Origin of the sequence: Bacillus sp. AL-1R, from assembly GCF_052180195.1 — a bacterium.
GTDB lineage: Bacteria > Bacillota > Bacilli > Bacillales > Bacillaceae_G > Gottfriedia.
Genome location: NZ_CP197469.1, coordinates 980413 through 1038083 on the forward strand (window position 1 = coordinate 980413; position 57671 = coordinate 1038083).

52 protein-coding genes (1 of these 52 running past the window's edge) are annotated in these 57671 nt (G+C 33.2%); 38 read left to right on the forward strand and 14 right to left on the reverse strand.

What is annotated here, in order from left to right; all coding sequences use genetic code 11:
• From ACSBO6_RS04580 to ACSBO6_RS04590, 3 genes are all read left to right on the forward strand, one after another.
• A protein-coding gene (locus ACSBO6_RS04580) for an argininosuccinate synthase (protein ID WP_498844234.1) crosses the window boundary here: on the forward strand, positions 1-427 show its 3' end. 788 nt of this gene lie to the left of the window's left edge; the window shows 427 of its 1215 coding nt (coding positions 789-1215); its start codon lies beyond the left edge, outside the window; it ends in the stop codon at positions 425-427.
• 27 nt (positions 428-454) lie between these two features.
• The gene (gene argH, locus ACSBO6_RS04585) at positions 455-1846 is read left to right on the forward strand and encodes an argininosuccinate lyase (protein WP_498844235.1); all 1392 of its coding nucleotides are present in this window, start codon (positions 455-457) and stop codon (positions 1844-1846) included.
• 116 nt (positions 1847-1962) lie between these two features.
• The gene (locus ACSBO6_RS04590) at positions 1963-2970 is read left to right on the forward strand and encodes a PTS sugar transporter subunit IIC (protein ID WP_098845747.1); all 1008 of its coding nucleotides are present in this window, start codon (positions 1963-1965) and stop codon (positions 2968-2970) included.
• 110 nt (positions 2971-3080) lie between these two features.
• Here the strand turns inward: ACSBO6_RS04590 and ACSBO6_RS04595 are convergent, their stop codons facing one another.
• The gene (locus ACSBO6_RS04595; protein WP_098845746.1) at positions 3081-3704 is read right to left on the reverse strand and encodes a LysE family translocator; all 624 of its coding nucleotides are present in this window, start codon (positions 3702-3704) and stop codon (positions 3081-3083) included.
• Positions 3705-3830: 126 nt separating this feature from the next.
• On the opposite strand from ACSBO6_RS04595, the gene ACSBO6_RS04600 reads away from it, so the two are divergent.
• The 10 genes from ACSBO6_RS04600 (at position 3831) to ACSBO6_RS04645 (ending at position 18504) form a co-directional block, all read left to right on the forward strand.
• Positions 3831-4370: a maltose acetyltransferase domain-containing protein gene (locus ACSBO6_RS04600; RefSeq protein WP_098845783.1), complete on the forward strand. Its 540-nt coding sequence runs from the start codon at positions 3831-3833 to the stop codon at positions 4368-4370.
• A 47-nt stretch (positions 4371-4417) separates the two neighbouring features.
• The gene (locus ACSBO6_RS04605) at positions 4418-5179 is read left to right on the forward strand and encodes a metallophosphoesterase (RefSeq protein WP_098845745.1); all 762 of its coding nucleotides are present in this window, start codon (positions 4418-4420) and stop codon (positions 5177-5179) included.
• Positions 5180-5539: 360 nt separating this feature from the next.
• Positions 5540-10702 carry a S8 family serine peptidase gene (locus tag ACSBO6_RS04610; protein ID WP_180232895.1) on the forward strand — a complete coding sequence of 1721 codons (5163 nt, stop codon included), beginning with the start codon at positions 5540-5542 and terminating at the stop codon, positions 10700-10702.
• A gap of 160 nt (positions 10703-10862) precedes the next feature.
• On the forward strand, positions 10863-11738 hold the full coding sequence (locus tag ACSBO6_RS04615; RefSeq protein WP_098845743.1) for an NAD-dependent epimerase/dehydratase family protein: 876 nt from the start codon (positions 10863-10865) through the stop codon (positions 11736-11738).
• Positions 11739-12107: 369 nt separating this feature from the next.
• Positions 12108-13538 carry a GntP family permease gene (locus ACSBO6_RS04620; protein WP_098845742.1) on the forward strand — a complete coding sequence of 477 codons (1431 nt, stop codon included), beginning with the start codon at positions 12108-12110 and terminating at the stop codon, positions 13536-13538.
• A gap of 42 nt (positions 13539-13580) precedes the next feature.
• Positions 13581-14282, forward strand: coding sequence for a CoA transferase subunit A (locus tag ACSBO6_RS04625; protein WP_025568519.1), 702 nt, complete (start codon positions 13581-13583; stop codon positions 14280-14282).
• Between the two features lie 12 nt (positions 14283-14294).
• Positions 14295-14951 (forward strand): 3-oxoacid CoA-transferase subunit B, encoded by a 657-nt coding sequence (locus ACSBO6_RS04630; RefSeq protein WP_098845741.1) that lies wholly within the window; start codon positions 14295-14297, stop codon positions 14949-14951.
• 30 nt (positions 14952-14981) lie between these two features.
• Entirely contained in the window at positions 14982-15758 is a 777-nt protein-coding gene (locus ACSBO6_RS04635; RefSeq protein ID WP_098845782.1) for a 3-hydroxybutyrate dehydrogenase, read from the forward strand.
• 85 nt (positions 15759-15843) lie between these two features.
• Entirely contained in the window at positions 15844-17262 is a 1419-nt protein-coding gene (locus ACSBO6_RS04640) for a sigma-54 interaction domain-containing protein (RefSeq protein ID WP_498844236.1), read from the forward strand.
• Positions 17263-17313: 51 nt separating this feature from the next.
• Positions 17314-18504 carry an acetyl-CoA C-acetyltransferase gene (locus ACSBO6_RS04645; RefSeq protein WP_098845739.1) on the forward strand — a complete coding sequence of 397 codons (1191 nt, stop codon included), beginning with the start codon at positions 17314-17316 and terminating at the stop codon, positions 18502-18504.
• Positions 18505-18555: 51 nt separating this feature from the next.
• Here the strand turns inward: ACSBO6_RS04645 and ACSBO6_RS04650 are convergent, their stop codons facing one another.
• Together ACSBO6_RS04650 and serC are read right to left on the reverse strand one after the other, a co-directional pair.
• Positions 18556-19716 (reverse strand): phosphoglycerate dehydrogenase, encoded by a 1161-nt coding sequence (locus ACSBO6_RS04650; protein ID WP_098845738.1) that lies wholly within the window; start codon positions 19714-19716, stop codon positions 18556-18558.
• Positions 19713-20807, reverse strand: a complete 1095-nt coding sequence (gene serC / locus ACSBO6_RS04655) for a 3-phosphoserine/phosphohydroxythreonine transaminase (RefSeq protein ID WP_098845737.1) — start codon at positions 20805-20807, stop codon at positions 19713-19715. Before serC ends, ACSBO6_RS04650 begins: the two co-directional genes overlap by 4 nt.
• A gap of 267 nt (positions 20808-21074) precedes the next feature.
• Here serC and ACSBO6_RS04660 point away from each other — a divergent pair, with 267 nt between their 5' ends.
• From ACSBO6_RS04660 to ACSBO6_RS04700, 9 genes are all read left to right on the forward strand, one after another.
• On the forward strand, positions 21075-21953 hold the full coding sequence (locus ACSBO6_RS04660; protein ID WP_498844237.1) for an HD-GYP domain-containing protein: 879 nt from the start codon (positions 21075-21077) through the stop codon (positions 21951-21953).
• 228 nt (positions 21954-22181) lie between these two features.
• Positions 22182-22598 (forward strand): MerR family transcriptional regulator, encoded by a 417-nt coding sequence (locus ACSBO6_RS04665; protein ID WP_498844238.1) that lies wholly within the window; start codon positions 22182-22184, stop codon positions 22596-22598.
• A gap of 149 nt (positions 22599-22747) precedes the next feature.
• Positions 22748-24064 (forward strand): hemolysin family protein, encoded by a 1317-nt coding sequence (locus tag ACSBO6_RS04670; protein WP_098845734.1) that lies wholly within the window; start codon positions 22748-22750, stop codon positions 24062-24064.
• A 465-nt stretch (positions 24065-24529) separates the two neighbouring features.
• On the forward strand, positions 24530-25330 hold the full coding sequence (locus tag ACSBO6_RS04675) for a hemolysin family protein (RefSeq protein ID WP_180232894.1): 801 nt from the start codon (positions 24530-24532) through the stop codon (positions 25328-25330).
• A gap of 339 nt (positions 25331-25669) precedes the next feature.
• Positions 25670-26467, forward strand: coding sequence for an amino acid ABC transporter substrate-binding protein (locus ACSBO6_RS04680; RefSeq protein WP_498844650.1), 798 nt, complete (start codon positions 25670-25672; stop codon positions 26465-26467).
• On the forward strand, positions 26454-27149 hold the full coding sequence (locus ACSBO6_RS04685; RefSeq protein WP_098845731.1) for an amino acid ABC transporter permease: 696 nt from the start codon (positions 26454-26456) through the stop codon (positions 27147-27149). Before ACSBO6_RS04680 ends, ACSBO6_RS04685 begins: the two co-directional genes overlap by 14 nt.
• 14 nt (positions 27150-27163) lie before the next feature.
• Positions 27164-27898, forward strand: coding sequence for an amino acid ABC transporter ATP-binding protein (locus ACSBO6_RS04690; protein WP_498844239.1), 735 nt, complete (start codon positions 27164-27166; stop codon positions 27896-27898).
• 190 nt (positions 27899-28088) lie between these two features.
• Positions 28089-28292, forward strand: coding sequence for an alpha/beta-type small acid-soluble spore protein (locus tag ACSBO6_RS04695; protein ID WP_098845729.1), 204 nt, complete (start codon positions 28089-28091; stop codon positions 28290-28292).
• A gap of 77 nt (positions 28293-28369) precedes the next feature.
• Positions 28370-28621 carry a hypothetical protein gene (locus ACSBO6_RS04700; RefSeq protein ID WP_098845728.1) on the forward strand — a complete coding sequence of 84 codons (252 nt, stop codon included), beginning with the start codon at positions 28370-28372 and terminating at the stop codon, positions 28619-28621.
• A gap of 53 nt (positions 28622-28674) precedes the next feature.
• On the opposite strand, the gene ACSBO6_RS04705 is transcribed toward ACSBO6_RS04700, so the two are convergent.
• The 6 genes from ACSBO6_RS04705 to ACSBO6_RS04730 form a co-directional block, all read right to left on the reverse strand.
• On the reverse strand, positions 28675-29772 hold the full coding sequence (locus tag ACSBO6_RS04705; RefSeq protein ID WP_098845727.1) for an ABC transporter ATP-binding protein: 1098 nt from the start codon (positions 29770-29772) through the stop codon (positions 28675-28677).
• A gap of 128 nt (positions 29773-29900) precedes the next feature.
• Positions 29901-30827, reverse strand: a complete 927-nt coding sequence (locus ACSBO6_RS04710) for a PucR family transcriptional regulator (RefSeq protein WP_498844240.1) — start codon at positions 30825-30827, stop codon at positions 29901-29903.
• Between the two features lie 84 nt (positions 30828-30911).
• A complete protein-coding gene (locus tag ACSBO6_RS04715; RefSeq protein ID WP_498844241.1) occupies positions 30912-32081 on the reverse strand; it encodes a YheC/YheD family protein in 1170 nt (389 codons plus the stop codon).
• Entirely contained in the window at positions 32078-33433 is a 1356-nt protein-coding gene (locus ACSBO6_RS04720) for a YheC/YheD family endospore coat-associated protein (protein ID WP_498844242.1), read from the reverse strand. The genes ACSBO6_RS04715 and ACSBO6_RS04720 overlap by 4 nt, the downstream gene beginning before the upstream one ends.
• Positions 33433-34518, reverse strand: a complete 1086-nt coding sequence (locus tag ACSBO6_RS04725) for a YheC/YheD family endospore coat-associated protein (RefSeq protein WP_098845724.1) — start codon at positions 34516-34518, stop codon at positions 33433-33435. The genes ACSBO6_RS04720 and ACSBO6_RS04725 overlap by 1 nt, the downstream gene beginning before the upstream one ends.
• 18 nt (positions 34519-34536) lie before the next feature.
• Positions 34537-35631 (reverse strand): YheC/YheD family endospore coat-associated protein, encoded by a 1095-nt coding sequence (locus ACSBO6_RS04730; RefSeq protein ID WP_180232892.1) that lies wholly within the window; start codon positions 35629-35631, stop codon positions 34537-34539.
• A gap of 175 nt (positions 35632-35806) precedes the next feature.
• Between ACSBO6_RS04730 and ACSBO6_RS04735 the strand changes: the two genes are divergently transcribed.
• The 5 genes from ACSBO6_RS04735 (at position 35807) to ACSBO6_RS04755 (ending at position 40606) form a co-directional block, all read left to right on the forward strand.
• The gene (locus ACSBO6_RS04735; protein WP_498844243.1) at positions 35807-36163 is read left to right on the forward strand and encodes a YlbF/YmcA family competence regulator; all 357 of its coding nucleotides are present in this window, start codon (positions 35807-35809) and stop codon (positions 36161-36163) included.
• 174 nt (positions 36164-36337) lie between these two features.
• Entirely contained in the window at positions 36338-37207 is an 870-nt protein-coding gene (locus ACSBO6_RS04740) for a Cof-type HAD-IIB family hydrolase (protein WP_098845721.1), read from the forward strand.
• Between the two features lie 124 nt (positions 37208-37331).
• Complete coding sequence (locus tag ACSBO6_RS04745; protein WP_498844244.1) at positions 37332-38807, forward strand: coproporphyrinogen III oxidase; 1476 nt, start codon at positions 37332-37334, stop codon at positions 38805-38807.
• 85 nt (positions 38808-38892) lie between these two features.
• Positions 38893-39681, forward strand: a complete 789-nt coding sequence (locus ACSBO6_RS04750) for an enoyl-CoA hydratase (RefSeq protein WP_498844245.1) — start codon at positions 38893-38895, stop codon at positions 39679-39681.
• A 376-nt stretch (positions 39682-40057) separates the two neighbouring features.
• Positions 40058-40606 (forward strand): DUF1510 family protein, encoded by a 549-nt coding sequence (locus tag ACSBO6_RS04755; protein WP_180232891.1) that lies wholly within the window; start codon positions 40058-40060, stop codon positions 40604-40606.
• 69 nt (positions 40607-40675) lie between these two features.
• Here ACSBO6_RS04755 and ACSBO6_RS04760 read toward each other — a convergent pair whose 3' ends face one another.
• The gene (locus tag ACSBO6_RS04760; protein ID WP_098845717.1) at positions 40676-40861 is read right to left on the reverse strand and encodes a YhzD family protein; all 186 of its coding nucleotides are present in this window, start codon (positions 40859-40861) and stop codon (positions 40676-40678) included.
• 333 nt (positions 40862-41194) lie between these two features.
• Between ACSBO6_RS04760 and yhaM the strand changes: the two genes are divergently transcribed.
• On the forward strand, positions 41195-42133 hold the full coding sequence (gene yhaM / locus ACSBO6_RS04765) for a 3'-5' exoribonuclease YhaM (RefSeq protein WP_498844246.1): 939 nt from the start codon (positions 41195-41197) through the stop codon (positions 42131-42133).
• A gap of 70 nt (positions 42134-42203) precedes the next feature.
• Positions 42204-42407: a sporulation YhaL family protein gene (locus tag ACSBO6_RS04770; RefSeq protein WP_098845715.1), complete on the forward strand. Its 204-nt coding sequence runs from the start codon at positions 42204-42206 to the stop codon at positions 42405-42407.
• 28 nt (positions 42408-42435) lie between these two features.
• On the opposite strand, the gene ACSBO6_RS04775 is transcribed toward ACSBO6_RS04770, so the two are convergent.
• Positions 42436-43257 (reverse strand): peptidylprolyl isomerase, encoded by an 822-nt coding sequence (locus ACSBO6_RS04775; RefSeq protein WP_098845714.1) that lies wholly within the window; start codon positions 43255-43257, stop codon positions 42436-42438.
• 441 nt (positions 43258-43698) lie between these two features.
• Here ACSBO6_RS04775 and ACSBO6_RS04780 point away from each other — a divergent pair, with 441 nt between their 5' ends.
• Both ACSBO6_RS04780 and ACSBO6_RS04785 read left to right on the forward strand, forming a co-directional pair.
• Positions 43699-43782: a YjcZ family sporulation protein gene (locus ACSBO6_RS04780; protein ID WP_082459494.1), complete on the forward strand. Its 84-nt coding sequence runs from the start codon at positions 43699-43701 to the stop codon at positions 43780-43782.
• Positions 43783-43880: 98 nt separating this feature from the next.
• Positions 43881-43970: a YjcZ family sporulation protein gene (locus ACSBO6_RS04785; RefSeq protein WP_097973758.1), complete on the forward strand. Its 90-nt coding sequence runs from the start codon at positions 43881-43883 to the stop codon at positions 43968-43970.
• 278 nt (positions 43971-44248) lie between these two features.
• On the opposite strand, the gene ACSBO6_RS04790 is transcribed toward ACSBO6_RS04785, so the two are convergent.
• Both ACSBO6_RS04790 and ACSBO6_RS04795 read right to left on the reverse strand, forming a co-directional pair.
• Positions 44249-44809, reverse strand: a complete 561-nt coding sequence (locus tag ACSBO6_RS04790; RefSeq protein ID WP_069033846.1) for an HTH-type transcriptional regulator Hpr — start codon at positions 44807-44809, stop codon at positions 44249-44251.
• A 353-nt stretch (positions 44810-45162) separates the two neighbouring features.
• Positions 45163-45600 carry an HIT family protein gene (locus ACSBO6_RS04795; RefSeq protein ID WP_498844247.1) on the reverse strand — a complete coding sequence of 146 codons (438 nt, stop codon included), beginning with the start codon at positions 45598-45600 and terminating at the stop codon, positions 45163-45165.
• A 1255-nt stretch (positions 45601-46855) separates the two neighbouring features.
• Between ACSBO6_RS04795 and ACSBO6_RS04800 the strand changes: the two genes are divergently transcribed.
• From ACSBO6_RS04800 to ACSBO6_RS04810, 3 genes are read left to right on the forward strand one after another with little or no spacing between them, the layout of a single operon-like run.
• Positions 46856-47593 (forward strand): ABC transporter ATP-binding protein, encoded by a 738-nt coding sequence (locus ACSBO6_RS04800; RefSeq protein ID WP_498844248.1) that lies wholly within the window; start codon positions 46856-46858, stop codon positions 47591-47593.
• On the forward strand, positions 47590-48810 hold the full coding sequence (locus tag ACSBO6_RS04805) for an ABC transporter permease (RefSeq protein ID WP_498844249.1): 1221 nt from the start codon (positions 47590-47592) through the stop codon (positions 48808-48810). Before ACSBO6_RS04800 ends, ACSBO6_RS04805 begins: the two co-directional genes overlap by 4 nt.
• A 12-nt stretch (positions 48811-48822) precedes the next feature.
• Positions 48823-49548 (forward strand): EcsC family protein, encoded by a 726-nt coding sequence (locus ACSBO6_RS04810; RefSeq protein WP_498844250.1) that lies wholly within the window; start codon positions 48823-48825, stop codon positions 49546-49548.
• Between the two features lie 630 nt (positions 49549-50178).
• On the opposite strand, the gene ACSBO6_RS04815 is transcribed toward ACSBO6_RS04810, so the two are convergent.
• The gene (locus ACSBO6_RS04815) at positions 50179-51378 is read right to left on the reverse strand and encodes a M20 family metallopeptidase (RefSeq protein ID WP_098844374.1); all 1200 of its coding nucleotides are present in this window, start codon (positions 51376-51378) and stop codon (positions 50179-50181) included.
• Between the two features lie 196 nt (positions 51379-51574).
• Between ACSBO6_RS04815 and ACSBO6_RS04820 the strand changes: the two genes are divergently transcribed.
• The 4 genes from ACSBO6_RS04820 (at position 51575) to hemY (ending at position 57558) form a co-directional block, all read left to right on the forward strand.
• Positions 51575-53710 carry a transglycosylase domain-containing protein gene (locus ACSBO6_RS04820; RefSeq protein WP_098844371.1) on the forward strand — a complete coding sequence of 712 codons (2136 nt, stop codon included), beginning with the start codon at positions 51575-51577 and terminating at the stop codon, positions 53708-53710.
• Between the two features lie 399 nt (positions 53711-54109).
• Positions 54110-55153 (forward strand): uroporphyrinogen decarboxylase, encoded by a 1044-nt coding sequence (gene hemE / locus ACSBO6_RS04825; RefSeq protein ID WP_098844368.1) that lies wholly within the window; start codon positions 54110-54112, stop codon positions 55151-55153.
• Between the two features lie 23 nt (positions 55154-55176).
• Positions 55177-56109 carry a ferrochelatase gene (gene hemH, locus ACSBO6_RS04830; protein ID WP_098844365.1) on the forward strand — a complete coding sequence of 311 codons (933 nt, stop codon included), beginning with the start codon at positions 55177-55179 and terminating at the stop codon, positions 56107-56109.
• A gap of 27 nt (positions 56110-56136) precedes the next feature.
• The gene (gene hemY / locus ACSBO6_RS04835; protein WP_498844251.1) at positions 56137-57558 is read left to right on the forward strand and encodes a protoporphyrinogen oxidase; all 1422 of its coding nucleotides are present in this window, start codon (positions 56137-56139) and stop codon (positions 57556-57558) included.
• Positions 57559-57671: the final 113 nt, after the last annotated feature.

A 57671-nucleotide genomic window follows, 5' to 3' on the forward strand; every position in this document is an offset into this window, starting at 1 on the left:
AGTAGGTATCAAATCACGTGAAGTATATGAAAATCCGGCAGCGGTAATCTTAATTAATGCGCATAAAGAATTAGAGTTCCTTACATTACCTCGTGAGGTGACAAATTTTAAAGTAAGTATTGAACAACAATTTTCAAAAATGCTTTACGATGGATTGTGGTATTCACCTTTAATGAGTGCTTTAGATGCATTTGTAAATACAACACAAGAAACAGTAAGTGGGATTGTTCGTGTGAAATTATTCAAAGGCACTCATACAGTAGTAGGTAGAAAATCTGAAACTAGTCTATATAATGAAGAGCTTGCAACTTATTCAAAAGGTGATTTATTTGATCATAATGCAGCTGTAGGTTTTATTAAACTATGGGGATTACCAACAAAGGTATATAGCGAAGTTACACAGAAAAATGAAGTTTTAAGTAAATAAAATATAAGGTGGATTAAGGAGGCAACTATGTCAAAACTTTGGGGCGGACGTTTTACGAAGGAGACTAACCAATTAGTGGAAGAATTTACAGCATCTATTGAATTTGATCAAATAATGGCTAAGGAAGATATAGCTGGTAGTATTGCACATGCAACGATGCTTGGAGAATGTGGCATAATTGCAATCAATGAAGCTGAACTAATAATAGAAGGTTTAAATAAAATATTAAAAAAAGTCGAGAAAAATGAGGTTCAATTTAGTGTTGAAAATGAAGATATTCATATGAATATCGAAAGCTTGTTAATTGAAGAAATCGGTCCTGTAGGAGGAAAGCTACATACAGGGCGAAGTCGAAATGATCAAGTAGCAACGGATATGCACCTTTTCTTAAAAAATAATACGTCATCCATTATTGATTTAATTGAAGAAGTTCAAAATAAAATCGTTACGCAAGCAAAAAAGCATGTTGATACAATTATGCCAGGGTACACGCATTTACAAAGAGCGCAGCCTGTTTCTTTTGCACATCATTTACTTGCGTATTTTTGGATGCTTGAGCGTGACAAAAGCCGATTCAAAGATAGTTTAAAACGAGTGGATATTTCACCATTAGGTGCAGGTGCATTAGCTGGTACTACCTTTCCAATTAACCGTTACCGTACCGCTGAATTACTTGGTTTTAGAGATATTTATCATAATAGTTTAGATGCAGTAAGCGATCGTGATTTTATCGTAGAGTTCCTTGCTGATTCGTCATTACTGATGACACATATTTCTAGACTATCCGAGGAATTTGTCATTTGGTCTAGTCAAGAATTTCAGTTTATTGAATTAGACGATGCTTTTTGTACCGGCTCTAGTATTATGCCACAGAAAAAAAATCCAGATGTTCCAGAACTACTTCGAGGTAAAACAGGGAGAGTTTATGGCAGCTTAATCGGGTTATTAACAGTTTTAAAAGGGCTACCTTTAGCGTATAACAAGGACATGCAAGAAGATAAAGAAGGTATGTTTGATACTGTTTATACTGTTGTAGGTGCACTACAGTTACTTTCAGGAATAATCGATACAATGAAAGTAAACGAAAAACGTATGTATGAAGCTGTTAAAAATGATTATTCAAACGCTACTGACCTTGCAGATTACTTAGTTCGAAAAAATATCCCATTCCGACAAGCACATGAAATCGTTGGAAAAACGGTTCTATATGCTATAGAGAATCATAAATTTCTTGGGGAATTAAGCCTAGAAGAATTTAAGGGAATTAATGATGTGTTTGAAGAAGATATTTATTTTACATTAAATCCAAAAACAGTTATGGAAGCAAGAATTAGTGAAGGTGGAACTTCCACAAATGAGGTTTGGAAACAAATTACAAAAGCAGAAGAGTGTTTAAGCTTTTCAATAAATATGGTATAATTTTCTAGTTGAAAACGTCCAATTCTTTGGACGTTTTTTTGTGCTTCTATTTATTAATAATTTTCTATTCATTATGCAAATACTAGAAGTAGTTACTAAAAAAAGGTAGGTATGATATGAGCACGCAAGAAAAAAGCAAAGTATTTAGAGCATCAGAAGGTATAGCACATGCTGTTTTCGTCATGATCGGTATCGGTTCTTTACTTGAGAGTATTGGGAAAATATTTCATTTTGAATCTTTAATAACGATCGGATTTTCAACTAAATTATTAATGACACCAGCAATTGGCGCAGGGATAGCTGTATTATTAGGTTCAAGTACGTTAATCATTTTTTCTGCAATGTCCGCTGCAATAATCGGTTCTGGTGCATTATTGATGGTAGATACGGTAATGACCATTAAAATGGGGGAACCAGTAGGAGCATTATTAGCAGCACTGGTTGCCATCCTGATTGGAAAAGCTGTTCAAGGTAAAACGAAACTAGATTTAATGCTTGTGCCTTTATGTGCCATTTTAATTTCAGGTTTAGTTGGATTGTATTTATCAAAATGGATTTCTCCAATCTTAATAGCGGTTGGGAATTTTATTAAAGGCTCGACGGAAGGTTCGCCTATTATTGCTTCTATTGTATTAGCAGTCGTTTGGGGAATTTTAATTGTTTCTCCAGCTTCTTCTGCTGCCTTAGCAATTGCTTTGAATTTAGATGGAATAGCGGGAGGAGCTGCATTAGCGGGATGTGCAGCGCAATTTGTTGGATTAGCTGTAATCTCTGCACGCGAGAATGATCCAGGAAGTATCCTTGGTTTATTAATTATCACACCAAAACTACAGCTACCAAATGTAACTAGGAATATTAGAATACTAATACCAACCATAGTTGCAAGTGCCGTGGCAGGTCCGGTATCAGCTTTCTTATTTCATATTCAAGCACCAAAAGAAATTGCAGGCTTAGGGTTATGCGCATTAGTTGCACCAATGAATTTATTAGCTACATACAAAAGTGCAGTTATTATACCGATGATTGTTACATATGTATTAGTACCTGGAATCGTTTCATATATCGTGTACATATTCTTAAAACAAGCGGGTATGATTAAATCAGGAGAGTTGAAAATCTTATAAAAACATTGGGTGCTGAAGAAACAGGAGTTTGATGGGGTACAAATAAAAAAATTCTAAAATGAGTACTAGTCACAGTACTCATTTTTCTGTTCAAGACCACTAAAAAAACTTTATCGATCCATAAAAAATAATTTTAATCCAATACCTGTAAAAATTACCCCTTGTGCTAGATTGATAATTTTAGAAGATTTCTTATTTTGTAACAATTTTTCACCCAAGCTGCCTGCAAAAATCGCTATAATTGAAAATACAATGAGCGTTAATACCATAAAAGTTAAACCTAAAACAATCATTTGTATGGGAACTGCTATACCGCCTTTGTCTATAAATTGAGGTAAAAATGCTAGGAAGAATAAAGACACCTTTGGATTTAATACATTCATTAAAAATCCGCGACGATATAAAGCGGGTAAAGTTTGTTTTTTAGGCCTTGTGAATGAACCTACTTCATTACTCGAACGAAATGCTTGGTAAGCTAAGTATAATAAATAAAAAGCACCTAAGTATTTTAAAATTGAAAAAGCAACATCTGATTTATATAGGATGGCAGATAATCCAATTGAAGCAGCAAGAGTATGAATTGTAACACCTGAACAAAGGCCACATGCGGTTGCAATGCCTTCTTTTTTACCATATGAAATACTTTGTGCCATAACAAAAATATTATCAGGTCCAGGTGCTATTATTAGTAATAAAGATACACCTATAAACGACAAGTAAATCGTTAAATCCAATGAAATACCTCCTATCAATTTTTTGTTTGTTTTTTAAATACTTTAACATGAAAAAGGCAGGAAAAGCCGGAAAAGATTAGGTAAATGAATTTTTAAAGGAGAGCTAATGTGAGCGAGAAGGAAAAAATGATAAATGGTGAGATGTATTTGGCAGGGGATGATCAATTAGTTGAGGAGAGAATGAATGCTCGACGTTTGACGCGTGAATTTAATTTAACGCTTGAAACTGAAAATAGTAAAAGAGTAAGTCTATTAAAACAATTATTTGGTTCGACGGGTGAAGTTTTGTATATAGAACCGACATTTCGTTGTGATTATGGATACAATATTCATGTTGGTGAAAATTTTTATGCTAATTTTGATTGTGTCATCTTGGATGTTTGTCCGGTTTATATTGGGGTAAATTGTTTTATGGCGCCCGGTGTACATATTTATACCGCTACACATCCACTTGATCCAATTGAGAGGGCAAGTGGAGCTGAATTCGGTAAACCAGTTACAATTGGAGATAATGTCTGGATTGGTGGAAGAGCGATTATAAATCCAGGAGTAAAGATTGGACATAATGTTGTGATCGCTTCTGGTGCTGTTGTAACAAAAGATGTTCCTGACAATGTAGTCGTTGGAGGTAATCCTGCGAGAATTATTAAGGACATTCTTTTATAGAAAAGCTAAGCAGCATTGCATTCCAAAGCTGGAAATGGGAGGGCAATATGGTTACTATTTTTTTCATTTTTATATTACTAGGTTTACTATTGTTGGTTTATATGTTTAGAGAGGCTCATTTAAATATAGTAAGAAAACATGAATTTTCTTTTTCAAATACGCCACTTGAAAAGCCAATTAGACTATTTTTTATTTCAGATATTCATAGAAGAAAAATACATTCTTCTATTATAAGTAGAATGACTAATCAAGTTGATCTTGTCATCATTGGCGGTGATTTATTAGAAAAGGGAGTGCCTCTTGAAAGAATCGAACAAAATATTCGTAAGCTAAGTTCTCTTGGCCCGGTCTACTTTGTGTGGGGAAATAATGATAATGAAATTGAAAAGAAGGATATTGAGGCTATTTTTACTAAATGGAATGTAGTTGTATTGAAAAACTCATCTGTAATGGTTAATCATTTACAAAAAGAATGGGCATTAATTGGAGTAGATGATTTGAAAACTGGAGAGGTAGACCTTGACCTTGCCTTTCAAGATGTAAAACAGAATGCATTTAAGTTGTTAGTTAGTCATAATCCGAGGATTTTGAAGTTATTAGAGATGGAACATGGGGTATCTCTTGTTTTAAGCGGTCATACGCATGGTGGACAGATTAGGATTTTCGGATATGGTCCTTATGAGAAAGGGAAAACGCATGTATATGAGGGGATTACTCAATTAATCAGTAATGGATATGGTACGACGTCTTTACCGCTTAGATTGAGTGCTAGGCCGGAAACACATTTTATTGAGATTAAGAGTATATAAGTTCATTAAAAAAGGAGATGCATTCGTATCTCTTTTTTTTATTACAAAAAGGTTTTTAATGTTTTTATTTGGTAAATATATATGAAAATTTAGTTAAATTAGAAGATTATAACAATTAATCAACGAGTATGTCATTCTCTAATTTTTATATAAAAAATTAAAAATTCCCCCAAATTAAAATTGTCTGAAAATAAAGTTTTATAAAGCTTCAAAGTAAAAAGTGCTATAAATATGACCTATTATCTGATTTTTTTTTAATTAATTTGGTGAAATTCCCCCAATTTACGATGTCATTTACTAACGTTAAAATAAAAAAAGAAAGAAAATTGTCAAAAAATTATAAAAATGGGGGAAAAAAGTGTGAGTAAAAAAAGCTTTAAAGCGAGTTTAGCTAAAACAACGATCAGTGCTCTGGTCGTGAGCTCGATGATTCCTTTTAACGTACTAGCAGCTACACCAAATGCGAGCACAAAAAACACGGTAATAGGTTCACTGGTACAAAACACAAGTACACCAGACTTAACAGCTGAGCAAATCGAGGCGTTAAAGAAAGTGTCTAAAGAAAGTGATGTAAAGATTTCGCCAAAAATTGACACAACAACAAGTAAGCCGGTTCGTGTCATTGTTGAATTTAAACAAGCACCAGCAAAAATCAGTGTGCTACAAAAATCAGTGGAAGGCGAAAAAACAACACTAATCGCTGAAAAGAGCGCCGTGAAGGAATCTCATGAAGAGTTTAAAACGTTTGTAAACGGGTTAAAAACTGGTGCGAAACCAAATGGTGTATCAGCGTTAAGCGTGACTCCTTCAGACGAAAAAGCTTCATCAGACGCAACTATTACAATTACGCGCGAATACACACATGCGTTAAACGGTGTGGCGATGACGTTACCAGGTAACATTGTCGAAAAACTACTTGACTCGGGTGTCGTAAACCGTGTGTTACATGATGATATCGTCAAAATCGATCCAGCTGAAGCGAAGATTTCAGCGAATGAAGCAACGGCTAATGATTACCCAGAGAACTACATTCCTTTACCAGGGATCGACGGGTTACGAACAGATGGTATCACAGGTCAAGGCGTGAACGTTGGGGTTATTGATACAGGGGTTGATTACAACCACCCGGATTTAACAACAGTCTATAAAGGCTACCGTGCAACACAAGGAGAAGATGCAAGCAAAGTGGACCCAACGAGTGTCAAAGGATGGGACTTTGTAGATAACGATGCTGATCCGATGGAAACAACGATTTCCGATTGGGAAAAAGCTGGTAAACCAGATGGAACGTATGAGCATTATATCACTTACCACGGAACACATGTTTCTGGAACAATCGCGGCACAAAGTAAAGCGAACGTGGAATTCCCGGCTCAAGGGGTTGCACCTGGTGTGAATTTATATGATTACCGCGTACTAGGACCTTATGGTTCAGGATACTCGGATGCAATTATAGGTGGGATTGACAAAGCGGTGGCTGATGGCATGAAAGTCATAAATTTATCACTTGGCGCAGCAAGTAACGATCCTTTATCAGCAGAAGCGATTGCGATCAACAATGCAACGCTTGCAGGTGTAACGTGCGTCATTTCAGCTGGTAATTCAGGTCCAAATGAAGGCACACTTGGAACACCAGGTGCATCAGCGTTTGCGATAACGGTTGGGGCAAGTGACTTCGCGATGAGTATTCCAACGGCATCAGCAAAAGTAGGAAACGAAACATTTACGAACTTTAAGTTACTTGGAAAAGGATATAACGACCATGTTGCTGATTTAGCAGGCAAAACATATGATTTTGTTGACGTAGGCTTAGCGCAAGCAGCGGATTTCAAAGATTCAAGTGGTAATCCGATTGATTTAACAGGTAAAGTGGCACTGATTGCACGTGGGACAAACGGATTAGCGGAAAAGATTACAAACGCAGCAAAAGCTGGTGCGGTGGCAGCGGTCATGACGAACAATATTGACGGTGATATCGATAATTACCTAGCAAGTGATGTGGGCTTTATTCCAACGTTCCGTATGACAAAAGCAGACGGTGAACGCTTACGTGCAACAGGAAGTCACTCTATTACGTTTACGAGTACGGGTTCAACAGTTTCAGAAGGAAATCACTTAGCAAGCTTTAGCTCAAGGGGACCGGTTGCGGCTACTTATGATATCAAACCAGATATCGTGGCACCAGGGGTGTCTGTGTACTCTACGTACCCATACTTTGTACATTCACCAGGAAAAGTCGATTACAGTAACGCGTATGCACGTATTTCAGGTACATCGATGGCATCACCACATATCACTGGGGTTGCAGCGCTGATTCTTCAAGCGCACCCGAATTATACACCAGCTGATGTAAAAGCAGCGATTACTAATAGTGCAGGCAAATTAAACGGTAACTACTCTGTGTATGAGCAAGGAGCAGGTCTTGTTGACGTTGCAAAAGCTGTGAAAAACGATGTTTCGTTTAAAGCACAAGATAAAACTGAACAGATTAATGCTTCAGGTAGTAGCGTGACACTAGATTACGAAAAAGGTTCGTTAACATTTGGTGCTGTGTACAAAAAAGACGGCGCTACCAACACGAGCAATCGTACGGTAAAAGTAACAAATCGCGGCAACAAAGACAAAACGTTTGATATCTCATCTGAGTTCATCAAACCAAGTGCAGCGGTGAATGATGCAAGTAAAAATGGCGTGACGTTCTCCGCAAGTTTATCATCTGTAACGGTAAAAGCTGGCGAAACAACGAATTTCACAGCGACGATCAACGTACCAGACACGGCTGCATATGGTCGTTACGAAGGATATGTGAATATCGTGAACCATGATGATCCAAGTGAAACGTATCGTATGCCACTGGCAGTTCGTATGGTAGAAAAAGGAGTTGGGAATTTACAAATGGATGTTCCAGCTGCTCCGACTCGAAAACCGTTAATTTTTTCGGACTTCAACGGAAATCCAGGGCGTTATCTAAGGTTCCGTTTCAACAGTCCAATGAAGTATTTCTGGATTGTGATTTATGACAAAGACGGCAATCCAATTGGTGCAGCAACTGATTCTCCATTACCTGTGAGCACAGTTCCGACTGATACCGATTTGACTGTGAGCTTTGATCCGAGTACGTACTATCCTTTTATTGGGGATCCAAAAGACGAAAAAACAAATATGTTCACGAAGGCAACACTAACAGAAGGCCAATATACGTTGAAAATTCGAACAACTGATACGACTGACATGAAAGCAAAAACGTATGAACAATCACAATTGTTTGTGGTGGACAACACGTTACCGACTTTAACGTATAAAGACCATGCACCAGGTGTGTACGAGTTAGAAGACAAAGATTTTACCGATGAAAAACAAGACGGCAACACGTACAACGCATTCTGGGTTCACGCTAATTTATCGGATGAAGGGACAGCAAAATTGGCTCCCCTTGGCATGACGCAATCAGATAATACGCTTTGGTACTATCACAATAGCATTTGGTACCCAGAAGGAGATTTCCCAGTTGATGCGAACGGTGATACAAAATTCGGTGTTGAAAAATCAGATATCGAAAATGGTCCAACAACGATTACCTTAATGCCAAGTGATACAGCACGTAACGTGGAGCTTATCAATGATTTCCATGAGTACGCGTTTATTAAAAAAGGGTCATCGTATATGGTACCTTCATATAACAAAGAAAAAGTTTCATTAAACGATACGATCACGATGACGTTAAACCTAAACAATGTGAAAGACATGATGTCAGGAACATATACTGGGATGTATTACCATGGTAACTTCGACCTACAAGGTGTAACGGTCAACCCAGCATTCCAAAAGTGGGCAGACCAAAATGGTGTCAAAGTAAATGTGGATACACCAGTAGCAACACCAAGTATTGATTACCCAGAAAACGCGAAAGACTTAAAGATTGGGGCTCATTTAACTGGTGGAGCAGACTTTAAAGGATTCAATGGTGATAGTCCATTCTTAGATGTGACATTTAAAGTGACAGATGACATGTGGGATATTATGGCAGCGAAATTGACACAAGATGATGACACAACAACGTTTAATATGACACAGTACGGTAGTGATGAAGAGAAAAAAATTCCAGCTTTTGGCCGATTAAATAAATTCCAAATCGTTCCGAAGCATTCACTAGTACAATCGTACGTGAAATTAGAAGGGTTAAAAAATAATTATTCACTGCAAATGGATAGTATTGGTGCTAAAGGGTACGCACAACTAAAGGACGGAACGAAAATACCAGGTACAATTGATAGTAAAGGCTACATCAATATCAAAGGCATTCCACTTTCAAAAGATCCAATCAATTTCATTGTGGAAGGACCAGGACACTTAAAGAGTATACAAACTGTTACACTTGGTAATAAATCACCATGGGGTGAGGATATTGCAGAGCGCAGATTCATCGCAGGAACTCAACCATACGGTTCAGCTGGAGATGTAACAGGCGACGGTGTAATTGACGTTCTTGATGCAAAGCAAGTATCTGATAAAATGGGTCAACAAAATAGTGTAAACTATCCAGTAGAAGATTTAAATAAAGACGGTATTGTTGATAGTAAGGATATGCAGTTTGTGGCAACTAATTTCGGCAAAACAAACCCAGATGCTACCATTACACCAAAAGTAGTCACAAAAGTTGATGGTAAAGATGTGTATGCAACAGATATCTTTAATAAGGCGAAAGTTTATAGTAATGTAAATACGTTTAAAGTTGATTCGAAACATGCAAACTCAGTTACACTGAATTGGTTAGCTGTAGATCCAGCTGGAGTATGGGGAGGATTGAAAATTCAGCAGCAATCAAGCAATGATGGTATCACGTGGCCAACTACTTGGACAGATGCAAACCTTGATACACCAATCACAGTTAGCTCAACTAGTGCGAAAGTTACAGGTTTAAGTGATAGTACTTTCTATCGTTTTAGATTAGTTGTTAATGGCGGTTTAAACGGTACACTTAACGGTGGAAATTCAAACGTAATTGAGATGAAGACATTACTGTTAACACCAACAATTGACGTAATAGATGATAATGATACAAAGATTACAGGTAAAGCAAATTCTAACGTTAATATTGTTGTAAAAAATAATAGTACTGTAATAGGTTCAGGAAAAACTGATGCAAATGGTAACTATAGTATTCAAATTAAACCCCAAGTTGCAGACAGTGTATTAACAGTTAGTGCTACTGATGCGTCTGAAAATCAAAGTGAACCAGCTTCGATTGTTGTATTAGATCGTACTGCACCAGACGCACCAATCGTTAATAAAGTAACAAAAAAAGATCAAACGATCACTGGAAAAACCGAAGCAAATGCAACAGTGGCTATTAAATTCAACGATGTAGTGACAGAAGTACAAGCAGATAAAAATGGAAATTTCAGTTTAGACATACCTCATAAATCATATGGAGAATACATTGGAAAGGTCATTTCTGTAACTGCCAAGGATGCTGCAGGAAATGTGAGTGTTGCAACTGAAACTGTTATTGTAAACAAATAGTAATAAAAATGGAGAGCCACTGACTTTTGGCTCTCTTTTTAATTAAGGGCATAACCAGTAATCTAGAATACGAACTTAGAAGTTTCCTATATAAAAAAGGTGATTTGTAGTTTTATGGCGAATTAGTAATATGGGTATTTTTTTGTTTGGAGGTTAAAAAATGAAAAAGGTTTTAGTATTAGGTGGAACAAGATTTTTTGGAAAACGACTTGTTCATAAACTAATCGATAGAGGCTATGATGTATCAATTGCAACAAGAGGATTAACAGAAGATCACTTCGGAGATCGGGTTAGTCGTTTTGTAATCGACCGTCGAAACCCTGAGACAATGGAAAAGTTAAGTAAACATAATTGGGACATTGTCTATGATAATATTTGTTATACTCCAAATGAAGCGAAGGAAATTATTAAACTAATAACGAATCATGTTGGAAGATATATTTTCACTTCATCTTTAGCGGTTTATGATACGGGATTAAATCATGTAGAAACTGACTTTGATCCTTACCATTATCCTATTAAGTATAACAATGATCATAAATATTCTTATGCGGAAGGGAAGCGTCTTTGTGAGGCTGTTTTGTATCAAGAAGCAGACTTTCCAGTGTTTGCGGCAAGATTTCCAATCGTATTAGGACCGGATGATTATACGAAGAGATTATTCTTCCATGTTGATAAAATTTCAAAAAATGAAGAAATCATTATATCTGATTTAAACAAAGAGATGACCTTTATCGATTCTGATGAAACCGCGGAGTTTTTACTTTGGTTAGGTGAAAATGAATCGATTAAAAGTGGTCCTTTTAATGCGTGCTCTAATGGTGAGATCACTTTTCAGGAAATAATAAACATTTGTGAAAAGGAAACTGGAAAAAAGGCTATGATTAACTCTCATGGAGCAGTCGAACATCAATCACCATTTGATGCTTATAGCGATCAATCATTGAGTAATGAGAAAGCTAAAATAGAAGGGTTCCAATTTTTAGAAGTACATGATTGGATGAAAAAATTAATTCATCATTATTCTTCATTATAAAAAGTTCATAAAATGTTCAAAAAATAAAATTCCGAATTTCTGGAATTTCCAGGTTTTCGGAATTTTGTTGAAGAGAAATTCCGAAATTTCGGAAAAACCTCGTTAAAAAATAATTGAAAATTATAAATTAACTTAATATTATTAGAATTATAAAATAAATATACAGTGTGAGGGCACAGTCTTAAAAATTTATCCAACAGTCTATGCACGTTCTATAATAACTTGGCACACTATTTGCTAGTTTAATTAGCAGAAGGACAATCCGTTGAAAGGAGCTAAAAACAGTAAATAGTGGAATTCAAATCGAAAAAAAGTATTTGAAAGCGTTATCAATAAGTGCCAATACGTAAAGATAACAAGGAGGTTATTATGGAAATCTTAATTATTTTATTAGCATTAGGACTTTTAATGTTTGTTGCTTATCGAGGGTTTTCTGTTATTTTATTTGCACCCATTTGTGCATTATTTGCAGTACTTTTAACTGAACCAAGTTATATTCTTCCATTCTTTAGTAATATTTTTATGGAAAAAATGGTTGGTTTCATCAAGCTATATTTTCCAGTATTTTTACTTGGTGCAATTTTTGGTAAAGTCGTCGAAATGTCTGGAATTGCTGAATCGATTGCAAAAACGATTATTCAATTAGTTGGAGCAAAAAGAGCGATTTTAGCGATTGTATTAATGGGAGCAGTTTTAACATATAGTGGAGTAAGCTTGTTTGTTGTCGTATTTGCTATTTATCCATTTGCTGCAAACTTATTCCGTGAAGGTAATATTCCAAAACGTTTGATTCCTGGAACAATTGCACTTGGTGCGTTTACATTTACGATGGATGCATTGCCAGGAACACCGCAAATTCAAAATGTTATCCCAACTACATTTTTCAAAACAGATATTTATGCGGCACCATTTTTAGGTATTTTAGCTGCTGTTTTTGTACTTGCTGTTGGTCTTTGGTACTTAGAATCAAGACGTAAAAAAGCAGAAAAAGCAGGTGAAGGTTATTTAGGATTTAATGGAGAACTAGCTGCTGCAAATGAAACTCAAACAGAAGTTCCTTCATTAACGACCAATACTCCTACACCAGTTTTAAAACAGATTTTAGCATTTGTTCCACTATTATTAGTTGGATTTTCAAATAAATTTTTTGTTGTTTCATTCCCAAAATGGTATCCAAATGGGTTCGACTTTAAATCAATCGGGCTAGAAGCTTTTGGGGTTGTTCAAATTCCTGCAGTTGTTGGTATTTGGTCAGTTGAATGTGCGCTAATTATTGGGATTCTTTCAGCGATGATTTATGGCTATAAGAATATCCGCACAAATCTAAAGACAGGTATGAATGCAAGCATTGGTGGAGCACTACTTGCTTCGATGAATACTGGTGCTGAATATGGTTTTGGTGGAGTAATCGCTGCTTTACCTGGCTTTGGAATGGTAAGTAAAGGGATCTCTCATACATTTACCGATCCTTTAGTAAATGGAGCTGTGACAACGACAACATTAGCAGGTATTACGGGATCTGCATCGGGTGGTATGGGGATTGCACTTAGTGCAATGTCTGATAAATATATCGAGGCAATTAATAAATACAATATCCCACCAGAAGTAATGCATCGTGTCATTTCAATGGCATCAGGTGGTATGGATACTTTGCCTCATAATGGTGCAGTCATCACATTATTAGCTGTAACTGGTTTAACACATCGCCAGTCATATAAAGATATTTTTGCAATAACAATCATTAAAACAGTTGCAGTATTCTTAATCATTGCAGTATTTAAACTTACAGGACTTGTTTAAGAATGTTAAACTACTAATCTTACTTTTGAAGGGAGCAAAATAATGGGCAAGAATAAGGTAATTACTTCAGTTGAAGAGGTTGTTTCACAAATTCATGATGGAGCTACGATTATTGTCGGTGGCTTTGGTCTTTGCGGTATTCCTGAAAAAATGATTTTAGCATTACGAGATAAAGGGACAAAGGATTTAACAATTGTAAGTAATAACTGTGGAGTAGACGATTGGGGTCTTGGTCTTCTACTTGCAAATAAACAAATTAAAAAGATGGTTTCTTCATATGTTGGAGAAAATAAAATTTTTGAAAAGCAGTTCTTAAGTGGAGAACTTGAAGTAGAGCTTGTTCCTCAAGGAACTCTAGCTGAACGTATTCGTGCAGGCGGTGCTGGAATCCCAGGATTCTATACAGCAACAGGTGTAGGTACACCAATTGCAGAAGGAAAAGAACATAAAGTATTCAATGGAAGAACTTATTTATTAGAAGAGGGAATCGTAGGGGACTTTGCATTTGTTAAAGCGTGGAAAGCTGATAAGCAAGGGAATCTAATTTTTAGAAAAACTGCTCGTAACTTTAATCCACTTGCAGCGATGGCTGGAAAAATCACAATTGCAGAAGTTGAAGAAGTAGTAGAAGTTGGAGAACTTGACGCTGATGCAATTCATACACCGAGCATTTATGTACAACACGTATTCCACGGTGAAACATACGAAAAACGAATTGAACGTAGAATGACTACAGGAGTATAGGAGGCAAATAACATGAAAGATATTCGTCAATTAATTATTCAAACTGCGGTTAAAGAAATTCAAGATGGTATGTATGTAAACCTAGGAATTGGACTACCTACTTTATTAGCAAACTATCTTCCAGAAGGCATTGAAGTAATGCTTCAATCTGAAAATGGTTTACTAGGCATCGGGCCATACCCAACAGAAGCTGAACTAGACGCTGACTTAATCAACGCGGGGAAAGAAACAGTAACTGCAGCTAAGGGAGCTTCTTATTTTGATAGTGCTGAATCTTTTGCAATGATTAGAGGAGGTCATATCGATTTAGCTATTTTAGGTGGTATGGAAGTCTCTGAAACTGGTGATCTTGCTAACTGGATGATCCCAGGGAAAATGGTAAAAGGTATGGGTGGTGCGATGGACTTAGTAAATGGAGCTAAGAAAATTGTCGTTGTGATGGAACATGTCAATAAATATGGTGAAAGTAAAGTTAAAAAGGCATGTACTTTACCTTTAACTGGAAAAGGCGTAGTTCATAGACTGATTACTGAATTAGCTGTATTTGATTTTACAGAAAAAGGTATGGTTCTAGTAGAATGCGTTGGAGAAGCAACAATTCAGGAAATTACTGAAAAGACAGAAGCTACATTTACAATTAGTCCGAAGTTATTAAATAATGTGAACTAATCTCTAAAAGGAGGCATACAAATGCAGCAAATGCTTTCTGAGAAGGTTGCACTGATCACTGGTGCTGGTAGTGGAATTGGTTTTGAAATAGCCAAAACCTTTGCAGAGCAAGGAGCAACAGTTATCTTAACCGACTTAAATGAGGAAAATGTTCAAAAGTCAGCTACTTCATTACAAGAGCTAGGGTTTAATGCAATCGGTTATGCATGTGATGTAACAAATGAAGAACAAGTAGTAGACACGTTTCATAAAGTAATCGATCAATTTGGTGAATTACATATTTTAATAAACAATGCTGGTTTACAATACGTTTCATCAATCGAAGATTTTCCTACTGAAAAATTTGAATTACTAATTAAGGTCATGTTAACTGCACCTTTTATTAGTATTAAACATGCATTTCCTATTATGAAAAAGCAAAAATATGGTCGCATTATTAATATGGCCTCAATCAATGGATTAATAGGATTCGCTGGTAAAGCAGCTTATAATTCTGCGAAGCATGGCGTTATTGGTTTAACAAAGGTTGCTGCATTAGAAGGGGCAAGTGACGGTATTACAGTCAATGCAATTTGCCCAGGCTATGTTGATACACCTCTAGTTCAAAATCAGTTGGCTGACTTAGCAAAAACAAGAAATGTACCAATTGAAAGTGTAATTGAAGAAGTAATTTATCCATTAGTACCTCAAAAAAGATTACTAACAGTAAAAGAAATTGCAAATTATACAGTATTTCTTGCTAGTGAATATACTGGCGGGATTACAGGTCAAGCGAATGTGATAGATGCAGGATATACAGTCCAGTAGGGCAGGATAAGATTGAAAGGCTAGAGCAGGGGATATTCCTGCTCTTATCCTTTCTAGTTCCCTACTACTTTAAGTGAGGTATAGTATGAATAGTATGTTAGAGAGTCTTCCTTCTGATTGGATTTCCGAGATTATTAATCTTGCAACTGAGTGGATTGTGGTTGTGAACCGCGAAGGAAAAGTTTTGTATATGAATGAATCGTATTGTGAGTTTGTTGGGCGTACTTCTGATGAAGTGATTGGTATGCCTGTAGAAGATGTAATTGAAAATTCAAGAATGCATATCGTCGCAAAAACAGGTCAGGCTGAGGTGGCAGAGATCCATCCAATAAAAAATACTGAAATGCTAGCAAATCGTTATCCGCTATATGTAGGTGATGCATTAGTAGGCGCTGTCGGGACCGTAATGTTCCGAAATGCCCAAGAGTGGCTTGAGTATTCTAAAAAAGTGGAACCTTTAGTAGAAGAATTAAACTATTATAAAAGAAAATATGAGAAAGAATTGAGTAGTAAATATAACTTCAATCAAATAATTGGTGATACCCCAGTCTTTAATGCTGCAAAAAATTTGGCAGAGCAAGTATCTGCAAGTTCATCTGCAATCTTACTATTTGGGGAATCTGGTACTGGTAAGGAATTATTTGCACATGCCATTCATGATGCTAGTCCAAGAAGAAACTTTCCGTTTGTACGAGTAAATTGTGCTTCGATTCCAGAGCATTTACTAGAATCAGAACTTTTTGGTTATGAAGAAGGTGCTTTTACAGGTGCAAAAAGAGGCGGGAAAAAAGGAAAATTCGAGATTGCGAACCGAGGAACAATTTTCCTAGACGAAATTGGTGATATGTCTTTGCATATGCAAAGTAAATTACTGCGTGTACTTCAAGAAAGAGAGATTGAAAGAGTTGGTGGAAGTTCTCCTATTTCAATTGATGTAAGAGTCATTGCCGCTACACATCGAAATCTTGAAAAGATGGTCGTATTAAAAGAATTCCGCCAAGATTTGTATTACCGCTTAAATGTAATTAAAATAGACATTCCTCCACTTAGATCAAGGATAAATGATTTACCTCTCATAGCAGATTCGTTAATAAAAAAACTCGAAAGGAAATTTCATCGAAACGGAATTCAAATTTCAAATGAAGTTTTTCAAATTCTTAAGTCACATCATTGGCCAGGAAATATTCGAGAACTAGAAAACGTACTTGAGAGATGCATAAATGTCCTAAATGGTAAAGTGATTACACCGAAGCAATTGCCTCTTTATTTATATGAAAATCCAACCAATCCAAAAAACACAGTCGAATTCGAAAAAAATGCATCTCAATTAACTAATCAAAACTCATTAAAATCGTTAAAAGAAATGATTGAAGAGACCGAAATGGAAGCAATTAAGAGAGCTTTAATTGAATCCAAAGGAAATAAAATTGAAGCTGCAAAATTATTAGAAATAAGCAAGTCAACTTTTTATGAAAAATGTAAAGCTTATAACATAAAAAGTTAAAAGATTGCATGTTGTTTGGTTAATACGGATGAAAAAAAAGGAGGAAATTAAATGAGTGAGAACGTTGTCATTGTTAGTGCCGTTAGAACTGCGATCGGAAGTTTCAGTGGTACTTTGAAAGATGTAAGTGCAGTTGAATTAGGTGCTAAAGTTATTAAAGAAGCGATTAATAGAGCCGGTATTCAAGAAAGCCAGGTTGATGAAGTCATAATGGGGAATGTACTTCAAGCAGGTTTAGGTCAAAATCCAGCTAGACAATCAGCATTAAAGGCAGGCCTTCCAAATACGATCTCTGCAATGACAATAAATAAAGTTTGTGGCTCTGGATTAAAATCAATCCATTTGGCCACTCAAGCAATATTAACAGGAGATGCAGATATAATCGTTGCTGGCGGTATGGAAAATATGAGTCAAGCTCCTTATTTACTTAAAGGTGCAAGAGATGGGTATAGAATGGGCGATCAAAAGATTGTTGATAGTATGATTGCAGACGGACTATGGTGTGCGTTTAATGATTATCATATGGGAAACACAGCTGAAAACTTAGCAGTTCGTTATGAAGTTTCTAGAGAAAAACAAGATGAGTTTGCGGTAAATAGCCAACAAAAAGCTGAAAGTGCAATTAAGGCTGGTAAATTTGAAGATGAAATTGTTGCGATTGAAATTCCGCAACGAAAGAAGGAGCCAGTCATTTTTAAAGAGGATGAGTATCCGAAATTCGGTGCTACAGTAGAGAAGATTTCCAAACTAAGACCTGCCTTCGAAAAAAATGGAACAGTTACAGCAGCAAATGCCTCGGGTATAAATGATGGTGCAGCAGCAGTTGTATTAATGAGTGAAAGTAAAGCAAGAGAACTGGGGATCAAACCATTAGTTAAAATTACTGCAAATAGTAGTGCAGGCGTTGATCCAAGCATAATGGGAATTGGAGCGGCATTTGCAGCTAAAAAAGCACTGGAAAAATCATCAATTGAATTAAATGAAATAGGATTAATAGAAGCTAACGAAGCATTTGCTGTGCAATCGCTTTCTGTTATGAAGGAATGTGGTTTTGACGAAAATATTGTCAATGTAAATGGAGGATCGATTGCAATTGGACATCCAATTGGTGCGAGTGGAACTAGAATACTAGTTACATTGATTCATGAAATGAAGAGAAGAGAGACACAGTACGGTCTTGCAACACTATGTATTGGCGGAGGAGAAGGCGTTGCAACAATTATTGAAAATTGTTTTGAATAAATAAGTAATAGCGGTAGGACTCCTACAATGAGACCTACCGCTTTCATTTGATTAAATAATTCTTACTGAAATAACACCTTCAATTTCTTTTAACATCTGTTCGACTGGTCCGTTGATCGTTTCATCCAAATCAATCATTGTATAAGCAAAAGCACCTTTACTTCGGTTAAGCATATCTGCAATATTTACTTGATAGTTTGCTAGTAATCCTGTTATTTGACCGACCATATTTGGAATGTTTTTATGTGCAATTGTAATTCGTTTTTTCCCTGTGTATGGTAATTCTACATTTGGAAAATTAACTGAGTTCTTTATATTACCTGTTTCCAAATAATTTTTTAATTGTTTTGCAGCCATACGGGCACAGTTTTCCTCTGATTCAGTTGTTGATGCTCCTAAATGAGGAATTGGTATGACATTCTTCATTCCAATCACTTTTTCATTTGGAAAATCAGTCACATAAGCTCCTACAGTTCCGTTATTGAGCGCATATTCTAGCGCAGTATCATCTACTAATTCAGAGCGTGAAAAATTAAGTAATTTTGAACCTTTTTTCATTACTGATAAAAGCTTTTCATTCACAAATGCTTTTGTTTCAGGAGTTAAAGGCACATGGATTGTAATATAATCGCATATTGAAAAAATCTGCTCTAAATTATCAATTCTTTGCACATTCCTAGATAATCGCCATGCAGTTTCAACTGAAATATAAGGATCATAACCATATACTTCCATATCTAACGCAAGCGCGTCATTTGCTACAAGTGCACCAATTGCACCTAAACCAATAATACCTAATTTTTTTCCTGCAATCTCTGTTCCTGCAAACTCTTTTTTACCAGCTTCTACAATTTTTGAAACATTTTCTTCACCAAATAAAGAACGAGTCCACTCAATTCCTTCAATAATTCGTCTTGAAGAAAGGAATAAACTTGTGAGAACTAGTTCTTTAACTGCATTTGCATTTGCACCAGGCGTATTAAATACAACAATTCCTCTTGAAGTACATTCATCAATTGGAATATTATTCACACCAGCGCCAGCCCTTGCGATTGCTTTGACACTGCTTGGTATGCTCATTTCATGCATGCTATGGCTTCTTAAAAGAATTCCATCTGGTTCATTTAATTGATTGTTAACGTAATAGTTTTCCAAAGAAAATTCTTTGATTCCATGCTCAGAAATATTATTTAATGTTTGAATTTTTATCATCTTACAATCTCCTCTAATATTTTCTTTTCAAAATTACTCATAAAATCAACTAATTTTTCAACGCCTTCTAATGGCATCGCATTATAAATACTAGCTCTCATTCCCCCAACTGATCGATGACCCTCAAGATTCACTAAGCCAGCTGAATTTGCCTGAGCAAGAAATTGTTTATTTAATTCATCAGAAGTTGATGTAAATGGAATATTCATTAGTGATCTGTTCTCTTTTCTAACTGGTGAAGAGAACAAGTCAGATTGATCGATAAAATCATATAATAATCGAGCTTTTAAAAGATTTTTTTGATAAATACTATTTAAACCACCTGATTCTTTAATCCATTCTAAAACTAGCATCGCTACATAAATGCTAAATGTAGGAGGTGTATTATAAAGTGAAGAGGCTTCTACATGTGTTTTATAGTCGAGCATTGTTGGGCAATTTTTACTAGCACTTCCAATCAAATCGTCTCTAACGATGACAATTGTTAAACCTGCTGGACCGATGTTTTTTTGTGCTCCAGCATAAATTAAACCGAATTGTGAAACATCAATCGGTTCAGAAAGAATATTTGAAGAAAAGTCTGCAACTAATGGAGAATTTGTTTTAGGGTAAGCAGAGTATTTTGTCCCTTCAATTGTGTTATTCGTTGTAATATGTAAATAATCATAAGGATCAAAAAGGGATAAATCTTCTAAATTAGGAATATAGGAAAAATTTTCATCCTCAGACGATGCAATAACATCAACATCTCCATATTTTTTCGCTTCAGAGATTGCTTTTTTTGACCAAGTTCCTGTATTAATATAAGCAGCTTTTTTATACTTACTTAATAAATTTAGTGGAATCATGGAAAATTGAGTTGATGCTCCACCTTGTAAAAATAACACTTTATAGTTTGATGGGATTTCTAAAAGTTCACGTAATAAGCTTTCACATTTCTTAATTATTCCTTCAAATTCAGCCGAACGATGACTCATTTCCATAACTGACATACCAGAAGTACCGTAAGAAACAAGCTCCTTTTGTACTTTTTCCAATACAGGAACAGGTAAGACAGATGGGCCAGCGGAAAAATTAAAGACGCGTTCCATAATAATCATCCTCACTAGTTATTTTTTTAATATTCTAACTTTAAACCACCGATATACGTTGGTCAATAAAAGATGAAATAAAATAATAAAAATTTCACAAAAAATTTTTATTTTCGGACTAATGGCATGGAATGTTATAGATGCAGTATCTAGGTTGAGTGAATTTTCAAAAAATAAAACGCTTAATTATTCGGTTGACAAATAATTTGCATAGTTATAGAAGATAATGGAAAATTTAATGGATATATTGTATTTAAGGGAGTTTAAATGTTTTATAAATGGTTTAACAATCCAGCTTACTTTCGTTATGTTTTTTACATTACTTTTGTACTTAGTATAGTATTAAATCTAATTTGTTCTGAAAAAAGTGATAGTTTTTATTTTTTGTACATGTTGGATACAGTCATATTTGGTCTAGGTTTCTACAACTACCCTAATTGGTTTATCATTTTAGTTTCTACAATAATAATGCTTTCTAGATATTATTTAGTTCCTCAATCAGGGTATATTATAAGTTACTTAATTACATATTACTTAATCACGTACATATCAGTCGGCTTAATGAAACACTACCAAAGAGTTAAAACTGGCTCAATCGAGTTAATATTAGCTCTTTCAAACGCGTTGGATTCCAGAGACAATTATACTGCACATCACTCAGAGTGTGTTGCTAATATGGCTTATAAAATTGCAAAAAAAATGAAATTATCGAATAGTTTATGTGGAGTAATCCATCAAGGAGGGCTACTACATGATATTGGTAAAATTGGCATTCCAGAGCATATTTTAATGAAGGATGGTAAATTAACTGAGGATGAATATAATACAATAAAAAAACATCCTGTGATTGGATATGACATCATTAAACATATTGATATTTTTAATGAAAATGGGATCCTTGATATCGTTTTATACCATCATGAACGATACGATGGAAAAGGATATCCAGAAGGACTAAAGGGTAATCAAATACCTTTAACTGCTAGAATCGTTGCAATTGCTGATAGCTATGATGCAATGATCTCAAATCGATTATATCGTAAGGGGATGTCTTTAGAAGACTGCTTAAAGGAAATTGAAAATAACAAAGGAATCCAATTTGATCCTGAAATTACCGATGTTTTCCTTAGCTTATTTGAAGATTGAATGAATAAAATAAATAGAGGATGTCCCATGAGTGTACCATTAATCGGGATCCTCTTTTTGTATTTGAAAAACTAGGGGACTTAAGTGGTTTATAAACGAACATACCTAAAATGAGAATTAAGTGGTTTATAAACGAACATACCTAAAATGAGAATTATGTAGAACTGTAACGTTTGACTGTATAGTTTCTAAATTATATAATAGTAATATTACTTAAAATGGGGAGGGTTGTCACTTGGGATCGAGTATCGCATTGGTGAGTTAGCTGAAATAGCTCAAGTTTCAAAAAGAACAATTGATTATTATACAAAATTAGGGTTACTAGAAGCAAAACGATCTGAATCAAACTATCGATATTATTCCACAGAGGCAATTGAGAACCTTAGATTTATTGAACATTGTAAAAAAATGAGAATATCCTTAGAAGAGATAAAAGATTTATTGCATGCTAATTATAATCAAAAAAATTCTGTTTTTGAGCAAATTCAACAAATATCAAATCAAATTATTGAGCTTGAAGCTAAATTAGCTCAATTAGTACCAGTTATTTCGGGTATGAATGATTGTGAAAAAAATGCTTTAGTAGATTCATTGTCACATCATACATTTCCGTTATTTGAAACATTGAAACATTTTATAAAATAATGAAAACTTAACAATTTATTAAAGCTATAAAATATGTGTGTTTTACTAAATTATGGTAATCTATTAAGTAAGTAAAATAATAATTTTATATTTTTGTAGATTGAAATTCTCAGGAGGTGAATACTCGAGTAATATACTCGAGTTCGTCATTGGACATAGTTAACTTGTTTATGATTGCAGTTTTAATCGCACTTACAGGCTTTTTCGTAGCAGCAGAATTTGCGATAGTGAAAGTTAGATCAAGTAGAATTGATCAACTAGTAGCCGAAAAAAAGCGAGGTGCAGTAGCTGCTAAAAAGGTTACGACGAGTTTAGATGAATATTTATCAGCTTGTCAATTAGGTATTACGGTTACAGCTTTAGGATTAGGTTATTTAGGTGAACCAACATTTGAGCATCTTATACACCCAGTCGTAGAATTTCTTGGATTAAACGGAACAATCGCTACAACTATTTCGTTTATTTTAGCTTTCTCATTTATGACATTTATTCACGTTGTAATTGGTGAGCTAGCACCTAAAACGGTTGCTATCCAAAAAGCTGAATCGATCACACTAATACTTTCTACGCCACTTATTGTCTTTTATAAAATAGCTTACCCATTTATTTGGGCATTAAATAGTTCTGCAAGATTTTTTACAGGATTATTTGGAGTTAAGCCAGCATCAGAATCAGAAGAGGTTCATACTGAGGAAGAATTGAGAATTATTTTATCTGAAAGCTTTGAAAGTGGAGAGATTAATCAGGCAGAGTATAAATATTTAAATAATATTTTTGAATTCGATAACCGACTTGCAAAAGAAATTATGGTCCCTCGTACTGAAATTATCGGTTTATATGCAGAAGACCCAATCGAAGAACAAATCGAAATCATTAAAAATGAAAAATATACACGTTACCCAGTTTTTGGCGAAGATAAAGATGATATTTTAGGTATGGTAAATGTAAAAGACTTTTTTATTCGCTATCTTGATGGAAAAGTTGAAAAAACATACGATTTCGCAAATTATACTCGCCCAGTTATCCAAGTAATTGAAACAATCGCAATCCATGATTTATTATTGTTAATGCAAAAAAAACGTATTCCACTTGCAATACTGTATGATGAATATGGTGGAACAGCGGGTTTATTAACAATGGAAGATATTCTTGAGGAGATTGTTGGGGAAATACGTGACGAATATGATGATGATGAAAAACCAGCCGTTCAACATATTTCAGAATCGCATAAAATTGTAGATGGTAAAGTATTAATTACTGAAATTAATGATTTATTCGGTCTATATGTTGAGGAAGACGATGTTGATACAATTGGTGGGTGGATTTTAACCCAAAATCACGACATCCAACAAGGTGAATCTGTCGTATTTGAGGACTTTGAATTCAAAGTTGTTGAATTAGATTCACATCAAGTTAAATTAGTTGAAATAAAAAAAAATGAGTTTATTCAGGCAGTTCAATCATAAAGATAAGATCAAAGAGAAGGTATAATATTATACCTTCTTTTTTGGTTACTTAACGCTTTTACACCACCATGTTAAACTTTGTACAATAATTCACAAAAAGTTAACAACTTCCATCGCCATTTGAATTTCTTTTATTATAAAATAAGGTTGTAAGGTTGATTTGAGCAGAGGTTCCATATCTTCTATTAGTTGTATGAATAACTATTTAAATCAGCTTATTTTTTAATCGTTTCGTACAATACCTCATTTTTCCCCCCTCTACTTTTCTAAAGTTGGAGGCTTTTTTTTTGCATAATTTTACCTGTAATGAATACATATAGATTAAATATTTGTAAAGGATTGTCGATAGTTAATATTTTAAAAATTTGTTATAAGGGTGTGAAGTGCTTGTCAGATGCTCCCTCGGGAAATGGTATAAAAAATTTTTTAAACTATATTAACCGACTTTTTTTTAGGAAATCAAAGGTGGAATTAACAAATGTTCATTTTAAAGAAAAACATTTATTAACTCATAATGATCTATTTGATGTTGAAGAAGAATTTAAATTGTACGAAGATGAATTATTTTTAAGAACGATCACTTTTAAAGAAAAAAAGGTAAATGACATTTTGACACCACGAACAAATGTTGTAGCAGTTGATATAAATGAATCCACTGATTTTATTTGTAATTTATTTTTACAAGAACGCTATTCTAGAATTCCAGTTTATGAGCAGGATATAGATCATATAATAGGTGTAATTTCTGAAAGGGAATTTTTAACGCAATTAATACAAAAACAATCTGTTAATATTCATGAACTGATTAGAGAGCCGATTTTTGTGATTGAAACAATGAAGATTTCTACCGTGCTAAAAATTCTTCAAAAACAAAATGCACATTTAGCTATTGTAATGGATGAATTTGGAGGAACATCCGGTATTGTTACACTTGAAGACATAATAGAAGAACTCGTTGGAGAAATTAGAGATGAATTTGACGAGTTAGAGGATGATTTTTTCCAAATAAATGAAAATGAATACCAATTCCAAGCCTCAATTGACTTATCTAGTTTTTTTAATCGGTTTAACATAAAAAAACCGAATAGTAGATATTTAACATTAGGCGGATGGTTATTTGAAAGTTTTAAACATATACCGAAAAATGGAGAATTACTTCAATATAAAAATTTAACCTTCATCGTTAAAGAAGTTCAAAATAGAAGAATACAAAGTGTAATTGTAAAAATAAACCACCAAAATTTGCAAAGTAAACTCGGTTCTTAGGAGCCGAGTTTTTTGGTTTTTGTTCTGGAACATATATTTCTTGACTCCTTTGGAAAATGCAGGAGGTTTTGCTCATGCCCTATGGAAAGCGAGGACTTGTAGTGGAAATCATTCATATATACTTTTTTCAGCAAATGATCAAGGAGTTAAAGTAAGGTGGAATACACGGTTTTTAGATATTTGTTTTTCAATCATAAAAATAGAATTAAAATGACAAAAAGAAAAATAATAAAAATATAAGATTTTTTTGTTGTAATTTTTTTATACATGCAATATATTTAAGACACACAATCCAAAACAAACAATTCCGATAAGGTTAAGGGAGATTAAAGAATGAATATTAAGAAAATTGGTTTAACATTAGGTTCGTTATTTTTAGCAGCAGGTGTTATGACAGGCTGCAATACAAATAAAAAAGAAGAAACTGCAAAAGGAAAAGATTTATTAACTCAAGTTAAGGATAGCGGAGAGTTAAAAATTGGGACTGAAGGTACATATGCACCTTTCACGTTCCATGATAAATCTGGTAAATTAACAGGTTTCGATGTAGATTTATCAAATGAAGTTGCAAAACGTTTAGGTGTAAAACCAAAATATTTTGAAACTCAATGGGATGCAATGTTTGCAGGTTTAGATGCAAAACGCTTTGACATGATCGCAAATGAAGTTGGTATAAGACCTGATCGTGAGAAAAAATATTATTTCTCTGAGCCATATATTACTTCATCTGGTGCATTAGTTGTCAAATCTGATTCAAAAATTAACTCATTTGATGAAATTAAAGGCTTAAATGCTGCTCAATCATTAACAAGTAATTATGGTGATCTAGCTAAAAAATATGGAGCTAAATTAGTTGGTGTAGAAGGGTTTAGCCAAGCAATTCAATTAATTGAATCTGGTCGTGCAGATGTTACAATCAACGATAAATTATCAATTCAAAACTATTTAAAAGAAACTGGCGACAAGAAAGTTAAAATTGCAGCTTTAGAAAATGATGCTTCTAATAGTGGATTTATGTTCCGTAAAGATGATGATTCATTAGTAAAAGCAGTGGACAAAGCACTTGCAGATATGAAAAAAGACGGGAAGTATGATGAAATAGTACAAAAATGGTTCGGTAAAGATGGACTTAAATAATTTACTTTCCCCAGAGTGGGCAGACAATTTAACCATTGCGAAGGATTCTTTCCTTCCAATGGTTAAAACTGCTTTAATAGGTACTATTCCATTAACAATCATTACATTTGTAGTAGGTCTTGTATTAGCATTTATTACGGCACTTTTCCGTCTGTCAGGTAATAAATTCTTAAATGGTGTAGCAAAATTTTATGTTTCAATCATTAGAGGGACACCTCTTTTAGTACAATTATTTATTATTTTTTATGGTTTACCTTCAATAAATGTAACAATATCACCTTATATTTCTGCTATTATTGGTTTTTCATTAAGCGTTGGTGCATATGCATCTGAAATTATTAGAGGATCTATTCAGTCGATTGATAAAGGTCAATGGGAAGCTGCTTATTCGATTGGTATGACATATAATCAAACATTAAAACGAATTATTATTCCTCAAGCGGCTAGAGTTTCATTACCGCCGTTATCAAATACTTTTATTAGTTTAGTAAAAGATACTTCTTTAGCTTCATTAATTTTAGTAACTGAGATGTTTAGAACAGCTCAGGAAATAGCTGCAACAAACTATAAATTTTTAGTTGTTTATACAGAGGCTGCAATCATCTATTGGATAATTTGCTTCTTCCTTTCAGTCATTCAAGGTCGATTAGAAGCTCGAGTTGAACGCTATGTTGCTAAGTAATGGAGGAAGAACTTATGATAAAACTAGAAAATATAAAAAAAAGTTTTGGTGAATTAGAAGTTTTAAAAGATGTTAGCTTAAACGTAAAAAAAGGTACTGTTACTGCTATTATCGGCCCTTCTGGTTCTGGGAAAACGACATTTTTAAGATGTATTAATGTACTGGAGCATCCAACAGATGGAAAAATCACAATAGATGAACAGACATTAGATTTTTCTAATAAAGTTACGAAAAAAGAAATTATTTCGTTAAGAAGTAAAACAGGTATGGTTTTTCAACAACATCATTTATTTCCTCACTTAACAGCGTTAGAAAATGTAATGGAAGGTTTAGTAACTGTACAAAAAATAAAAAAAGATGTTGCCAAAAAGAAAGCAATTGACTTACTTACTAAAGTAGGATTAGAAGATAAAATAAATTTATTACCACATCAACTTTCAGGTGGTCAGCAACAGCGTGTAGGGATTGCTAGAGCGTTAGCATTAGAACCAACAGTCATTTTATTTGATGAACCAACTTCAGCATTAGATCCAGAGCTTGTACAAGAAGTTTTAAAGGTAATGAAGGAGTTAGCAGAAGAGGGAATGACAATGATTGTCGTTACACATGAAATGAAGTTTGCTCGTGATGTAGCGGACGAAGTCATTTTTATGGACGGTGGTTATATCGTTGAACAAGGTCATCCTAGAGATGTTTTAGAGCATCCTAAACATGCAAGGACAAAACAATTTTTACAATTAATACAGTAACTTTAAGATGAAATATTTTACAAAGTAGTGTAGAAAACTAGTACTAGATGTTGATCTAGTGCTTTTTTTTATGTCTAAAATGATGGGAAACAGTAAATTTGCTATTTCCAAAATTTACATTCGCTAAACATACATATGTTAATCGATTAGAGTCATACTATCATTACACTACTTAAGGAGGTGAGACAACATGGCAAACAACAATAGCAGCAACAACTTAGTAGTAGCTGGTGCTCAATCAGCATTAGATGCAATGAAGTATGAAATCGCTTCTGAGTTTGGAGTAAACTTAGGTCCTGATACTACAGCTCGTGCTAACGGTTCTGTAGGTGGGGAAATCACTAAACGTTTAGTTCAAATGGCTGAACAAAGCTTAGGTGGTTATTCAAAATAATATCTATGGCTAATAAGGGATGGAGATTAATCTCCATCCTTTCTTAATGAAATAACTGAAATTGGAGTGAGATTTTTATGGATGGTATTTGTCCATTGTGCAATGGGATTGAGCATTATAAATTAAAATGTCCTATTTGTGAAAATCATTGTGAAGATAAAGGAAGAGCAGTTGATTACGAAGATAAATATAGTCCATATTTAGATTATGACATTTCAGCAAAAGCTGATGGATTAACTGAACATAATTCAAATCAGTATTGTACTCATATGTTTAATTGTCCAGATTGTAACGAAGGATTTCTAAAAATTATTGAGAAAATAAGATAACGCAGTACCAATTAAAATGGTACCGCGTTATTTTATGCCTTATTCGTTATAAATTATCGAATACGAGATTCAGTTTCTTTATCAAAGAAATGAACTTTGTTCATATCTACTGCTAATTTAATTACTTGACCATGTGTAAATGTTGAACGTGCGTCTAATCTAGCTACTAATGTATTACCTTCAAAGTTAGTGTAAAGCATTGATTCTGCTCCTAAAAGCTCAGCTACTTCAATTTTTAAATCAAGTACTGTACCTTGAGATGCTTCAATAAATACAGGTTCGTCATGTAAATCTTCAGGACGTACACCTAAAATAACTTCTTTTCCAACATATCCATTCTCACGTAATGTTTTCATTTTTCCTTCAGGGATCGCAACTTTTTTGCTGCCTAAGTTAAAGTGACCATCTTCAACTTTACCAGAAACAAAGTTCATTGCAGGTGATCCAATAAATCCACCAACGAATACGTTTTCAGGGCGATCATAAACTTCCTTAGGTGTACCTACTTGTTGAATAATACCATCTTTCATTACGACTAAACGTGTAGCCATTGTCATTGCTTCAGTTTGATCGTGAGTTACATAAATAGTTGTTGTTTGAAGACGTTGATGTAATTTTGAAATCTCAGAACGCATTGCAACACGTAATTTAGCATCTAAGTTTGATAATGGCTCGTCCATTAAGAATACTTTTGCATCACGTACAATCGCACGACCAAGTGCTACACGTTGACGTTGTCCACCAGATAAAGCCTTTGGTTTACGATTTAAATATTCTTCAAGACCTAAAATACGTGCAGCATCTTTTACACGACGATCGATTTCTGCTTTGTCAAACTTACGTAATTTTAACCCAAAAGCCATATTATCATATACAGTCATATGTGGGTATAGTGCGTAGTTTTGGAATACCATTGCGATGTCACGATCTTTTGGCTGAACATCATTTACACGCTTGCCGTCAATAAAGAAATCACCTTTTGAAATATCTTCTAATCCAGCGATCATTCGAAGAGTTGTTGATTTACCGCATCCAGAAGGACCAACGAATACGATAAATTCTTTGTCTTCAATATGAAGATTAAAATCTTTTACAGCTGTTACGTTATTATCATAAATTTTATAAATGTGATCTAATTTTAATTCTGCCATTATTAAACCCTCCAACTATTTGTAATCGGTTTCATTGATTAAATTGTATACATTTAAACTTTTATTAACAATGGCAAAGGTTCACAAAAAAAATAGCCTACTTTGTACAAGGTGCACAAAAGAGGCTTTTATTTCGTTTCATTCGTGATCTCAAGTAGATGAATTGCTAAAAATATTACTAGTCCATCCTCAAAATGCTTCAAATCTATACCAGTTTGTTCGGAAAATTTATCAAGACGATATTGAACGGTATTTCGATGTAAAAAAGCTTTTTTTGAAGTAGCGGTAACATTTAAATTATGTTGAAGAAAGATTTTTACCGTTGAAAGAATTGGGTCATCGATATTCATATCATTCAAGAATAAATTAGGTAGAACCTTTTGTAGATCATCTGGTAAAAAGGAAAGGATATAATAAAGCATTTCTTTTGAAAACCAAAGAATATTTTTTTGTTTTTTTACGGATAATGCTTTTTTAAAGCATTGATGTTCGATCTCAAAATAAAGGCTTAGATTTGCTAAAGGGTTATAGCGTTTTCCTACAAAAAAGGTAACATCATGGTACAAGTCAGCGGCAATGATTTCCTGCATATGCTCAAGAAATTCTTTATTAAATGGATGATCAATTATTTTTTCAATAATGACACCTTCCTTAGCAGAATGCCAGACCACTATTACTTCTTTATGAAAGAATGCATTGATTGCTTCTTCAAACTCATTTTTATTAGAAAATAACTGATTGCTATAAAAATGAATAAAGCGAACTGAAGTAGGGAGGGAATCTTCGCTTTCGAACGAAAAAGGATTATGTCCTTTACTGGAAAATAAATAGTGAAACCATTCACTTTGTGCAGATGGCATCAAAAGTGCATCTGATTCTAATTTTGTAAAAAGATATTCCAGTAGATTACTCTGTTCCTCTGATATTGTATTTTTTTTTATCCCGAAAATTTCTTGATTCTCAGTAGAAAACCAAGAATAATCCATATATGTATTTTCATCAGGTGAGACTGAAACAGACTCTCTCCCAAATAATGTCTTAATTTTATCAATCATATTCCTTACCATCCGATTCATTATTTCATTTTAGTTTATCACTGTTTTTTAAAATAAAAAAGAACAGTAGCTGATTAACTACTGTTAAAAATTCGAAAGTTCATAAAATAGACGTATTAAGTTTTCGAGTCCTTGTTCTTTAATTGCAATCTCGTCAAAGACCATTGGTTTAGAGTTGATTTCAAAAATATAATAATGATTGTTCTGAATTCCGATATCCATTGAGAATTCATAAAAATGTGCATCGTCCTTATTTAACGCAATTCCCGTTTGTTTGACTAATTCGTGTATTAGAGAATAATTTAATTCAATCGGCAGATCTTCAATCGCGATAATGCTACCGCCTCTAGGTACATGGGTTGTAATTGCATTAAATGTTCCTACTCTTACACCAATTCCAGAAAGAATATAATTATTTTCATGTTTATGAGCTAGAATTCGTAAATCAAACTTTCTACCATCTGGTAATTCGCTAACTATACCTTGTTGACAAATAAAATCCTCGCTTAATGTACTAAGGAATTTCCAACAATCACTGATTGATTTCACTAATTCTACATGAAATGCATTACGGATTATTACTTCTTTGTCATTTTTCAAGGTGAGCTTAAACACGCCAAATCCTCTTGAAGAATTATGTTTTTTTACATATAGAATTTTCCATCTTTTTAAATAGTAATATAACTCTTTTTCGCTAGCTAAATCGATTGACTTCGGTATATAGCTTTTTAAAAAGTCGTTTGAAGATAAAATTGTCGTTGTTTGTATTTTTGAGAGATATGATTCATTAAAAAAAGGAATGTTTAGTTCTGAGATTTTTTCTCGGAAATTTTTATAATCATTGTTAGACTCGTACTGTACAGATGGGATCCGATTATAAATTACGTCAGGTAAAGGGGAGAATAGTTTCAGCCATTTTTTTGTTTTAAAACAATAGGTATAACATTTTACCGAATTACCAGAGAAGGCGGTAGGGGTTAATATGATTGGTATACCGCCCTCAGTTAATACTTTCTTACAAATTCTTTTAAAGGTCTTAATATTTCCACTAAATGGTAGTCGATCTTCGTTTGTTAATATACCGATAATTGGGCCTAAATGTGTTCCGTTTTTTTTTACCTGAAATTGTATGGATTTTGAACGGTCTTCTTGGGATGGTAATATAGGTAGTCGATTATGACCTATGGAAAATTTTGATTCGCTATGATCATGTGACCAAGTATTTTTATCAAGATGATAAAAAACAGAGATCATTTCATTGAAACCTCGAGTTCATTACCCTTTTTGGATAAATGAGTAGCGTATTCCAAAAATAGCTTTTTAATCTGTTTGTCGTTTTCTTGGAAACTAGGATTAGAAAAGATAGATCTTCCAGGTTTAGAATTTGCTTCGAATAGCCAAACTTTTTCATCCTTATCAACACCTAAATCAAATCCAATTTCTCCGATATGACCATCTACTTGACGCTCTAGAGATTCACTTATTTTTAATGCTGCTGTAGATAATTTATCGTGTATTCTTTTTGCTTTTTCCTGATCAAATAATTCTTCGAGCGTTTTCACTCGACCACCGTTATTTATATGAGTAGTTGTGCTACCTTTTCCTGCTATTTTTGCGGCAATTACTGTTACATGCCACTTTCCTAAAGCATCCTTGTTTGTATGAACTCGAAAGTCGACAGGTTGATGCTCATAACGAATTAGTGAAATACCTTGTTGAACAATGAAATCGTGTAACTTCATACTACGAAAAACATGATTAATTAATGATTGGAGTGATGAGAATTTTTGAAGTTTATTTGTTTCAAATTCCCGATATCTACAATAATAAATTCCTTCTTCTCGATTGTACCGAATTAATATGACTTTTGAACCGAGGCTACCATTTTCAGGTTTAACATATACAAATTGGTATTGTGATAATAATTCTTCAATCGTGTCAAAATTATTGAATTTTACTGTTTTCGGGAGATAATGAGTAACGGATTTCTCATTTTTTAATTTTACATATAAGTCCCATTTATTGAAAAATCCAGGATTGAACCATGGGATTTTGTATTCTTTTTCTAGTTTATGGCGGACGCGTTTAATTGATTTATGAACCTCTACTTTTCGATTTGGTAGCCTATTATAAATAACCGTAGGAAACGGAACGACCTCTTTAGTCCATCTTTTATCCGTAAAGAAATAACCTTGAATTGTTTCAGATTCCCAATCGATACCGTGAGTACCAAATACAAATATAAAGCTATTTTTATGATTATTTTCAGCTATTAAGTTTGCAAACATAAAGCTACGATCACCGATAGGGCGAAGTAGTGACTCGGTAAAACCGGCAGTGAATATCCCAACTAGTGGTCCAAGTTGTAAAGTATCTCCGATAATGATTGGCTCGATCGAACCTTCAAAAGGTATACAGAGCATTTCAACTAAATGCTCTGATATCGAAATAATATTGTGAAGTGTATTCATCGTAACTAGTTGACAAGGGTATTTTTTTTGACCAAAAGCAATATATTCAATATCTCTAGAAGTAGTAAGTTCTTCAGGTATACATACTAGATTCTTACTCTGTCGATGAGTAACGATTTGATAAACTTCATTCATTATTTAATTTCACTTCTTTCACTTTTAGATTTCGATTGTAAATGTAAACAATACTGAATCGGTGCTGAGTAAAGCTTTTGTTGGATAGAAGGGTCGGTTTGAAGTAGGACTTTTCTACCGGGTTTTGAATTAACATCTAAAATCCAAATGGCATGATTTGAGTCGATCCCTAAATCTAAACCAATTTCAAATAAAGGAAGAAAATTCTTTTCAAGGGTGATTGGTAATTGTTTGCAAATTGTCTCAATATCTTGCTGCAATATTAAAGCAGTTCTTTGATTAAATTGGGTAATCCATTCCTCAAATGGAACTGCATTACTTCCTGCACTTAAATTTGCAACAATTGAATTAGGCTGACCAATACGAACACCTTTTCCTACTGCTTGCCATTCACCATTTTCATTTTTTTGTAAAAGGATTCGTATATCAAATGCTTCACGTGATTTTGTTTGAAGGTCTAAATAATTTTGATAAACATATCCTTTCGATTCAACTAACGGTTGAAGCCACTCAAAAAATTCATCCCTTGTTTCAAAAATGGTTTCAATTACTTCTTTTTGTTTTTGTGTTGAAACACAAATTGAATATGCACTTAACGTAATAAAATAAATATTGATTCCTCTTGAACCATGGATTGGTTTAATGACGAGCTTACGCGTTTTTCTAAGTTCTTCAAAAAATACAGCTAGGTGTAATAGTTTCTTTGTTTTAGGGGTATATGGATTTAAATTTTCATCAGTTGCTAAGGCTTGATAAGTTTCCCATTTTCCTGGTAGTCCATATCCTAAAAAAGTGATGTCTTTTCGTTTTTTTAGCCAGTCAACAATCGGTTTTGCCTGCTTACTTTTAATGCTTGGAGAATAGAAACAGCGATCATAAATATAATTCGGTATTTCAAATGTTGTTTTCTCCCATTGCTCTGTTTCTGCTATATACTTCCAGCCCATTATTTCTTCAGTAGCTGGTTGGATATTAAAAGGGGTAAATTGAACGAATTCGTAACCAAGCTTACTTGCTTCTTTCGCCATATGCTGAACGTATTCACCTTCTTGTCTTTCTTTAAGAGATAAATAACCTATTCTCATTCTTTTCACTCCTTGTACTTATAAATATGATTGAACAAGAGAAAAAATAGCTTTTGTTGAAGGTCTAATTTTTTGATTCGGGTCAAAAACTTGTAAATCCTTAGATGGTTTTGAATTTATTTCGATAACCCAAGGGTTCATTTGATTGTCTATAGCGAGATCCACACCAAACTCAGCGAATAATCCATCAAAGGAGGAATCTATACATTTACAGCATTCAATGGCTAACTCAACCAATAATTTTTTAAAGTGAATTCTCTCTTTCTTTGGTAAGTATTGCCCTAAAAATTCATCAATTTTTAGAAGGTCTCCCCCTCGAGCTAAATTGCTTACAAACTGCGTAGGGTGACCGATCCTTGCGACAGTTGAAGTTACTTCCCATTTATTAAATTTGTTTTTGTGACATAAAAATCTAAAATCAACAAGTCGATTATCCTTGCTGATTAAAGGTAAGCCTTCTTGGATGATAAAAGTCCGCTTATTTAATTGCTGTTTAATTGGATGAAATAGTTGAGAAATTGATTTATATTCAACTTCCACTTCAGAATTTTGACTATATTTTAAACGATACGAATCATGATCTTTTGTAACCTTAAAAATGTTTCTCCCTTGGCTACCGTGAATGGGTTTAATAAAAACCGTTTCATATTTTTGAATAAAATTTTCCAATTGTTCAACAGAGCAGCATTCCTCAGTGTATGGAACGTATGGCTTTATATAGGCTGAATCAATTAAAGCTTTAAAAACTTCAAGCTTATTTAAGAATCGAGCATTAAAAAAAGGTATTTGTTGACTGAATAACGAAGAATTAAGTAATTTAAACTCTTTCGTTCGTTCAAGTCTTCTCGAATGAATTCGGTTATGAATGATTGAAGGAGCAGTTACATTCATTAAAGTCCAGCCATTTTCTGAACGCTTATATCCTGTTAATTCATTCGTTAGTAGTTTTTTTAAAGTAGTTACATAGAAATCAATATTGGAATCTCCGCATAACTGTGATAGTTCCTCACAAAGTGTTGTGATTGAACCGAGCGGATTTAATGACTCTTCATTGATTGAATCAGTTACTACAACAAATGATGGGGGTTCTTGATTTTTAGGAAAAGATTGCAATGATTCTCCTCCTTTCCAAAATAATTGTCGTTGTATACTATGTGATATTCGCCTAGTTGGTGAATGTCTCTTAATGAAATTTTTAGGGAAGAAAGTTTGATTTGTTTTAGAAAGACTGACATATAATAGAATGTTTGCTATAGTGGAGATACAAAAGTTTATAGGAGGTAGTAACATGGCAGTAAATATTTATGATATCGCATACTCACTACAAAACGCTTTTAAGGAGCAACCAGAATTTAAAGACTTACAATCTCTATACTCACAAGTATTAGCTGATCCAAATTCGAAACCGTTATTTATGGAATTTCAAAATTTCCAAAAAGCGATGCAACAAAAAATCTATCAAGGTGAAGCAGTTACACCTGAAGAAAATGCAAAAGGACAAGAACTTGTTGCTAGAGTGTCTCAAAATCCTTTAATTGCAAACTTAATGCAAGTGGAACAAAGATTAAATTTAGTCATCCAAGATGTAAATAAAATTGTCATGAGTCCATTAGAAGAATTTTATAAATCTTTACTTGAACTATAATATTTAAGAGGCAGGATTAAGAAGAGGATCTTTTCATTCTTTTACTTTTTCCTGCCTTTCTTTCAATCATTTTTAGTATAAGAGTGGATATACTAATAGCCTACATTGTTCTAATTAAACGAAGCATGTCATATAGTCTAGTAAGGTATTTCTTCGCGAAATGGGGGAGATTAAGTGATTTATAAGTTACTTGCAATTAATATAGATGGTACTTTATTGCAATCCAATGGAAAACTCTCGAAAGAATCGAAAGAAGCTGTTGAATACGTTCAAGATAAAGGGATTTATGTAACCTTATATACAAGCAGAAATTTCCAAGCAACAAAAAAAATCGCAAAAGCTCTTAAGGTTAATAACCTTTTGGTCTCTCACTCAGGTGCCTTTATCTCTTCAAAACTTGATGAGCCATTATTTGAAAAGAGAATTGAAGAGGAAGAAGCCTATGACATCGTTAAAAAACTAGAAAAATATGATTGTAATATTCGATTGTCACATGAATATTTTTCAATTGGAAATCGAAAAAAATTACAATCTAACCTAGTGGCAAAAGCAGTTTTATCAAATGCTGATCCTGTCTTTTATCCAATCCAATTTGTTGAATCACTTTCAGATAACATTTTGGAAAATTCAATATCGCCGTTAAAAATCGAATGTTATTTCTCTGATGAAGTAGAGAAAAATAAAGTGAAAAAAGAATTGAATGCAAAATATCCACATCTAGATTGTTTATGTGATGAAGATCGTAAAATTGAAATCGTCCGAAAAGGAATTTCAAAATATTCAGGCTTAAAACGTCTAGGTGAACATCTAGGAATTTCGTATCACGAAATGGTTGTAATTGGAGATAACTATAGTGATTTACCATTAATCGAACATGCAGGTTTAGGAGTTGCTATGTCAAATGCTCCAGTAGAGATTAAAAAAGTTGCAGATTGGATTACAAGATCTAATGATCAAAATGGTGTGCCATATATGATCAAAGAGCATTTCAGGAAACAATTCCCACTGCCATTCTTAAAAACACATTTAAAAATTGAAAAATAAATAAAGGCCTGGCTTTCAAGAGAATGCTCTTCGAAAACCGGGCTTTTTTGAGTGAATTTTAATAATTGACCTCGTAACTCTTTAATTTTATACTAAAGTGATAACTTAAAAAGGTGATAATAAAATGAAAATATATATTAAAGGTTTAGAGGATATTCGTTTTCAAAGACCGTTGGAGCTTTTAGCTCAACTCTTTTTTGAAGACTGTGATGTATCGTTAGAAAAAATAGATGCAGATATAGAAGTTCGTTTTGTTCTAGATGAAGTGAATAAACAAGTATCAGGTAAGTTAGGTACGAACTTTGAAGCATCTACAAACTATATAGATGGTAAAGATGATCGAGAATCATTTAAATTTAAAAAGAAAGCTGTTAACTTTGTGTTTTTGTCATTGCTACAAGAGTATACTGGAATTCAGCAAAAGTGGGGAATCTTAACTGGTATTCGACCAACGAAGCTCCTACATTCAAAACTTAAAGCTGGTATGTCGAAGGAAATGGCGCATGAAGAGCTCCGAAATGACTATTTAATCCACGACGAAAAAATTGAATTAATGCAATCAATCGTCGATCGTCAATTAAAAGTAATTCCAGATTTATATAACTTGCAGAATGAAGTTAGTCTTTATATTGGCATCCCTTATTGTCCTACTAAGTGTGCATATTGCACATTCCCAGCTTATGCAATTCAAGGCAAACAAGGTGCTGTCGATTCATTCTTATATGGATTACATTATGAAATGGAAAAAGTCGGCGAATTTCTAAAAGAACGTGGAATTAACATTACTACGATTTACTATGGCGGAGGGACTCCTACTAGCATTACAGCAGAAGAAATGGACTTACTGTATGCTAAGATGTACGAATCATTTCCAAATATGAAACAGGTTCGTGAAATTACGGTAGAGGCTGGTAGACCTGATACGATTACACCTGAAAAATTAAATGTTTTAAATAAATGGAATATTGATCGAATTAGTATTAATCCACAGTCTTATATTCAAGAAACTTTAAAAGCGATTGGAAGACATCACACTGTAGATGAAACAATAACAAAATACCATTTAGCCCGTGAAATGGGAATGAATAATATAAATATGGATTTGATTATTGGTTTACCTGGAGAAGGTTTAAAAGAATTCAAATATACATTAGATGAAACTGAAAAGTTAATGCCTGAATCATTGACTGTTCATACACTTTCATTTAAAAGAGCTTCAGAAATGACGCAAAACAAACAAAAATATAAAGTTGCAGATCGAGATGAAGTGCAGCAAATGATGAATGAAGCTACAGTCTGGACAAAAAATCATCATTATCATCCATATTATTTATATCGTCAAAAAAATATATTAGGCAATCTCGAAAACATTGGATACTCTGTTGATGGTCAAGAAAGCTTGTATAATATTTTAATTATGGAAGAAGAACAAACAATTATTGGTTTAGGTTGTGGTGCATCTAGTAAGTTTGTAAATCCAAAAACGCGTCAAATAACTCGTTTTGCTAATGCGAAAGATCCTAAATCATATAATGAAGGTTATGAGCATTATACTAATGCCAAAATTAAAATTTTAGATGAGTTATTTTCAGAAAAGTAATGAATCAAATTCATGAAAAATAAAGGAAATTCCCCTTGTTATGTTTAATGTTTAAATTATCCATGAAATTAAGGGGGATTTTTTTATGTCTATTTCGAACACGGCAGAACATGTTTTATTAAGAAAAGAAGGACGAGTTGCAACTGTTGTTTTTAATCGACCAGAAGTATTGAATGCAATGAATGAAGATACATTCAGACAATTTCGAGATGTACTTGATGAAATTGCTAGTTCAGATGTTGATGTAGTCGTTTTATGTGGAAATGGCAAAGGTTTCTCTTCAGGTGGAGATTTAAAATCAATGTTAAGTAACCCAGATGAGTCTGCTTTTGGTCCAGTAATGGATTTAATTACAGATGTAGTAGTTAAATTATATGCTTTACCTAAAATCGTTATTAGTGCCATTCATGGGCCAGCTGCAGGTATAGGATTAAGTTTTGCGCTTGGTAGTGATTTCGTACTTGCTCATGAATCAGGTGTACTTGCTATGAATTTTATTGGAATTGGCTTAATTCCTGATGGTGGTGCACATTATTTCTTAGAAAAAAGACTAGGTGAAGCAAAGGCTAAACAACTAATCTGGGAAGGTAAAAAACTAAATGCAACGCAAGCGCTAGAAATCGGCTTAATTGATGAGGTAATTAGTGGGGACTTTGAACAAAAAATTAACGAACGTGTGAAGTCTATACTTCAAAAACCTGTAAGTGCTATGATTCAAACAAAACAAATCTACTGTAACAATAACTTAGCATCTTTAAAAAATGTACTTTTATTTGAAAAAGAAGGACAAAGTGCAATGAGGAGAACAACAGATCACCATGAAGGTGTACAGGCGTTCTTACAAAAGAGAATGCCGGTATTTACTGGTAAATAATGATTGTGAAATCGACTGGATTCGGTCGATTTTTTTGATTAGAAGAAAAGAAATGATGTACAAATAAAATTATCAAAAGTACAATTAAATAACCTGTAATAGTATTTGATTTGATATAATCTATTTATTGCTATTGCCGAACACTATTATTTTCTTCCTGTAATCCTATATTTTTACTATAAATAAGAAAAGATCATTAAAAATTAGAATGTCTATATTCTATTATGCCCTAGTCTTGGTTAGAACAATTATGTCTGACAATGAAAAAAACTTAACAGTTGTTTTACGAAAAGGTTAATTTTAAAATACAAGACTATAAGTTTTCCTCCACTCATGGTAGAATGTTGACATTCTCAGTTTTGGGAGAGTGGTTAGATTGAAACAGAATCAGAGTAATTCACGTAGAACATCAAGAGCGAAAAGAAAAAAAACAAAACTCATTTTATTTGGATCAATTGGAATCGTAGTAATATTAATAGCATTTGTTACGTATTCCATTTTTTCGCACGATGATAATAAGGCAGGATCTAAAAACAGTGCTTATGCATCAGCTAAAAACGGCAAAAAGAATGATGATAATGGTGTAAAAGAGACATCGACAACGGTTCAAACAATTGATGATGATCCTTCAGATGATGCGACACCGGAAACACCAGAACAAACGGGTGCACAAACCGGTTCGAAACATGTAACAAGCTATGATCGAAATTCTCAAGACTGGCAGGCGATGTTACAGACAATCTCTTCTGCTATTGGAATAGATTCAAGCAATATGACTGTATGGTTTTTAGGAAGTGACAAAAGCAACCCAGGCGGCTCAGTCGGAACTGTATCAGCAAAGACAAATGGCTCGCAAAAATATCGAGTATATCTCATCTGGGATGGGTCTGGCTATAAAGCTACAAAAGTTGAACCTGCTTCATAAAATGAAACTGGGATGGACTTAAGTGAAATCATAACAAAAAAGCTGCGATAAATTTTCGCAGCTTTTTTATTATGGATGAAATAAAAGCAGTTTACCAGTTTGACTAATGCAACGGTGAGTTTTATCAAGTGCACCAAGAGCCGAAAGTTTTTCAGTACCAATTTTTTTGGCTTCTAAGTCAGAATTTGCTTCAAATTGTTCATCGACAATTGATTCGCCACTTTTTTCAAAAGCAGTAATTCGATATGTTGCCATGGATTAGACCTCCCTAAAGTAGTTGCGATATTACTATTTTGGCATAGATTGAAAAGCTGTGTAAAGTAATAATTTGAATTATAAAAAAATTCTGTGTGAATTTAAAATTTTGACATTTAGAGATTTTAACGGATATTAAGAAATGTTAGATTATGTCTGATTTTTTGTATGAACATTGTTGGGCTAAGTATCTTTTTTAACGTATAATAGGATAAGTAAAACGACTAATACATAATTAGATTTTCCTTTTTTTATTTTGTGAAATTGATTTTCCAAAATATTTTAAGCTATTTAAGTAGGGCTAGAGGAAGCATATACAAAATGGAGGTACTTATGGATAAAAAAGTATACGATCATGAAGTTGGCGAACGTTTTGTAACATATTTATTTATCAAAGCTGTTACGAAAGGTGTAGCAAGTAATCAAAAAACATTTTTATCATTAACTTTACAAGACCAAAGTGGAGATATTGAGGCAAAGCTTTGGGATATTTCATCAGAGCAAGAAGAAGCATATAAAGAGGGTACAGTAGTAAAAGTTGAAGGGGAGCTACATGACTATAGAGGAAAACTTCAACTTAAATTACGCCAAATTCGTCCAACTAAAGAAACAGACGAAGTAAATCCAGAAGATTTTTTCGCAAAAGCACCAGTTTCAAAAGAAGTATTATATGAGAAAATTACTTCTTACATTAATAATATGACTAATGAAAAACTTAAAAAGATTACTGAATATCTTGTGTTAAAAAATCAAGAGGATTTTCTTGATTTTCCAGCGGCAACTAAGAATCATCATGAATTTGTTTCTGGTTTAGCATACCATGTTTTTTGTATGTTGAAATTAGGTGAATCAATTGCGAATTTATATCCTTCGATCAATAAGGATTTACTTTATGCTGGAATCATACTACATGATTTAGGAAAAGTAAGAGAATTATCTGGTCCAGTTTCAACAAAGTATACTGTCGAAGGTAATTTGTTAGGCCACATCTCGCTTATGGCTATTGAAATTGGAAATGCCTCAATTGAACTAGGGATTGAAGGGGAAGAGGTTACTGTTTTACAGCATCTTATTTTAAGCCATCATGGAAAGTATGAGTACGGTAGTCCAAAATTACCTTTAATTAAAGAAGCGGAAATTTTACATTATATTGATAATATTGATGCAAAAATGAATATGTTAGACCGCGCACTTGAGAGAGTTGAACCGGGCGAATATACAGAGCGTATTTTCCCGTTAGAAAATCGTAGTTTTTACAAACCAAAATTTTAATTTAATCATACTTCCTCCTTATTAGCCATATAATGAAGCAAATGCTTGTCTACTAAGGAGGAAAAAAATAATGCTAACATTACCATTCTGGATGTATATCGTCATCCTAGGAATTTTTGTAAGTGGATTTATGGTGCTTTACACCTCTAAACAAGAAAGAGATGCAGATGAAGCTTTCATTGAAAAAGAGGGAGAAATTTACTTACAAAGAATTAAAGAGGAAAGAGAACGAAGAGAGCAATTATTGATTAACTCTGAGATTTCTTCCAACTAAAAAACCTGCCAATTAGGCAGGTTTTTTTTTATGATTTTTTCTCTTGGCTTTTTAAATCTTTATCTTCTACTTTAAATTTAGCTTTTTTCAGAAGTTCCTCAGTGAATGCTGCGAAGTTTTCTTGACTTAGTTTAGACTCAGCAAGTTTTTTGCGAGCTTCTTTTTCATTAGCAGTCTTTTTATCAGTAACTTTAATAATATGGTAACCGAATTGTGATTTAACTGGTTGGCTAATTTCTCCAACTTTTAATTTATAAGCAGCTGCTTCGAATTCAGGTACCATTGCACCTTCACCAAAATAGCCTAAATCTCCACCTTTATCTTTTGAACCAGTGTCTGTAGAATATTTTTTTGCTTCTGCAGCAAAATCTGCACCTTTATCTAGTTCTGCTTTAACTTTTTTAGCTGTCGCTTCATCTTTTACTAGAATATGACTAGCTTTAATTTCTGGTTTGTATTTTGCTAGGTCAGCTTTTGTTACTGAAGCTTCAGCAGCTTTTTCAGTTAATAAATCAATTTTAACACGATCTTTAAATGCTGCTTCATCTTTAAATCCGTACTGAGCTAAGAAAGCTTTAAATTGGTCACCATTTTGTGTTTTGTACTCATTGAACTTAGCGTCAACTTCTTTATCACTAACTTTGAAGTTTTTCTTTAAATAATCTTCAATAACCATTTGCTTAACCATTGCTAAGCCTGCTGTATCCTTCATTTTATTATATAAATCTTTAGATGTGATATCTCCCGCATTAGATGTAGCAACAACATCGTTACTAACACCAGCAGATCCACATGCTGCTAGTCCGAATACTGAGGTAGCTAAAACTGCAGATACGATTAACTTTTTCATTTAAACATCTCCTAATAAAAATTTAAATTGATTTCTTAAAAAGAAAAATTTTACTTATTAAAGTATAGAGCTTAAATCTTAATTTCTCCTGTATTTAGACATACCTTTTACTGGAAATTACTTCACTTAATATAACATATTTTTATTCAATGTGACAAAGTTTATCCAAAAAAAGAATAATTTGGTATGTTTTTCAAATTATAAATTGATTAATTTAAAGGAAACTTGAACTAGTTTTAAATGTAATGTAGGTACTATGAGAGTACGGGAATAAATGAAAGCAAATTACTATTTTACCTGGATCTAATTTTATTTGTTAATGGTTTGTCTAAAAATCATGCTTATCCTGCAAATTAAAAACTTGTCAACCGTGACATTCGCCCAATCAATAAAGGCATTCGTCTATATATTATTATGGATTACTGTTAGGAGGGTGGATAAATGGAGGGGAAAGCATCGAATGAATTTGTATTAATCGTGATTCTGTTTATTTTATTAATCATTATTGGGTGTTCATTTTTATAAGTAGTATGAATCTTCAAAAATGAAGGTTATTTATACATTTGCCCAGACCATTTTTTACTACACGCATAAGATAAGATATGTAGCAAAAGGAGGTGTGAATGATGGGCGTAGGATTCCATGGTGGAGGATTTGCGTTAATCGTTGTATTGTTCATCTTATTAATTATCGTAGGAGCAGCTTGCATCTAATTTGTAAATAAGACAAATATTCGACCGGGGGTATTGTACCTCCGGTTGAGTTTTTATTTCAGATTAAAAATAGCTTATGAGGTACATATTTTTTGAAATTTATAAATTGAAATGAAATTAAGTTAGGAGGGCAAAGAGGACAAAAGATATTTATGTGAAATTGTGAACAAAGGTGTTCGAAATAAAAAGCGGAAGGATTTAATTAATCTTACCCCGCTTCTATTTGATTGTACAATTTCAATAACAGTTGAGCTGAAATTGTAACTTTAAAGAAGATATTAAGGTTTCTTAATTAAACGATTATCTTCTTCAATAAATTCTTTATCTATGTTACCTAACGTTGTTTCAAATATATCCATAAAATCTTTTCCATAAATATTACGTAAGATAGCCATAATTTCCATATTTTCTGGAAATTTACCATAAAATTCTTTTAATGGTAAAGTACCTTGAAAAACTGAATTTGTCTCTGGATCAAATTCACCTAGGATTTCTAATAGCATTTCTTTACCTTTTTCTGTTAATTCAATATACGTATTACGTTTATCTTCTACTTTTTTAGAAAACACTAATAAACCACGTTCTTCTAGCTTTTTAGAGAAGTTAAAAGCAGTCGAAACGTGCATTACACCAAATTTAGCAATTTCAGAAATAGACGCACCCTTTAAGTGGAAGGCGATCATTAAAATATGATGTTCATTGATATTTAAATCATAGGGCTTAATCCATTGCTGCCAGTCCTTTTCAACTGACTTCCATAAAGCTTTAGAAATTTGGGCAATTCTTTGACTAAAAATCAAAGCTTCTTTCATTGTATATAATTTTTGTTCAGTTTTCATCAATTCACCTTCTTTTCTATTTAACTATCTATTTATTATTATGCCAATAATATGTGAAGAAATAAAGAACTTTTAGTTAGAATTTTTAAAAATTTTCACAAAGTAGTTGATAAAATTCTACATTTTTATATTATAATTAAATGTTATGGGATATAAAAGTTATGTTTATATAATAATTTTAGCGAAACTATAGAGTGATTGTCTATAAAATATTATTGGTAATATAGTAAATATATAATATAACTCTATAAAAATATAGTATTAAATGCTGAAATTAGATGGGGTTCACATAAAAAAAACAAAAACAGGAGATAATAACTCTCCTGTTTTTGTTTTTAAATAGTATCATTTTATTATTTCTTAATAATGTTATTTTCGATAGATTTTGCAATTTCTTGAAGCATTTCATTTGTGTATTGATTTTGGTTTGAAAGCCATTTTACATCAAAGCCATCATTATTTCCGTATCGTGGTAAAATATGCATATGATAATGGAATACAGTTTGACCTGAAACTTCACCACTATTATTTAAAATATTTACACCTTGAACATTGAAAGTTTCTTTTATTGCATTAGCAATGAGAGGTACTTTTCGGAAGTATGTACTAGCTGTCTCTTCACTCATTTCGAATATGTTTTCAACATGATCCTTTGGAATGACTAAAGTGTGACCTTTTGTAACTTGACTTAAATCTAAAAAAGCTAAAACATCATCATCCTCGTATACTTTTGAAGCTGGAATGCTACCTTCAACAATTTTGCAGAAAATACAATTAGCGTCATGTGCCATTTTTTATACTTCCTTTCACTTTTTTCCTTATTTTAACATAGGCAAAGGTTAAAGTGGAAATAGGGTCCGGGAAAAATAAACAAGAAGCAACCTATGTTGCTTCTTGATGAAGGAGAAAGATTTAAAAATGTAATTATAAATTGTCTTTGATAGACACCTCATTTGCTTAAATGTTCAATGAATTGGTACACCTTTTAAGAAATTTATATGCTCTGGTCGAGACACCTCATTTACAAATTGGTATACTAAAACCTTTGTTTTTAAGTAATCATGTTCAAGATAACCATCCCCTTTGATGTTTTCACTGCTGTTTATACAACGATGTTTTATCTATGGAGATATTTAACTTCAACGAATTACCTTACATAGGTTTGAACGCAAATTAAATTACCTTTAACAGACACCTCATTTCAAATTTAGAACTCAAAAAGTGGTGTTGCTTTCCCTTCAAGAATTATGATGCCCTGTATGTAAGAAAGTATGCAAAAACAATAAGAAATTTTAAAAAGCAATGGAGAACGACCAAGAGATTAAATAGGAAGAGAGTTAAGATCTAACCATAGGAAGTAATAAATAAACTCAATATTATGGTCAGAGGAGATAAGGGGAGGGAAAACATGTGTCACTTAACAAACAAATCAAGGATAATCTTAAAAATTAGTTGAAATTAACATCATCTTACTGCGTATTTGGTAATTTAATTACTTCTCAACAACATAAACAAGGAGCAACCAGTAGTTGCTCCTTGATGAAGGGGAAAGATTTTAGAAATGATATTAGGTTAATAAGTTAAATTGTCTTTAACAGACACCTCATTTGCTTAATTGTTCAATAAATTGGTACACCTATAAATAAATTATATGTTCTGCTCGAGACACCTCATTTACAAATTGGTATACTAATGACCTTTGTTTTTATAGAACCTGTTCAAGCGCACCATCTCCTAAGATTTTTACATTGCTGTATATGACAACGATGTTAATCTTTGAAGATACCTCATTTCACTTAAACAATGATCTGACTTAGGTTTGAACGCAAATTAAATTTCCTTTAACACACACCTCATTTCAAATTTTGAATTAAGAAAGTGTGTTGCTTTCCCTTCAAGAATTATAATACCCTTAACCTAAAATAGTATTCAAAAAAAGAAGGATTTTTTTTTAGTATTCGATAAATATGATAATAAGGCAGTTAAGATTATTATTTGATACAATAAAATATAAAAGAAAAGTACATTTGAAAGGATTTGTAGAGAATGACTTTATTGCATGTAAAAGATGTCACAGGTGGATACACAAGACAGCCTGTTATTAAAGATGTCTCATTTACGATAAATAGGAATGAGCTAGTTGGGTTAATCGGGTTAAATGGTGCTGGTAAGAGTACGACAATAAAACATATTTTAGGACTTTTGAAGCCATCAAAAGGTGACATATTAATTAATGGTGAATCATTTGATAAAGATCCAACTGCATATCGTGCTAGCATATCGTATGTTCCTGAAACACCGATGATTTATGATGAATTAACTCTACAGGAACATCTTGAAATTACAGCATTGGCATATAATATTCCTGATAAAGATTTAAAAAAACGTAGTGAAGAACTATTAAAAACATTTAGATTATATGATAAAAAGAACTATTTCCCTTCGACATTCTCAAAAGGGATGAAACAAAAAGTCATGATCATTTGTTCCCTTATCGTCCAACCACAGTTATACATAATAGATGAACCTTTTTTAGGGCTTGATCCAATTGCGATAAATGATTTACTTGAGATTTTGAACAATGAAAAGCAAAAGGGAGCAGGCATCTTAATGTCTACTCATATTTTATCGACTGCTCAAATTTATTGTGATTCATTTATTATTTTGCATGAAGGAATCATTATTGCAAAAGGTACATTAAACGAATTACAAACACAATATAATATGCCAAATGCTTCATTGGATGAAATTTATATTTTTGCGACGAAGGAAAAAGAAATATGAGTACGATAAAAGAATTATGGTTAGCACGGTTTAGGAGTTTTATAAAAGAAATGAGTAAATATGGTCGTTATATTTTTAATGATCATATAAAATTTGTGATTGTTTTTGGATTTGGAGGAGGAGCATATTATTATCAACAAATGCTAAAAACAATTTCTCCAGATTTTCCTGTTATTTTACTAATCGCTATTCTTTTTAGTTTTCTTGTTGTAATAGGTCAAGTAACTACTTTTTTTAAAGAACCTGATTTACATTATTTATTACCTTTAGAAAAAAAGATGAAAAGTTACTTTGTCCGTTCCTTTTTCATTACGTACATCGTTCAAGTTTATTTAATGGTAATGATGTTAGGTGTGATTTATCCAATTTATAAGAAATTTACACTAGGACAAACAACAAGTTTTATTGTCTTTATGGTAATAATTTTCTTATTAAAAGGATACAACCTCTTTGTTTCATTTTTACATCTTACAAATAATGGTGTATTAAACCGAGTTTTTGATTATTCTTTAAGGTTTTTAGGTACATTCTTATTTATTTATGGTTTATTAAGTAAATGGAGCAGTTTTTTCCTTGTAATGATGATCGTAATTTTAGCTGTTTATGCATTATCTATTCAAATAGGTAGTAAAAATAAAAGAGTGCAATGGGAAAGAAATGTTAAACTTGATACTTCAAGATTAGCTACTTATTATCGATTTGCGAATATGTTTACTGATGTACCGTCTATTCAACAACAAGTTAAGAGAAGAAAATGGGCAGATCCAATCATACATCAATTTAAAATGAGAAATGCTGCGAATTATTTACTAGTTCGTACATTTATCAGGAATGGTAACTATTTAAGTATGTTTTTAAGACAACTTTTCGTAGGTGGGTTCGTAGTTTATTTAGTGCCAACTACAATCGGGAAAATATTGATCGGCATTTTATTTCTTTACGTAATTTCTCTTCAGAATATGTCAATTTTAAAACAGTATAATTATCATTTGTTGTGGAAAATTTATCCTTATACAAATGAAGAAAATAAAAAATCTATTTCGACACTTTTGTATATACTACTGATAATGTGTAGTTTAGTTTTTAGTATTATTTGTCTAATAAAGGGCTTATCAATTTTAAACTTTATTATTGCAATCGTTGTGTATACTTTATTTTCAATGTGGTTAATTAAATTTTATGTGCATAAGAGGTTAAGTAAGCCACAAAAATTGTAAAGGGTGGACAAAATGGATTCTTATGAACTTCGTATTCAGTACGAACTATCTAGATGGAAACAAAAAGTAATGTCCGATTCAAATATTTTTCAAGCATCTGCAAAAAAAGTTCAATTAAAGCTTCAATCGTTGTTACCAGAACAAATTAAAGAACTGCTTACAAAAACCGTTAAAAATATGATGGTTTTATTTATGGGAGGTTCTACTGTTTTTAACGGTAGTGGTGAAGAGTACGAAACATTAACACTTAGAGAAAGAGATTTAATCTTAGATAAAAAATTAAACGAGTACAAGAAGATTTCAGCTGTAGAAGGTGCTGGTACAGGAGCGGGTGGAATATTACTCGGCCTTGCCGATTTTCCGTTACTACTAGGAATAAAAATTAGGTTTTTAGTTGAGGCAGCAAAAATATATGGTTACTCGCCTAAAGATGAACTAGAACGTCAATTCATGCTGTATATTTTTCAGTTGGCTTTTTCAAGTGATAGTCATCGGAAAAAAGTATTTCAAGTAATTGAAAAGTGGGAAGAGAAAGTAGATGAAAATCCCCAAGTCAATTGGGAGCAATTACAACTGGAATATCGAGATCATATTGATTTAGCAAAACTACTACAATTAGTACCCATCATTGGAGCACCGGTTGGAGCATATGTAAATTATCAACTTCTTGAACAATTAGGTGAAACGGCTAAAAATGCTTATCGATTAAGGTATATGAAGAAGAAGGATCTTTTCTAATGAGTTACATACTAAAAGAGGCTGCCTCATTTCAGCTTTGAAATTAAAAAACATAACGCAAGAATGTTGATTTAACAGCATTCTTGCGTTTTTAATTTGACGGTCTTTTAATTTAGTAGGGCTACGGTTCATGAGGAAGTAAACTAGCCAAAAATAGAAGATACTTCCTCATAATAGGTTCATGAGGAAGTAAACTAGAGAAAAATAGAAGATACTTCCTCATAACAGGTTCATGAGGAAGTAAACTAGCGAAAAATAGAAGATACTTCCTCATAACAGGTTTATGAGGAAGTAAACTAGCGAAAAATAGAAAGATACTTCCTCATAACAGGTTCATGAGGAAGTAAACAAGCGAAAAATAGAAAGATACTTCCTCATAACAGGTTCATGAGGAAGTAAACAAGCGAAAAATAGAAAGATACTTCCTCATAACAGGTTCATGAGGAAGTAAACTAGCGAAAAATAGAAAGATACTTCCTCATAATAGGTTCATGAGGAAGTAAACCAGCAAATATTAGAAAGTTCCTTACTCATGACAGGTTTTAGTGGAAATCAACCAAAAATTGGCGTAGTTGACAAAATCATTTTTCAACACTCTGAAAAGGAGAACCTATAAAGTTCTCCTTTTTCTTATTTTTGTTCAACTAATGTTTGTGATTGTTTTAATGAAGCTAATGTCACAGAGCCAAGTGTTTTTGCTGCAATTAGCATAGCTTTTTCGTCAAAATCAAATTTTGGATGGTGATGAGGATATGCTTCTGTAACGTGAGGCGGTTTAGCTCCTGTGAAGAAGAAAGTTCCTGGTACTTTTTGTAAGTAGTATGCGAAATCTTCTCCGCCCATTTTAGGGTCCATTTCTTTTAATTGCCTAACTTCATCAATTGATTCGGCTACTTTAACTAATAAGTCAGTTTCTTTTTCATGATTTACTACTGGAGGATATCCATCATCGTATTTATATTCGTATGTAACATCATTTGCTAGACAAATGCCTTTTATGATTCTAGCTATTTGTTTTTTTACTTTCTCTTGTGTTTCCTTTTTGAACGTACGAACCGTTCCGATTAAAGTTGCTCGATCGGCGATAACATTAAAAGCATTTTTTGCTTCGAAACTTCCGATTGATAAGACTACAGTATCAATTGGATTTGTTTCTCGACTAACGACTTGTTGAAGTGCCATAACTAGTTGACTAGCAATCACAATACTGTCTTTTGTTCGATGGGGTTCTGCACCATGACCGCCTTGCCCCTGGATTGTGATTGAAAAACGATCAGCAGCTGCCATAATTGGGCCCTTTCGATAACCAATCGTTCCTAATTCTTCAATTGCCCACAAATGGGTTCCATAAACCTCATCAACACCGTCTAAACAGCCATCAGCGATCATCGAAATTGCTCCACCTGGTGCATATTCTTCTGCATGTTGGTGAAGTAACACAATTTTACCGTCCCATGAATCTTTTTGCTCATGAAGTGCCTTTGCTAAATATAGAAGTGTAGCAGTATGACCATCATGACCACATGCATGCATAACGCCAGGTACTTTTGAGGAATAAGGAACATTTTTCTCATCTTGAATAGGCAATGCATCAAAATCAGCTCGTAAGGCGATTGTTTTTCCAGGGTTTCGACCATGGATTGTAGCAACAACACCATTTCCACCGACATTTGATTTGAATGGAATATTTAATTGTTGATAAAAGTTTTGAATGAATTTTGCTGTCTCGTACTCTTTAAATGAAAGCTCAGGATTTTCATGTAAGTATCTACGTGTCGATACCATCTCCGGATAATATGAATCTAATAAAGAAAATAAATCTGACATTATTTCACCCTCCTACATACTATCTATATAACCTATTCAAGAAATGTAATTGATATCCTTCAAAATATCTTCCATTAAGAAATGACGAAAAATGTATTTCCAAGGAAATATCCATCGAAAATTAGGAAATAATGACTTATTCGTGGGAATAAATGGATATACTATTTGTTAGAAGGTAAGAGAAATGAAGGTGAAATAATTGAAAAAGTGGGGATTTTTAGCAATAGGACTGATAAGTGTCCTGTTAATTAGCTTTGTTGGATTTTTACTAATCGTTTTCTTAGGTAATTATGTTATAGATGAAGATAAGTTAGTCATCCATTCATCATCTGAAATGGTAGATTTAGAGGGGAATTTTATATCAAAGCTATATAATGAAAATCATCAAATCGTTTCAATTAATGATATACCTAATTATACTAAACAAGCTTTTGTTTCAATTGAAGATGAACGTTTCTATAAGCACCATGGAATTGATACTCAATCAATCTTTCGGGCTATAGTAAATGATATAAAAGCATTTAGTAAAGTACAAGGAGCGAGTACACTTACTCAACAACTTGCAAAGAATGTTTTTTTGACGCACGACAAAACATTTATGAGAAAAACAAAGGAAGTCATTATAGCAATTAATCTAGAAAGAAAGTATACAAAAGATCAAATTCTAGAAATGTATTTAAACCAAGTTTATTTCGGTCACGGTGTATATGGCATTGGCGGGGCTGCAAAATATTATTTCGGGAAAGATGTTAAAAATTTGACGATTGAAGAAAGTGCATCTCTAGCAGCCTTATTAAAAGCTCCGTCACATTATGATCCAATCACACAACCGGTGAGATCTTTAGAACGTAGGAATCTTGTTTTATATAAAATGCTAGATACTCATTATATAACTGAATCAGAATATGAGAAAGCTAAAAGCAAACCAACAGTATTACATATTACAGAACAAAAATTTGAAAATGGATATGCTACATACATAGATATGGTTATAAAGGAAGCAAAAGAGAAATACGGCATTTCTTATGACCAACTTTTAAATGGTGGATACAAAGTTGTCGTTCCAATCCATAAAAAAACACAATTAACCGCCTATAAGTATTTTAAAAATGGAAACTATTTTCCGGGAACTGATCAAAATGCTGAAGGTGCCTTCGTATTAATAAACTCGGAAACTGGTGGTGTTGAGGCGGCAATTGGAGGTAGAAATTACTATTTTCAAGGACTAAATCGAATTAACGTGAAAAGACAACCTGGTTCAACAATGAAGCCTTTACTTGTTTATTCACCAGCACTTGAAACTGGAAATTACAATCCGTATTCTTTATTACCTAATGAGCAAAGTGCATTAGGAGACTATAAACCAAAAAATTATAATGGAGTTTATACGAAGACAATTTCGATGTTTAATGCATTAATAGAGTCAGCGAATGTACCAGCAGTATGGTTATTAAATGATATTGGAATTGATCAAGCAAAAGAATATCTAGAAAAAATGGATTTGAGTATTCCTGATCAAGGTTTAAGTATGGCGCTTGGGGGACTTAAGATTGGTTTAACACCATTAGAGCTAGTAAAAGCTTATAGCGCTTTTGATCATGATGGAGATGCATTAGAGCCTTTCGTTATTAATGCGATTTATGATCGAAATAATGAATTAGTTGCCGAAGTGAAAATTAAGGAATATAAAGTGTTTTCATCACAAACCTCTTGGTATATGACGAAAATGCTAAAAGGTGTTGTAAATGAAGGGACAGCTAGTAGAGGAAGTTTTAATGGCGATTTAGCTGGTAAAACGGGATCTACGAATATACCTGGCCAAACAAACGGAAACAAAGATGCTTGGTTTGTAGGCTATACACCAGACGTTGTAGGGGCAATTTGGATGGGATATGATAAAACAGATTCAAAACATTACTTAAGAAATGGTAGTACCTATCCAACTATATTATTCAAAAAGATTTTAAGTGAAGCAGGAAGAGAACCATCTACAAAATTTAAAAAGCCAAAAAATATCGACGATTTAGAATCACCGATAAATTTAGAGCCTATTTCTAATGTTCAATCAAAAGTATCTTTCTCTCCATTTGGATTATTCACGGTTGTCATTAATTGGAATGCACCAACTGACCACAGACAACAATATCGAATCTATCGAGTGAAGAATGGAAAAGAGAAATTAATAGATACTGTTACTGGTTTAGATGAGTACAAAGATTCCTTCGTAAATGTATTTAATGTACCTTCTTATTATGTAGTACCGTACAATCCTCAAACAAAAGAAGAAGGTCAGAGGTCTAAACTTGTCAAACCTAACATAAGAAATAAGGAATAGACATTTTAAGGCTCTCCTTCTTATCACATGATTTGAAGGGGAGTTTTTTATTTCCTTATTAAAACTATTTATAAAAAAACTGTATCTCTTAAAAAATAATCGTAAAGAGATTAAGTAGATTGAACTATGAGATCAAATCGAACATAAAAAAAAGAATGATTAAACTACTTTATTTTATAAAAAGTAGTATTAAATAAAGATTATTGATTCGATATTTTAGACATATTTTGATATAATTTTTAATGGGAAAAGTCTGGTAGTAAAATAGACCTATTAATTGAGAAAAAATGTAAAATCAGTGAACATTATGTGTCAAAATTCGAGTTTTCTATACAATTAATGGTTCAATCAGTATATTTAATAGTAGAGTTTGGAAAAGTGAAAGGGAGACTTTGAAGGATGAAAAAAGATTTTAACGATACATTTCTTAAAGCGATTAAGGGAGAAGAAGTAACGCATACACCGGTTTGGTATATGAGACAAGCAGGGCGTTCTCAGCCAGAATACCGAAAAATAAAAGAAAAATATTCTTTATTTGAAATTACTCATCAACCTGAATTATGCGCTTACGTAACAGCGCTTCCAGTGGATCAATATAATGTTGATGCAGCTATTTTATATAAAGATATTATGTCTCCACTTCCTGCAATTGGAGTAGACGTAGAAATTCAATCAGGAGTAGGACCGGTAATAAGCAATCCTATTCGTTCTTTAGCAGATGTAAAAAAGTTAACTGATATTCATCCAGAAGAGCAATTACCTTATATCTATGAGACGATTAAATTATTAACAACAGAGGTTCTTTCTGTTCCATTAATTGGATTCGCGGGTGCACCTTTTACAGTTGCTAGCTATATGATCGAAGGAAGACCATCAAGAAGCTATAATAAAACAAAATCATTTATGTATGCAGAGCCAGAAGCATGGTTTGCTTTAATGGATCATTTAGCAGACATGACAATTAAATACGTAAAGGCTCAAGTAAAAGCAGGGGCAAGTGCAATTCAATTATTTGATTCATGGGTTGGTGCTTTGAATGCTACTGATTATCGCATTTATATTAAACCATGCATGGATAAAATTTTTACAGCACTTAAAGCAGATCATATTCCAACGACTATGTTTGGAATTGGAGCAAGTCATTTAATTCATGAATGGAATGAACTACCTGTAGATGTAATTGGTTTAGATTGGAGAACTTCTATTACTGAAGCTCGCTCTTTAGGCATTACGAAAACACTTCAAGGGAATTTAGATCCTTCGTTTTTATTAGCACCATGGGAAGTTATTGAGAAACGTGCAAAGGAAATATTAGATGAGGGTATGGCAAATCCAGGTCATATTTTCAACTTAGGTCATGGGGTATTCCCTGAAGTAAATCCTGATACTCTTAAACGTTTAACAAGTTTTGTACATGAGTATTCATCAAGGGTTAAAGCTTAATTTAAAAGGACTATGGTGATGACATGAAAGAAAAAATCGGTTTATTAGTTATGGCTTACGGCACGCCATACAAAGAATCAGATATTGAGCGTTATTATACAGATATTCGTAGAGGTAGAAAGCCGAGCCAAGAAGCGCTAGAAGAATTGACAGAACGATATCGTGCAATTGGGGGAATCTCTCCTTTAGCAAAAATAACAATTGACCAAGCAAAAGCATTAGAAGAAGATTTAAATAAGATCCAAGACAAAGTAGAATTCAAAATGTACATCGGACTGAAACATATCGAACCATTCATTGAAGATGCAGTAGATGAAATGAAAAAAGACGGTATAACAAAAGCAGTTAGTATCGTACTTGCACCACATTATTCTACGTTTAGTGTTAAATCGTATAACGAACGTGCTACAAATCATTCAGAAAAAATTGACGGACCAAAGATTATCCATGTAGATGATTGGTATAAGGAAGAACGATTTATTCAATATTGGGTTCGTGAGGTAGAAGCAATTCTTGAACCAATGAATGAAGAGCAACGTGTGAAAACGGCATTTATTTTTTCAGCACATAGTTTACCTGAAAAAATTCTTAACTTTGGAGATCCATACCCAGAGCAACTTAAAGAAACTGCCGAGTTAGTAGTACAGCAATCAGATATTCGTCATTATTTTCTAGGTTGGCAAAGTGCTGGTAATACACCAGAGCCTTGGCTAGGACCAGATGTCCAAGATTTAACACGTGAGTTGGATGAAAATTATGATTTTGAAACGTACGTCTATTTACCATTAGGATTTGTAAGTGAACATTTAGAAGTACTTTATGATAACGATATAGAATGTAAACAAGTAACCGAAGAAATTCAAAAAGCATATGTTCGTCCACCGATGCCAAATACGGATCCATTATTTATTAGTGGACTTAGTACAGTTGTATTAAGAAAATTAAACGAACAATAATATGGTTTTGAAATAGGAGGTAAAGAAGTGAATAAGAAGGTTGTCATTATTGGTGGCGGTATTACTGGATTGACATCTGCCTACTATTTAAAACAAGAAAAATTAAAAAATAATCTTCCGATTGATATTCAATTAATTGAAGGTTCATCAAGGCTTGGAGGAAAAATCCAAACAGTTAGAAAAGATGGATTTGTAATTGAGCGTGGTCCTGATTCATTTTTGGCAAGGAAAAGAAGTGCCTATCGATTAGCTGAAAACCTAGGTATTCAAGATCAAATCGTATTTAACTCCTCTGGAAAATCTTATGTATTAGCTCATAATAAATTACACGGTATGCCAGAAGGTTCAAACATGGGGATTCCTACACAAATTAAACCATTTATTTTTTCAGGTCTATTTTCACCAGCAGGGAAAATTCGTGCGGGATTAGATTTTGTTTTACCAAAAACACATGTCCAAGGAGATATGTCATTAGGTAAATTTTTTAGAAGAAGACTTGGGAATGAAGTAGTTGAGAATCTAATTGAGCCCCTTTTATCAGGGATTTATTCAGGCGATATTGACCAAATGAGTTTAATGGCGACATTTCCTCAATTCTTCCAAATTGAACAAAAACATCAAAGTATTGTTTTAGGTATGAAAAAAGAGATGCCTGCAAAGAAATCAAAAGGTCCGAGAAAAGGTATTTTCCAGACTGTAAGTACAGGCCTTCAAACAATCGTTGAACGAATTGAAGAAGAGTTAGATCCAGAAGAAGTTTTAAAAGGCGTACAAGTAGTTAATATAAATAAAATTGGAAAAAAATATGAGATTGTACTTAGCAATAATGAAAAGATTGAATCAGATTCAATTATCGTTACTGTACCTCATCGTTTCATTCCACAATTATTTAACGATAAACCTGTATTTGAGCCTTTCAAAAAAGTACCTTCAACATCAGTTGCCAATGTTGCACTTGCTTTTCCAGAGCATGCGATTAAGAAGGATATAGATGGTACAGGCTTTGTTGTTTCACGAAACAATGATTATAATATAACAGCGTGTACATGGACTCATAAAAAGTGGGCACATGCTTGCCCAAAGGGTAAAGTTCTTTTACGTTGTTACGTTGGACGACCTTACAATAAAGAAATAGTCGATAAAACGGATGAAGAACTTGTTGAAATTGTATTAGAAGATTTAAGAAAGACGATGGATATAACTGAAAAACCAGAGTTTTATATTGTTTCCAGATGGAAAGATGCTATGCCTCAATATACGATTAATCATAAAGAGCGTACGAGAAATATGGAACAATATTTACAAAAAGAAATGCCTGGTGTATCGGTAATCGGTTGCTCTTTTTATGGGTCCGGCTTACCTGACTGCATAGATCAAGGTGAAAAAGCAGTTTCAGATACAATTGAATACTTGTTCGAACATGAAAAACAAGCAGTTCGAAATTATTAAGACTTTTAAAAAATGTAATAAAGATTAGAGCAACCAAAAAAGTAGATTGATACTTTTTTGGTTGCTCTTTTTATTTTGTCTCTGTATTAATAATCTGTTTAATAAAGCGGAAC

What these genes read in the sequence shown, in the direction of transcription:
- ACSBO6_RS04660 (WP_498844237.1), top strand. Translation starts at nt 21,075, where the DNA reads ATGTTTTATAAATGGTTTAACAATCCAGCTTACTTTCGTTATGTTTTT.
- ACSBO6_RS04630 (WP_098845741.1), top strand. Translation starts at nt 14,295, where the DNA reads ATGAAAGATATTCGTCAATTAATTATTCAAACTGCGGTTAAAGAAATT.
- ACSBO6_RS04735 (WP_498844243.1), top strand. Translation starts at nt 35,807, where the DNA reads ATGGCAGTAAATATTTATGATATCGCATACTCACTACAAAACGCTTTT.
- ACSBO6_RS04615 (WP_098845743.1), top strand. Translation starts at nt 10,863, where the DNA reads ATGAAAAAGGTTTTAGTATTAGGTGGAACAAGATTTTTTGGAAAACGA.
- ACSBO6_RS04685 (WP_098845731.1), top strand. Translation starts at nt 26,454, where the DNA reads ATGGACTTAAATAATTTACTTTCCCCAGAGTGGGCAGACAATTTAACC.
- ACSBO6_RS04795 (WP_498844247.1), bottom strand. Translation starts at nt 45,600, where the DNA reads ATGGCACATGACGCTAATTGTATTTTCTGCAAAATTGTTGAAGGTAGC.
- ACSBO6_RS04780 (WP_082459494.1), top strand. Translation starts at nt 43,699, where the DNA reads ATGGAGGGGAAAGCATCGAATGAATTTGTATTAATCGTGATTCTGTTT.
- ACSBO6_RS04635 (WP_098845782.1), top strand. Translation starts at nt 14,982, where the DNA reads ATGCTTTCTGAGAAGGTTGCACTGATCACTGGTGCTGGTAGTGGAATT.
- ACSBO6_RS04620 (WP_098845742.1), top strand. Translation starts at nt 12,108, where the DNA reads ATGGAAATCTTAATTATTTTATTAGCATTAGGACTTTTAATGTTTGTT.
- ACSBO6_RS04650 (WP_098845738.1), bottom strand. Translation starts at nt 19,716, where the DNA reads ATGATAAAAATTCAAACATTAAATAATATTTCTGAGCATGGAATCAAA.
- ACSBO6_RS04800 (WP_498844248.1), top strand. Translation starts at nt 46,856, where the DNA reads ATGACTTTATTGCATGTAAAAGATGTCACAGGTGGATACACAAGACAG.
- ACSBO6_RS04705 (WP_098845727.1), bottom strand. Translation starts at nt 29,772, where the DNA reads ATGGCAGAATTAAAATTAGATCACATTTATAAAATTTATGATAATAAC.
- ACSBO6_RS04805 (WP_498844249.1), top strand. Translation starts at nt 47,590, where the DNA reads ATGAGTACGATAAAAGAATTATGGTTAGCACGGTTTAGGAGTTTTATA.
- ACSBO6_RS04785 (WP_097973758.1), top strand. Translation starts at nt 43,881, where the DNA reads ATGATGGGCGTAGGATTCCATGGTGGAGGATTTGCGTTAATCGTTGTA.
- ACSBO6_RS04745 (WP_498844244.1), top strand. Translation starts at nt 37,332, where the DNA reads ATGAAAATATATATTAAAGGTTTAGAGGATATTCGTTTTCAAAGACCG.
- ACSBO6_RS04725 (WP_098845724.1), bottom strand. Translation starts at nt 34,518, where the DNA reads ATGAGAATAGGTTATTTATCTCTTAAAGAAAGACAAGAAGGTGAATAC.
- ACSBO6_RS04605 (WP_098845745.1), top strand. Translation starts at nt 4,418, where the DNA reads ATGGTTACTATTTTTTTCATTTTTATATTACTAGGTTTACTATTGTTG.
- ACSBO6_RS04690 (WP_498844239.1), top strand. Translation starts at nt 27,164, where the DNA reads ATGATAAAACTAGAAAATATAAAAAAAAGTTTTGGTGAATTAGAAGTT.
- ACSBO6_RS04775 (WP_098845714.1), bottom strand. Translation starts at nt 43,257, where the DNA reads ATGAAAAAGTTAATCGTATCTGCAGTTTTAGCTACCTCAGTATTCGGA.
- yhaM (WP_498844246.1), top strand. Translation starts at nt 41,195, where the DNA reads ATGGATAAAAAAGTATACGATCATGAAGTTGGCGAACGTTTTGTAACA.
- ACSBO6_RS04695 (WP_098845729.1), top strand. Translation starts at nt 28,089, where the DNA reads ATGGCAAACAACAATAGCAGCAACAACTTAGTAGTAGCTGGTGCTCAA.
- ACSBO6_RS04640 (WP_498844236.1), top strand. Translation starts at nt 15,844, where the DNA reads ATGAATAGTATGTTAGAGAGTCTTCCTTCTGATTGGATTTCCGAGATT.
- ACSBO6_RS04710 (WP_498844240.1), bottom strand. Translation starts at nt 30,827, where the DNA reads ATGATTGATAAAATTAAGACATTATTTGGGAGAGAGTCTGTTTCAGTC.
- ACSBO6_RS04600 (WP_098845783.1), top strand. Translation starts at nt 3,831, where the DNA reads ATGATAAATGGTGAGATGTATTTGGCAGGGGATGATCAATTAGTTGAG.
- hemH (WP_098844365.1), top strand. Translation starts at nt 55,177, where the DNA reads ATGAAAGAAAAAATCGGTTTATTAGTTATGGCTTACGGCACGCCATAC.
- ACSBO6_RS04750 (WP_498844245.1), top strand. Translation starts at nt 38,893, where the DNA reads ATGTCTATTTCGAACACGGCAGAACATGTTTTATTAAGAAAAGAAGGA.
- ACSBO6_RS04810 (WP_498844250.1), top strand. Translation starts at nt 48,823, where the DNA reads ATGGATTCTTATGAACTTCGTATTCAGTACGAACTATCTAGATGGAAA.
- serC (WP_098845737.1), bottom strand. Translation starts at nt 20,807, where the DNA reads ATGGAACGCGTCTTTAATTTTTCCGCTGGCCCATCTGTCTTACCTGTT.
- ACSBO6_RS04770 (WP_098845715.1), top strand. Translation starts at nt 42,204, where the DNA reads ATGCTAACATTACCATTCTGGATGTATATCGTCATCCTAGGAATTTTT.
- ACSBO6_RS04700 (WP_098845728.1), top strand. Translation starts at nt 28,370, where the DNA reads ATGGATGGTATTTGTCCATTGTGCAATGGGATTGAGCATTATAAATTA.
- ACSBO6_RS04645 (WP_098845739.1), top strand. Translation starts at nt 17,314, where the DNA reads ATGAGTGAGAACGTTGTCATTGTTAGTGCCGTTAGAACTGCGATCGGA.
- ACSBO6_RS04760 (WP_098845717.1), bottom strand. Translation starts at nt 40,861, where the DNA reads ATGGCAACATATCGAATTACTGCTTTTGAAAAAAGTGGCGAATCAATT.
- ACSBO6_RS04790 (WP_069033846.1), bottom strand. Translation starts at nt 44,809, where the DNA reads ATGAAAACTGAACAAAAATTATATACAATGAAAGAAGCTTTGATTTTT.
- ACSBO6_RS04625 (WP_025568519.1), top strand. Translation starts at nt 13,581, where the DNA reads ATGGGCAAGAATAAGGTAATTACTTCAGTTGAAGAGGTTGTTTCACAA.
- ACSBO6_RS04720 (WP_498844242.1), bottom strand. Translation starts at nt 33,433, where the DNA reads ATGAATGAAGTTTATCAAATCGTTACTCATCGACAGAGTAAGAATCTA.
- ACSBO6_RS04590 (WP_098845747.1), top strand. Translation starts at nt 1,963, where the DNA reads ATGAGCACGCAAGAAAAAAGCAAAGTATTTAGAGCATCAGAAGGTATA.
- ACSBO6_RS04715 (WP_498844241.1), bottom strand. Translation starts at nt 32,081, where the DNA reads ATGATCTCTGTTTTTTATCATCTTGATAAAAATACTTGGTCACATGAT.
- argH (WP_498844235.1), top strand. Translation starts at nt 455, where the DNA reads ATGTCAAAACTTTGGGGCGGACGTTTTACGAAGGAGACTAACCAATTA.
- hemE (WP_098844368.1), top strand. Translation starts at nt 54,110, where the DNA reads ATGAAAAAAGATTTTAACGATACATTTCTTAAAGCGATTAAGGGAGAA.